The sequence below is a fragment of the Pseudomonas sp. NPDC087185 genome (assembly GCF_044744955.1).
Taxonomy (GTDB): domain Bacteria; phylum Pseudomonadota; class Gammaproteobacteria; order Pseudomonadales; family Pseudomonadaceae; genus Aquipseudomonas.
The window spans coordinates 229187-284909 of record NZ_JBIUZK010000006.1; the positions used below are offsets into that span (position 1 = coordinate 229187).

The following is a 55723-nucleotide window of genomic DNA, read 5'->3' on the forward strand; positions in this document are numbered from 1 at the left end:
CGCCTCCAGCAACGTTGCCCACGTTCATCAAAAAATCACCCGCCCTGCAGGCCGCACCCTGCAGCGCACCGGCTCGCCAATAAAAACAAGAGATCCACGACAGATGAGCACTTCGCACCCCGCACGCCAGCTGCTGCCCGGCCTGTTGGCCATGTCCTGCGCACTCCCTGCGTTCGCCGCCGAGGGCGGTTTCATGGAGGACGCCAAGGCCACCCTCAACCTGCGCAATTTCTACATCAACCGCAATTTCGTCGACCCGGCCCACTCCCAGGCCAAAGGCGAAGAATGGACGCAGAGCTTCATCCTCGATGCCCGCTCCGGCTTCACCCAGGGCACCGTAGGTTTCGGCGTGGACGTACTGGGCTTGTACTCGGTCAAGCTCGATGGTGGCAAAGGCACCACCAACACCCACCTGCTGCCGGTGCATGACGATGGCCGCCCCGCCGACGACTTCGGCCGCCTGGGCGTGGCGCTGAAAGCCAAGCTGTCGCAAACAGAATTGAAAGTCGGCGAGTGGATGCCGGTGCTGCCGATCCTGCGTTCGGACGACGGTCGCTCGCTGCCGCAGACCTTCCGTGGCGGCCAGCTCACCTCGAAAGAGATCGACGGCCTGACCCTGTACGCCGGCCAGTTCCGCGGCAACAGCCCGCGCAACGACGCCAGCATGGAAGACATGTCGCTCAACGGCCGCGCGGCGTTCACCTCCGACCGCTTCAACTTCGGCGGCGGTGAATACACCTTCAACGACAAACGCACGATGATCGGCCTGTGGGATGCGCAGCTCAAGGATATCTATCGCCAGCAGTACCTCAACCTGGTGCACAGCCAGCCACTTGGCGAATGGACCCTGGGCGCCAACCTTGGCTACTTCATCGGCAAGGAAGACGGCGCCGAGCGCGCCGGCCAGCTCGACAACCGCACCGCCTCGGCGATGCTCTCGGCGCGCTACAAGGGCAACACCTTCTACGTCGGCCTGCAGAAGGTCAGCGGCGACGATGCCTGGTTGCGGGTCAACGGCACCAGTGGCGGCACCCTGGCCAACGACAGCTACAACTCGAGCTTCGACAATGCCAAGGAGCGCTCCTGGCAGGTGCGCCATGACTTCAACTTCGTCAGCGTCGGCATCCCCGGGCTGACCCTGATGAACCGCTACATCAAGGGCGACAATGTCACTGCAGGCGGCGTCGACGACGGCAAGGAATGGGCGCGCGAGACTGAGCTGGCTTATGTGGTGCAGTCGGGTTCGTTCAAGGATTTGTCGGTGAAATGGCGCAACTCGACCATGCGCCGGGACTTCAGCACCAACGCGTTCGACGAGAACCGGTTGATTGTGAGTTATCCGCTGAACCTTCTTTGATACTACCGGGGTCTCTTCGCGGGCTTGCCCGCGAAGAGACCGGCGAACTTGAAATAACCTTATCGAATAACAACCTTCATAAACCTTCGTTGACGACATATACAGTAACAGCTTAAATCGACGTCCGTTCCCCGCCGCAGAGCCTCGACATGGACCTTCGCCAACTGCGCTACTTCATCGCCCTCACCGAGTACCGCAGTTTCGTCCGCGCCGCCGAGGCCATGGGCATCACCCAACCCGCATTCAGCCGCGCCATCCAGGGCCTGGAGCAGACGTTCGGCTGCCCATTGGTCGACCGCGCCAGCAAGGCCCTGCCGCCGACCCCCGAAGGCCTGGTCGTGCTGCAACACGCCCGCCGGCTGGTGCAAGGCGCCGCACAGTTGAGCAACGAAGTGCTGCAGATGACCAAGCTCGACGCCGGCGAACTGCATTTCGGCAGCGGCCCTGCCTTGGCCGTGCGCCTGGTACCACAAGCGTTGCAGCACTTCATCGGCACCCACCCCGGTATCCGCACCGCCCTGCTGGTGGACAACGCCGAACGCCTCGGCCAGGCGTTGCGCCGCGAACAGATCGAGTTCTTCGTCGATGACATCCGCCCGTTCGAAGCCGACCCGAACTTCCACACCGAACCGCTCAGCCCGCGCCCAGGCCTGTTCTTCTGCCGCCCTGGCCACCCGCTGCTGGCCAAGGACAGCTTGTCGACCAACGACTTGTTCACCTACCCCCTGGCCAGCGCCCTGCTCGCCCCAGGCGTGCGCAAGCGCCTGGCCAACCTCAGCGGGCGCAGCGATTTCACCCCGCACCTGCAGACCGAGCACCTGGCGGTGCTGCGCAGCGTGGTGCAATCCACCGATGCCATCGGCACCGCCAGCGAGGAAGCCGTGACCGACGACCTTGCCGCCGGCCGCCTGGTACGCCTGCATTGGCGCAACTTGCCGCCGGCCCTGGAGGTTCTGAGCGTGCGCTGTGGGGTGGTCAGCCGCAGCGGTTATCGCCTGTCGCCAGCGGCGCGGGCGATGATCGAAACGCTGGTGGGGCTGGATACGCCCGTGCGCAGTGCTGACATTCGCTGAACTGATGTAGATGGTGAGCTAAGGGCTATCCTGATCATCATGGCCTGAACAAACGCCACAACGCAGAACTGGCCACCCAGGGAGGAAAAACAATGAAAAACCTCGTCGAACACCTGAGCCAATACGCCAACTACCACCGTGACCCACGCAACATCGCTACCCATTTCGTTGGCATTCCATTGATCGTGGTGGCCGTGACCATCCTGCTGTCACGCCCAGGCTGGGACGTGGCGGGCATGTGGCTGTCCCCTGCCCTGCTGGCGGCGGCGGGCTCGGTGTGGTTCTACCTGCGCCTGGACCTGCGCTTCGGGCTGGTGATGGGCCTGCTGCTGGGGCTGTGCCTGTGGGTTGGCCAGGTGCTGGCGGTGCAAAGTACCGCGCTGTGGCTCAGCACTGGGCTCGGGGCATTCGTGGTGGGCTGGATCATCCAGTTCGTCGGGCATCATTACGAAGGCCGCAAGCCGGCGTTCGTCGACGATATCAGCGGGCTGATCATCGGGCCACTGTTCGTGGTGGCGGAGGCTGCCTTCATGCTGGGTTTGTGCCCGGGACTGAAACGCGCCGTGGAGGCCAATGCCGGGCCGGTGGCGCTGCGGCAGAAAAAGGCAGCCGCATGAGCAGCAGTTGACTCGATTGGCCTCTTCGCGGAACAAACCCGCGAAGAGGCCAGTACAGACTATCGATTACTGTCGCGACTCCACACCCAACTCATCCCACACCGATTCGGCCAGGTGGAACGTGGCATTGGCCGCCGGAATGCCGCAGTAGATCGCGCTCTGCATCAGCACTTCCTTGATCTCTTCACGGGTCACGCCATTGTTGGCCGCGGCGCGCAGGTGCAGCTTGAGCTCGTCGTTGCGGTTCATGCCGATCAACATGGCAATGGTGATCAGGCTGCGGGTGTGGCGCGGCAGGCCTGGGCGGGTCCAGATATCCCCCCAGGCATGGCGGGTGATCATGTTCTGGAACTCGCCGTTGAAGTCGTTGAGCTTCTCCAGGCTGCGGTCCACGTGGGCATCGCCGAGCACCGCGCGGCGTACTTCCATACCAGCGTCGTAACGTTGTTTCTCATCCATGGTGCAGTCCTCAGCGAGCCAGCAGGAAGTCAAGCACGCGGCGGCTGAACGCCTCGCCGATCTCGACGTTGGACAAGTGCGCAGCCGGGAATTCGGCATAGGTCGCACCAATGATCGCGGCCTGCATGAAGCGGCCATGTTCCGGCGTGGTCACCACGTCTTCGGTACCGGCAACGACCAGCGTTGGCACCTGGACTCGGCCCAGTTGCTCACGGAAATCGGCATCACGCACGGCCGCGCAATTGCCGGCGTAGCCTTCGGGCGAGGTCTGCGCCAGCATCTGGCAGATGCGCTGCGCCTGTGCAGGCTGGGCCTCGGCAAACGCGGGGGTGAACCAGCGGGCGATGGACGCGTCGCGCAGGTCGGCCATGGCCTGCTGGCCACCCTTGAGCACCGTGTCGATGCGGGTGTTCCACACCTCGTCGTTGGCAATCTTGGCAGCCGTGTTGCACAGGGTCAGGCTGTGCAGGCGATGGCCCGCATGGATGCCCAGCCACTGGCCGATCAGGCCGCCCATCGACAGGCCGACGAAGTGCGCATGGGGGATATCCAGCGCATCGAGCAGCGCCAGCACATCACGGCCCAGCTGTTCGATGCTGTAAGGGCCCTGGGTGACCAGCGAAGCGCCGTGGCCACGGGTGTCATAACGCAGCACTCGGAAATGCTCGCTCCACAGCGGAATCTGGCTGTCCCACATGCCCAGGTCAGTGCCCAGCGAGTTGGACAGTACCAGCACCGGGGCATCTTCCGGGCCATCGAGTCGATAGTTCAGTACGCCATCGGCCAGTTGCAAATGCGCCACAGCGGTCTCCTTCAGGCAGTGAAACGTTGATGTTCAGCCACGGCGCGCGCCACCCAGACGCGAGCCTGGCCGAGGTAATGGGCAGGGTCGAGCAGGCGGTCGAGCTCTTGCTCGGTCAACTCGGCCGTCACCTGCGGCTCGTCGCCCAGTACGGCGCGCAAGTGGCGCTGTTCGGCGACGGCGCGCTGGCAGCATTGCTCCAGCAGGTGATGGGCGCGGTCGCGGCCCAGGCGTTGGGCCAGGACGATGCTCACCGCCTCGGCCAGCACCAGGCCTTGAGTCAGGTCGAGGTTGCGGCGCATGCGCTCGGCGTCCACCTCCATGCCCTCGGCGATCACCTGGGCCTGGCGCAAGGCGCCAGAGACCAGGCAGCAGATATCCGGCAGTGTTTCCCACTCGGCATGCCACAGGCCGAGGCTACGCTCGTGCTCCTGGGGCATGGCACTGTAAAGCGTTGACAGCAGCCCCGGCACACGTGTGGCGGCACCGATCAGCACCGCAGCGCCCACCGGGTTGCGCTTGTGCGGCATGGTCGACGAACCGCCCTTGCCTGGCGCGGAAGGCTCGAATACCTCACCCGCTTCGGTCTGCATCAGCAAGCTGATGTCGCGGCCGAACTTGCCCAGGCTACCGGCAACCAGGCCTAGCACCGAGGCGAATTCCACCAGGCGGTCGCGCTGGGTATGCCATGGCTGCTCAGGCAAGGTCAGTTTCAGCTGTTCGGCCAGGCCTTCGGCGACCGGCAACGCTTTGCTGCCCAAGGCCGCCAGGCTGCCGGAGGCGCCCCCGAACTGCAGCACCAGCAAACGTGGGCGCAACTCCTGCAGGCGCTGGCGATGGCGCGTCAAGGCGCCGAGCACACCCGCCAGCTTCATGCCCAGGGTTACCGGCGTGGCATGCTGCAGCCAGGTACGCCCCACCAACGGTGTATCGGCATGCTGCAAGGCTTGGCGCGACAGGGTTTCAGCCAACTTGGCGAGGTCCCCCTCGATCAGCTCCAGGGCATCACGCAACTGCAGCACCAGCCCGGTATCCATCGCATCCTGGCTGGTCGCACCAAGGTGCACGTAGCGCTCGGCCTCAGGCACGCCGGTGGCGATCACCTTGCCCAGCGCCTTGACCAGCGGGATCGCCGAGTTGCCGGCCGTGGCGATGGCCTCGGCCAGCGCGCGAACGTCATAACGCTCGGCCCGGCAGCCGGCCTCGATGGCTGCGACCGCACTGTGCGGCACCAGCCCCGCAGCGGCCTCGGCACGGGCCAGGGCGGCTTCGAAATCGAGCATGCCCTGCAGGCGGCCGCGGTCGGAGAAAATCTCGCGCATGGCCGGGGCGGTGAAGTAGGCGTCGAACAGCTGGTTGGTCATGCCACGTCCTTAATCATCATGGTGCAGGTATGCCGCCTGTTTCGGCAGGCGCAAGCTGAACAGGAAGGCAATGGCCATCATTGCCGTCACGTACCAGTAGAAGGTGTTCTCCATGCCCAGGGTTTTCAAGCCCAGCGCCACGTATTCAGCAGAACCGCCGAACATCGCGTTGGCCACCGCATAAGCCAGGCCCACACCCAGCGCCCGCACCTGTGGGGGGAACATTTCGGCCTTCACCAGGCCGCTGATCGAGGTGTAGAAGCTGACGATGCAAAGCGCCAGGCTGACCAACACGAAGGCCATGAACGGGCTGGTGACGGTCTTCAACGCCATCAGCAAGGGGACAGTGAACAACGTACCCAGGGCGCCGAACAGCAGCATGGAGTTACGGCGGCCGATGCGGTCGGAGAGCATGCCGAAGAACGGCTGCAGCACCATGAACAGGAACAATGCACCGGTCATCACGTAACTGGCATTCTTCGCGGTCATGCCGGCGGTGTTGACCAGGTATTTCTGCATATAGGTGGTGAAGGTATAGAAAATCAGCGAGCCGCCGGCGGTGTAACCAAGCACGGTGATGAAGGCGGCTGCGTGGTTGCGGAACAGGCCTTTGACCGACCCTGCGTCCTTGTCATTGCGGGTTTCGGCGCTGCTGGTCTCGTGCAGCGAACGGCGCAGCATCAGGGAGATCAGCGCGGCAATGGCCCCGACCACGAACGGAATGCGCCAGCCCCAGGCACGCAATTCGTCTTCGGTCAGCAGTTGTTGCAGGATCACCACCACCAGCACCGCCAGCAACTGGCCGCCGATCAGCGTGACGTACTGGAACGAGGCGAAGAACCCGCGCTGGCCGCGCAGTGCCACTTCACTCATGTAGGTGGCGGTAGTGCCGTATTCGCCGCCCACCGACAGGCCCTGGATCAGGCGGGCCAGCAACAGCAGCGCCGGGGCCCAGGTGCCGATGCTGGCGTAGGTGGGCAGGCAGGCGATCATCAAGGAGCCGAAACACATCATCAGCACCGAGATCATCAGGGAATTCTTGCGGCCATGGCGGTCGGCCAGGCGGCCGAAGATCCAGCCACCGATGGGGCGCATCAAAAAGCCCGCAGCGAACACGCCGGCAGTGTTGAGCAACTGCACGGTCGGGTCGTCGGAGGGGAAGAACGCCGGGGCGAAGTAGATCGCGCAGAAGGCGTAGACGTAGAAGTCGAACCATTCCACCAGGTTGCCTGAAGAGGCACCGACGATGGCGAAGATGCGCTTACTGCGTTCTTCGCCGGTGTAATAGGCTGAGGTCATGACGGTTTTACTCCTGGAGGGTGCTAGGTAAGTCTAGACATACCTAGTAACACACTCGTTCCGCTAGCGGGCGGGCCATTAGCCTTGTGTCGAACATACCGGCCCTATCGCCGGCAAGCCGGCTCCTACAGGGAATGCGTGGTTCCTTGTGGGAGCCGGCTTGCCGGCGATAGGGCCGGTACAGATCAAACGCGCTCGATGGCAAGCGCCAGACCTTGGCCGACCCCTACACACATGGTCGCCAGGCCTTTGCGCCCGCCGCTTTTCTCCAACTGATGCAGCGCTGTCAGCACCAGCCGCGCACCACTCATGCCCAGCGGGTGGCCCAGGGCGATCGCGCCGCCGTTGGGGTTCACCTGCGGTGCATCATCGGCCACACCCAGCTCACGTAACACCGCCAAGCCTTGGCTGGCGAACGCTTCGTTGAGCTCGATCACGTCGAAATCGCTCATTGCCACACCCAGGCGCTCGGTCAGCTTGCGTACCGCCGGTACCGGGCCGATGCCCATTACCCGCGGTGCAACGCCGCCGCTGGCCATGCCGAGCACGCGGGCACGCGGGGTCAGGCCATGCTTCTTCACCGCTTCCGCCGAGGCCAGGATCAGTGCCGCCGCACCGTCATTCACGCCTGACGCGTTGCCAGCGGTGACGGTCTTGTCCGGGCCATTGACCGGTTTGAGCTTGGTCAGTGCCTCAAGGGTGGTTTCCGGGCGCAGGTGTTCATCGCGCTCGACGATGGTTTCGCCCTTCTTGTGAGCGATACGCACCGGCACGATCTCTTCGGCGAAGAAGCCGGCAGCCTGGGCCGCAGCGGCCTTCTGCTGGCTGCGCAGGGCGAAAGCATCCTGGTCGGCGCGGGAAACCTGGTAATCGTCCGCGACGTTATCAGCGGTTTCAGGCATGGAGTCCACGCCGTACTGGCTTTTCATCAGCGGGTTGATGAAGCGCCAGCCGATGGTCGTGTCTTCGAGTTTCATGTTGCGCGAGTAGCCGCTTTCGGCCTTGCCCATGACGAACGGGGCACGCGACATCGACTCGACCCCGCCGGCGATGGCCAGCTCCATCTCGCCACTGGCGATGGCACGGAATGCCGTACCGATGGCGTCCATGCCCGAAGCGCACAGGCGGTTGAGGGTCACGCCCGGGACGCTGTCGGGCAGGCCGGCCAACAGCAGCGCCATGCGTGCCACGTTGCGGTTGTCTTCACCGGCCTGGTTGGCGCAGCCGAAGAACACTTCGTCGAGCTGGTCCCACTGCACACCCGGGTTGCGCTCGATCAGCGCCTTCAGCGGCACCGCTGCCAGGTCGTCGGCACGCACGCCGGCCAAGGCGCCACCGAAGCGGCCGATCGGGGTGCGGATAGCGTCACAGATGAATACGTCGCGCATCAGGCTTCTCCTGCCACTTGGCCGTGGGCCGCAGCGGTACGGGCTTCGAGGTCACGCAGGGCACCCAGCTCGACCTCGGTGGGTTCGGCGGTGGTCTCTACATCGTCGGCAAAACGGATCGCCCAGCCAGTGGCCGCGATGATCTGCTCGCGGGTCACACCCGGGTGGATTGCGGTCACGACAAACTCATGGGTGCCGGCTTCCGGCTCCATGATGCACAGGTCGGTGATGATGCCCACCGGCCCTTCGCCTGGCAGGCCCAGGCGCTTACGCGAATCGCCACCTTCACCGTGGCCAACCGACGTGATGAAGTCCAGCTTGTCCACGAAGGCACGTGGCGACTGCTTGAGGATGATCAGCACCTGCTTGGCGGAACCGGCGATTTCCGGCGCGCCACCGGCACCCGGCAGGCGGGTTTTCGGTGCGTGGTAATCACCGACCACGGTGGTGTTGATGTTGCCGAAGCGGTCGACCTGGGCAGCACCCAGGAAGCCCACGTCGATGCGCCCGCCTTGCAGCCAATAGCGGAAGATCTCGCCGGTCGGCACCACGGTGTCGGCGGTTTCGGCCAGTTCGCCATCGCCGATCGACAGCGGCAGCACGCTCGGCTTGGCGCCGATCGGGCCGGATTCGTAGATCAGCACCACGTCTGGCGAGGAGGTCAGGCGCGCCAGGTTGGCGGCCTTGGACGGCAGGCCGATGCCCACGAAGCAGACAGCGCCGTTGCGCAAGCGACGGGCAGCGGCAACGGTCATCATTTCAGAGGTGGAGTAGCTCATTGTGCAGCCTCCGCGGTGCTGGCCAGCTTGGCCTTGAATGCGTTGAAATCGGCGGTGCCACGGATGTAGGTGTCGATCCAGGCGGTGAACGTCTCGCGGTTGCGCGCGATCGGGTCCCAGGCCTGGTAGAAGCGGTTGTCACGCTCGTAGTAACCGTGGGCGTAGGACGGGTGCGCGCCACCCGGCACCAGGCATACCGCGCTGAGGGCCCAGGTTGGCAGCACGCAGGCGTTCATCGGCGCCTGCAGGTCATCGACGATTTCTTCGACGGTGACGATGCAACGCTTGGCCGCCAGGGCCGCTTCCTTCTGCACGCCGAGGATGCCCCACAGCAGGACGTTGCCCTTGCGGTCGGCTTTCTGGGCGTGGATCACGGTCACGTCCGGGCGCACCGACGGCACGGCGGCGAGCACTTCACCGGTGAATGGGCAAGTCACGCTCTGGATCAGCGGGTTGACCTTCGGCAAGTCGGAGCCGGCGTAGGCACGCAGCACCGCGAACGGCAGGCCGGATGCACCGGCGACGTAGGCGTTGGCCAGGTCAGCGTGGCTGTGCTCTTCGATTTCGATCGCATGCGGCCACTGTTTTTCGACCGCATCGCGCAGGCGGTGCAGCGAGCCGACTCCTGGGTTGCCACCCCACGAGAAGATCAGCTTGCTGGCGCAGCCGGCACCGATCAGTTGGTCGTAGATCAGGTCCGGGGTCATACGCACCAGGGTCAGGTCGCGCTTGCCCTGACGGATGATCTCATGGCCGGCGGCGGTCGGGATCAGGTGGGTGAAGCCTTCGAGGGCGACGGTATCGCCGTCCTGGATGAACTGCTTCACGGCTTCGTGAAGCGGGAGAATTGCAGCCATTTGGAGACTCCTGGTCAGGGTGCTACGTTGAGCTCAGATTAAGGAGACGGGTGGGTTGCTGACAATCCGATAATCGACTATTTGTGCGATTATCGAACAGCTTGTTACCCTGATATCCCTCTCCAACAGGGCTGCAAGGCAGCCCTCTCAGCACGTGATCAGGTCGCGTCCGCGTGGCTTACCAGCCCTTTCACGATCACACCCACGGTCGCCAGCGCCGCCGGCACCAGCAACGCCGTCAGTACCTGCTCGAAGTTCCAGCCCAGGCCCAGCAGCGTCGCGCCACTCCAGGCACCGAGGATCGCACCGAAACGGCCGATGCCGAGCATCCACGAAACGCCCGTGGCGCGCGCCTGGGTCGGGTAGAAGCGCGCCGCCAGCGACGGCATGGCCGATTGCGCACCGTTCACGCACATCCCGGCCACCAGCACCAGGGTGGCAAGCACGGTGATATTGCCCAGGCTCTGGCCGACTGCGTAGGCAAACACGCCCGCCAGCAGGTAGAAGATGCCGATGACCTTGTGCGGGTTGTAGCGGTCCATGGCCCAACCGACCGCCACGGCACTGAGCACACCACCGAACTGGAACAACGCTCCGATGAACGCGGCTTGCTCCATGCTCGCACCGCTGTCACGCATCAGTGTCGGCAGCCAGCTGGTCAGCAGATAGACGATCACCAGGCCCATGAAGTAGGTCAGCCACAGCAGCATCGTGCCCAGGCCATAGGTGCCGGAGAAGATCACCGCAAACACGTTGCGTGCAGCGACCACCTTCTGCTCCGGCACACTGAAGCTGGCCGCCTGCGCCACTACGGCCGGGGCGATCGGCGCCAGGGTCTTGCGTACCTTGTCGGTGCCGCGGTTGCGCACCACCAGAAAGCGCGCCGACTCCGGCAGCCAGACCAGCAGCACCACGACCAGCAGCAACGGCAGCACACCGCCGACCACCAGCAGGCTGTGCCAGCCGTAGGCCGGGATCATCTTCGCGGAAAGGAACCCGCCACCGGCCATCCCCAGGTTGAAGCCGCAGAACATGCTGGTGACCAGCAGCGACTTGAGGCGCTCGGGGGTGTACTCGGAGAGCAGCGTGGTGGCGTTTGGCATGCCGGCGCCCAGGCCCAGCCCGGTCAGGAAACGCAGCACCAGCAACTGATCGACGTTGGTGGCATACGCCGAGGCCAGGCTGAAACCGCCGAACACCAGCACCGCGCCAACCAGCACGCCCTTGCGGCCAAAACGGTCGGCCAACGGGCCCGAGCCCAAGGCGCCGAACACCATGCCGATCAACGCGGCGCTCATCACCGGCCCGAGGCTGGCGCGGTCGATGCCCCACTCCTGCGACAACGCCGGGGCGATGAAGCCCATGGCGGCGGTGTCCAGGCCATCGAGGAAGACAATCAGGAAGCAAAGGATCACCACGCGCCATTGATAGCGCGACAGCGGTTGGTCATTGATGAACGACTGGACGTCGAGGCAGTTCCCGACAGAGTGTGGTTTGTTCATTGTTGTTATCCAGAGATTGAGCACGGTCGGGCCGCTGCACAGGGGCAACCAGTACAGGGTTCAAAGTCGATGGAGTGCGGCCTGGGTCAGCCTGGATACAACGAGACTGCGTGCGGGTGCGGCCGCGGCAGCAAGGTGACAGTGGTCATGGTGTGCGCCTCTTGTGTTGTTCTTGTTCGGTCGGCTGAGCCGACCGTTGCGAGAGACATTAATCAGCGAATGAAGGGGGCGCAATTCACCCGGAGCGACACTGTGCGTTTATCGAACAGGAAACGGTTGGTGTGTTCGATAACGGTGCACAGCGCCCCCCTGTGTTGTTTCAGCCAAACAGCTGATGGCACAGGTCTCGGCTGGTGGCCAGCAGGATGGGCAAGAACCGCTGCTCCAGCTCACTGCGGCTCACGCGCCCGACGTGGGTACTGACATTCAACGCAGCCAGCACCTGCCCCGACGCGTCATAGATCGGTACCGCAATCGACCGCAGCCCCTGTTCCAGTTCCTGGTCGACCACACACCAGCCCTGTGCGCGGACCTGTTGAATGCAGGCAAACAGCGATTCGGGGTCATGCAGGGTACGGCTGGTCCGGGCCTTCAAGTCGGCACGGTCGAGGTACTCGCGCAAGCTGGTGTCGTCCATCGCGGCCAACAGGATGCGCCCCATCGACGTGCAATACGCGGGTAGCCGCCCACCGACCGACAGGTCGACCGAGATCAGCCGTTCGACGGTGGCCGAACGGGCTATATATAGAATGTCATCGCCTTCGAGGGTGGCCATGTTGGCGGCCTCGTGCAGCTGATCGCTGATGCGGTCCAGATACGGCTGGGCCGAAACCGCCAGCGGCGTCGACGACAAATAGGCATGCCCCAGCGTCAGTACCTTGGGCAGCAGCGAGTAGGTGCGCCCGTCGGTGGTGGCGTAGCCCAGCTTGATCAGCGTATGCAGGCAACGGCGCACGGCCGCCCGAGGGATCTCGGTACGGTGGCTGATCTGGGCGATGGTCAGGTGGCGCTTGCGCTCCTGGAATGCCTGGATCACAGCCAGGCCGCGCGCCAGCGAGGTCATGAAGTCCGGATCGCCGGTGAAGGCCTGGATGCGCTTGGCCGGGGACGCCACGATCGGCGGCGCCATGGCCGGTGTCGTCGGGCGTGCCGAGTCTGGGCTGGCAGATTGGTTGACCGGGGTTTCGTCGCTCATCGCTCACCTCAAAAAAATCGCTGCTTCGTGCGATTATCGAACAAACGGCCGATAATCGCAATTGACCGCCGACACGTTTGCTTATACCTTTCTCCTGCCACTTGTGGCTTCTTTGGAGAGACTGGTCAGGTACCCACCGTAGAAGTCCCCAGGCAACGGCCTCGCCCTGTGCGAGGCCGTTTTTATTTGCTTGTCCGGCAATAGACACAGGGCGAACTTTGTAACAGCTGGCTGTTCCGACTAAGAGCAGGCTCAACCGGCAAACTTTGACAATGGATGTCAGGGTTGGGTAAATAAGACTGTTTGACGATTTTGCCATTGCTATAATCGATTGTGCTGGTCCGGATCGATACTCCGGCGAGGCAATACCGGCTTGACCCCTATTGGCGACCAGCACGTCCTGTGCATGGGCAATTAGCGCGTGCACGCAACACCGGCCATTTTTACATTCAGGTATTACTGTGACGAAAGATGAACTGCGCGCGGAACTCGAGCGCCAGGCTGAACGTTACAAGGAAGTTTACGGCGGTGAAGTCACTACTTACGCCGCTCAGTCGGAGCCGGAGCGCAAGCCTTGGCGTAAACGTGCCACGGTCCAGGACCAGGCGTTCAACCAGGAACTGGAAAAGATGGAGAAAGAACTGCGCAGCGAAGAACCCTGAGCAGTCTGCCCCGTCCTTTGCATCTGCCATCGCGTCGAGGGTCCAACGGCCCCCGACGCGGCTTATCCTTACCGAACGGCCGAGGATGAAACGGAATTACACAAATTTCATACGGCCGTTTGAACCCTCACCAGACTGTCCAGTTTTCAGAAATTTGGCGCACTTTGGCTATTTTTGTGGCTTTTAACTGAACTTTTTCGGGTTTATGCCGTCTCTCACACCGCCTGGATGCGGTTCACAACGCTGCCATCGGTCAGCTGCGGGTGCATCGATTGCCAAGGTTTTCTGGCATAATCCCGCCCCCCAAATGACCGCCAGACAACCTTCATGATCGATTTATTCAGCGGACTGGATGCCTGGGTATTGGTGAGCCTGCTGCTCGCCCTGACCTTCGTGCTCGCATTCGAGTTCATCAATGGCTTTCATGACACCGCCAACGCGGTAGCCACCGTCATCTATACCAAAGCCATGCCGCCACACCTGGCCGTGTTCTTCTCCGGGGTGTTCAACTTCCTTGGCGTTCTGCTCGGTGGTGTCGGGGTGGCCTATGCCATCGTTCACCTGCTGCCGGTCGAACTGCTGATCAATGTGAACACCGGGCATGGCCTGGCCATGGTCTTCTCGTTGCTGGCCGCGGCCATCACCTGGAACCTGGGCACCTGGTACTTCGGTATCCCGGCCTCCAGCTCGCACACCCTGATCGGCTCGATCCTCGGCGTGGGCCTGGCCAATGCCCTGATCAACGACATCCCGCTGGGTGACGGCGTCAACTGGCAGAAGGCGATCGACATTGCCATGTCGCTGGTGGTCTCGCCCATGGCCGGCTTCGCTGTGGCCGCCCTGGTCCTGATCGGCCTGAAATGGTGGCGCCCGCTGTCGAAGATGCACAAGACCCCGGAACAGCGTCGCAAGCTCGACGACAAGAAGCACCCGCCCTTCTGGAACCGCCTGGTCTTGGTGATTTCGGCGATGGGCGTGAGCTTCGTGCATGGCTCCAACGATGGCCAGAAAGGCATCGGCCTGATCATGCTGGTGCTGATTGGCATCGTCCCGGCCAAGTTTGTCCTCGACCTGAACAGCACCACCTACCAGATCGAGCGTACCCGCGACGCCACCATGCACCTGAGCCAGTTCTACCAGCGCAACGCCCCGACCCTGGGCGAGTTCCTGGCACTGGGCAAGGCACAGGCCAGCGACCTGCCAGAGCAGTTCAGCTGCAACCCGCAGCAGACCGAGCCGACCATCGCCGCGTTGCAGTCCTCGCTGCAAGGCGTGACCGATTACCGCGCGCTGGATGCCGACAAGCGCGTGGAAGTTCGCCGCTACCTGCTGTGCCTGGATGACACCGCGAAGAAGGTTGGCAAGCTGCCAGGCCTGGACGCGCGTGAAAAGGCCGACCTCGACAAGCTGCGCAAGGACCTCACCGCCACCACCGAATACGCCCCGTTCTGGGTGATCGTGGCCGTTGCCCTGGCCCTGGGCCTGGGTACCATGGTTGGCTGGAAGCGTGTGGTACTGACCGTTGGCGAGAAGATCGGCAAGCAGGGCATGACCTATGCCCAGGGCATGTCGGCGCAGATCACCGCCGCCTGCGCCATCGGCCTGGCCAACGTCTTCGCACTGCCGGTTTCGACCACCCACGTGTTGTCGTCCGGCGTGGCCGGCACCATGGTCGCCAACAAGAGCGGCCTGCAAGGCGGCACGGTGAAAACCATCCTGCTGGCCTGGGTGCTGACCCTGCCTGCCTCGATGGGCCTGGCAGCGGGTCTGTTCTGGCTGGCCTCCAAGGCGATTGGCTAAGTCAATCTGCCGTCATGAAAAAGGCGCCTTCAGGGCGCCTTTTTCATGGGTCAATGCTGGCCTCTTCATGGCGGCTCGGCGCGAAGAGGCCGATGCAGACAAACTACCGCTTCTTGCCCCCCAACAATGACCCCATCAGCCCGCGCACCAGTTGCCGCCCCAGCTGATTGGCCGCCTGGCGCACCGCAGACTTGATCGCCTGCCCTGCCGCACTCTGCAAAAAATCCCCGGCCTTGTCGGCCAAACTCTCTTCATCTGCCTTTGGTACCGGCGCCGGCTCTACCGGCTCGCCCTTGCGCTGAGTCAGCATTTCGTAAGCCGATTCGCGGTCGATCGGCTTGTCATAGCGCCCCACCAGCGGCGACCCGGCAATCAAGGCACTGCGCTCGACAGCACTCAACGGGCCAATACGCGATTGCGGCGGCGCGATCAGCACCCGCTGGACCATCGCCGGCGTGCCCTTCTCTTCCAGCGTGCCGACCAGCGCCTCGCCGATACCCAGTTCGGTCAGCACCGCCAGCGTGTCGAACGCCGGATTGGGGCGAAAGCCATCGGCCACGGCCCGCAGCGACTTCTGCTCCTTGGCGGTGAATGCGCGCAACCCGTGCTGGATGCGCAGGCCCAACTGAGCCAGCACGGTATCCGGCAGGTCGCCTGGCGATTGGGTGACGAAAAACACCCCAACGCCCTTGGAACGAATCAGCCGTACCACCTGCTCCAGGCGGTCCTGCAGGGCCTTGGGCGTACCGTTGAACAGCAGATGCGCCTCATCGAAAAACAGCGCCAGCACCGGTTTGTCGGCATCGCCGCGCTCCGGCAGTTGCTCGAACAGCTCGGCCAGCAGCCACAACAGGAAGGTGGCGTACACCTTTGGCGCCTCATGCACCAACCGGCTGGCATCGAGCATGTGGATTCGCCCGCGGCCATCGGCGTCCAGTCGCAACAGGTCTTCCAGCTGCAGCGCTGGCTCACCGAACAGCGCCTCGGCGCCCTGCTGCTCCAGGGTTGCCAGGCGACGTAACAAGGCCTGGGTCGAGGCCGTGGTCATCAGCGCGCTGTCTTCACCCAGCAACTGCGGGTTGTCTTTCAGGTGTGCCAACAGCGCCTTGAGGTCCTTGAGGTCGAGTAGCAGCAGGCCCTCCCGGTCGGCCACCTTGAACGCGGCATACAGCGCCGCCTGTTGGCTGTCGGTCAGCTCCAGCAGGTTGCCGAGCAACAGCGGCCCCATTTCGCTGAGGGTGGTGCGCAATGGATGCCCGGACTGCCCGGCGATATCCCACAGGCTCAGGGGATAAGCCTGCGCCTTATAGCCCAGCCAGGGCATGCCGGCGATGCGCTCGGCCACCTTGCCTTGCGGCGCACCGGCAGCACCGACACCGCACAGGTCACCTTTGACGTCAGCCGCGAACACCGCCACGCCCGCGTCACTGAATACCTCCGCCAGGTGCTGCAGGGTCACGGTCTTGCCGGTCCCCGTGGCACCGGCGACCAGCCCATGGCGGTTGGCCAGGCGCATGGCTTGATTCACAGGCTGGCCATCCGGGCCAGCGCCTACAACTATGGTCGAAGATTGCGGCATCTTTTTAATCCTCTGCTCAAGCTTGTCCACCCGTCAGCCGATACGTCGGGATGATATTCGCCTTTAAAGACAGAACACCCCAGAAAGGAATTTCGGGATGTTGCACTTTTTATAGCGGTACGCGTGCGAACGCCCGATAAAAACCTTAGCGGAACCGATTACGCCATGAACAAAAGCCTTCGTTTCAGCCACAAGATTCTTTTCGCCGCATCACTGATCGTGATACTCGCCTTCAGCCTGTTCACTCTCTACAACGATTATCTCCAGCGTAATGCCATCCGCGAGAACCTGGAGAATTATCTGGCTGAAATGGGCGCGTCCACTTCGACCAACATTCGCAACCTGTTCGAAGGCCGTATCAAACTGGTTGAGAACCTGGCACAGAACATTGCCCAGCAACCGGCCAATGCCGAAACGCTGATGGGCCAGAATGCCCTGACGTCCAGCTTCCTGACGGTCTACCTGGGTAAGGTCGACGGCGGCTTCAGCGTGCGCCCCGACTCGCCGATGCCCGAGGGCTACGACCCGCGCAGCCGCCCCTGGTACAAGGACGGCATGAACGCCCAGGGCGCCATCCTCACCGAACCCTATATCGACATGACCACCAACAAGATGGTCATCGGCATCCTCGACAAAGTGTCCAGCAGCGTCGGCGTGGTCGGGGGCGACCTGGCCCTGGACGGCCTGGTGCAGATCATCAACTCGCTGAACTTCGGCGGCATGGGCTACGCCTTCCTGGTCAATGACCAGGGCAAGATCCTGGTCCACCCGGACAAAGCACTGGTGATGAAGTCGCTGTCGGACCTGTTCCCCCAGCACACGCCGAAACTGTCCGGTGAGCTGACCGAAATCCAGGCCGATGGCCAGGCTCGCCTGCTGACCTTCACCCCGATCAAGGGCCTGCCCTCGGCCAACTGGTACATCGGCCTGTCGGTAGACAAGGACAAGGCCTTCGCCATGCTCAGCACCTTCCGCACCTCGGCGGTGATCGCCACGGTGGTGGCGGTGGTGATCATCATCGGCCTGCTCGGCCTGCTGATCCGCGTGCTGATGCAACCGCTGCTGACCATGACCCGTGCCATGGAAGACATCGCCGAAGGCGAAGGCGACCTGACCAAACGCCTGAAGATTCACAACCACGACGAATTCGGCATCCTCGGCACGGCCTTCAACCGCTTCGTCGAACGTATTCACGGCTCGATTCGCGAAGTGTCTTCGGCCACCGAACAGGTCAATGAAGTGGCCTTGCGGGTCATCAGCGCCTCCAACTCGTCGATGACCAACTCCGACGAGCAGTCCAACCGCACCAACAGCGTGGCCGCCGCCATCAACGAACTGGGCGCCGCCGCCCAGGAAATCGCCGGCAATGCCGCACAGGCTTCGCAGCACGCCAGCTCTGCGCGCCTGCTGGCCGAAGAAGGGCAACAGGTGGTGGAGCGCAACATCGCGGCGATGAACCACCTCTCCGACCTGATCGTCACCTCCAGCGCGCACATCGAGACACTCAACAGCAAGACCGTGAACATCGGCCAGATTCTCGAGGTGATCACCAGCATCTCCCAACAGACCAACCTGCTCGCGCTCAATGCCGCGATCGAGGCGGCGCGGGCCGGTGAAGCCGGGCGTGGTTTTGCCGTCGTGGCCGACGAGGTGCGCAACCTGGCGCACCGCACCCAGGAGTCGGCGCAGCAGGTGCAGAGCATGATCGAAGAACTGCAGGTCGGCGCTCGCGAGTCGGTCGACACCATGGGCCAGAGCCAGCGCCACAGCCAGGACAGCATGGCCATCGCCAACCAGGCCGGCGAACGCCTGGACAGCGTCACCGTGCGCATTGGCGAGATCGACGGCATGAACCAGTCGGTAGCTACCGCGACCGAAGAGCAGACTGCCGTGGTCGACTCGATCAACATGGACATCAACGAGATCAACATGCTCAACCAGGAAGGGGTCGAGAACCTGCAGGCCACCCTGCGTGCGTGCTCGGACCTGGAGCACCAGGCTACCCGCCTGAAACACCTGGTCGGCAGCTTCCGGATCTGACGTCCAGCGGCAGGCAGCATGCTGCCTGCCGCGAATCCGACCGAACAAACTATCCTTCTGGTAGGTCAACCTTTAGGCGTGTCATCGCCGGCCCATTACAGCCGGATGACAGACCCGAAGACGATCCCGGAGGGATGCTGATCGTGCACATCGCTGACATCACCATGTTCTACGCCCCGGCCAGTGGCGGCGTGCGGACTTACCTTGATGCCAAACACCACCGTCTCGGCGCCATCCCAGGCGTGCGCCACAGCCTGCTGATCCCCGGCGCCAGTGCGCGCCACGCGGATGGCATCTACCACGTGCCCGCCCCCCCCCTGCCCTTCGGCAACGGCTACCGCTTTCCGGTGCGGCTGGCGCCGTGGTGCAATGTGCTGCGTGGCCTCAAACCCGACCTGATCGAAGTGGGCGACCCGTACCTGACAGCCTGGGCTGCACTGGAAGCGCGGCGGCAACTCGATGTGCCGGTGATTGGTTTCTACCACTCGGACCTGCCGCTGCTGGTCAGTAACCGCATGGGCAACTGGTTCACGCCGAATGTCGAAGCCTATGTCAGCAAGCTGTACGGCAATTTCGACCGGGTGCTGGCGCCCAGCCAGGTGATGGCCGACAAGCTGCGCCGCCTTGGCGTGCGTGACGTGCACGTGCAGCGCCTGGGTGTCGACCTGGTCACCTTCAACCCACAGCACCGCGACACGCAGCTGCGCGAAGAGCTGGGTATCCCCGACACCAGCCGGCTGCTGATCTTCGCGGGCCGCGGCTCACGGGAAAAGAACCTGCCGGTGTTGCTCGACTGCATGCAGCGCCTGGGGCGCCCCTACCATCTGTTGCTGGTGGGTTCGAACATGCCGGCCAACGTCCCAGGCAACGTCAGCGTCATCAACCGCTTCTGCGCACCGCAGGAAGTCGCCCGGCTGGTGGCCAGCGCCGACCTGCTGGTGCATGCCGGCGACCAGGAAACCTTTGGCCTGGTCATTCTCGAAGCGATGGCCAGTGCCACACCCGTGGTGGCCGTGCAGGCCGGGGCGTTTGGCGAGATCGTCAACGACCAGTGTGGGCGCCTGTGCCGGGCCAACGATGGCCTGGCCATGGCCACTGCAGTGCGCGAGGTGTTCGAGGCGGGCGTGCGCAAACTCGGCGCGCAGGCACGCAGCCATGTCGAGCAGCATTACTCGTGGGACAACGTGGTCAACGGCCTGCTGCAGCACTACCAGGCGGTGCTCGGCCACCAGCCACGGGTGCGCGCCCATGGCTGAGGCCAGCGCCGCACCGGGCAGCCTGATGCTGGTGCTGCACGACATCGCGCCGGAAACCTGGCCGGACTATCAACCGTTCGTGCAAGCGGTCGATGCGCTGGGCAACGTGCCCATGACCTGGCTGGTAGTGCCGGATTTTCATCACCGTAATGCGCTGGCCCGCTCACCGACCTTCTGCCGCATGCTCGAGCGGCGCCTGGCGCGTGGTGACGAGCTGGCGCTGCACGGGTTCTACCATGCCGACGAAGGGCCATCGCCGCGCAGCCTGGGCGAGTACTTCATGCGCCGTATCTACACCCATGAAGGCGAGTTCTATGGCCTGGACCAGGCGCAGGCCCTGCAACGCCTGGAGGCAGGCCTGGAGCTGTTCGCCAGGCAGGGCTGGCCTGTCGCCGGCTTCGTCGCCCCTGCCTGGCTGATGAGCCAGGGCACACGCCAAGCCCTGCGCCAACTGCCGCTGCGCTACACCAGCTCCCCCCAGCACGTGTATCGCTTGCCGGATTTCACCGCATTCGATGCCCCAGGCCTGGTCTGGAGCGCCCGCAGCGCGTGGCGCCGCGGCCTGTCGAGGGTGGTCTGCGACTGGCAATGCAAGCGCTGGCGGGCTGCCGAAACCCTGCGCCTTGGGCTGCACCCGGTGGACATGCGCCACCGTTCCTCGCGCGATTACTGGCTGCGTACCCTCGACAACTTGCTGCTGCAGGGCCGTGAACCGTTGACCAAATCGGCCTGGCTGGAGCGCCAGGTAATCGCATGAACCGCCTGGGCTGGCTGGCACTGGCAATGCTGTGCGCAGTGTTGGTGCCGACGCTGCTGGGCGGCAGCGAGCTGCTCCCCAGGCTCAAGGCCTTCGACCCGGGCTTGATGCTGACACTGCTGGGCATGATTCTGCTGTGCTGGATGATCAACGCCGTACGCCTGCGCCTGCTGCTTGGCCAACAAGGGGCAAGGCTTGGGCACGTGCGCAGCCTCGGCGTGGTGATGGCCACCGAGTTCGCCATCTGCACCACCCCAGGCGGCAGTGGCGGGCCACTGACCCTCATGGCGCTGCTGGCGCGCGACCGTATTGGCCCGGCGCGCAGTGGCGCCGTGTTCGCCATGGATCAGTTGAACGACCTGCTGTTCTTCTTCTGCGCGATGCTGGCGATTGCCGGCTATGCCGTGTTTCACAGCCTGGGCCGCAGCCAGCAAAGCATGCTGCTTGGCAGTGCCTTGTTGTTGTGCTCGGCACTGGCGGCGATCGTGGCGCTGCTGCGTTATCGACGCTCCGTGATGCGCTTCAACGGGCGGTTTTTGCAGCGCCTGGGCATGTCGCCGCAGCGCCAACGCCGCTGGGCACGCAAGCTGTTGCACTTCATCGAAGCCCTGGCCCACACCTGGCAGTTACCCAAACGCACGCTGGCGCTGGTGTTTGCTCTCACTTGCGCGCACTGGAGCCTGCGCTACAGCGTGCTGTACCTGGTGTTGCAAGGCCTGGGCGTGGAGCTGTCGTGGATCCCGAGTTTTCTGGTGCAGATGCTCTCGCTCAGCGCCGGACAATTCAGCCTGTTGCCGGGGGGCGCAGGGGCTGCCGAGCTGACCTCGGCAAGCCTGCTGACGCCGCTGGTGGGCAGTTCGACAGCCGCCGCAGCGATCCTGATCTGGCGCGCGGTCACGTACTATTTTTATCTGCTGGCGGGCGGGCCGGTGTTTGTCTGCCTGTTGGCGCGCCCGCTGCTGGAGCGCTGCCGGCGTCAGGCAGGTTGAGCTGGCGCCAGAGTTCGGCGGCATCGGGGAAGTCGGTGCCGTCTTCCTCGCTCAAGCTGTCGGGGTCGTAACGGGCAAGGCAGCCTTCGCCAAGCGTCGGGGGCGGCGAGGCAGTGGGCTTGTTGCGGGAAGTTGCCATTATCTTCTGCCCAAATGTACAGGGGCCGCAATGCAGCCCCCTGGATGATCAGTCGAACACCACCGTCTTGTTGCCGTGCACCAGCACGCGGTCTTCCAGGTGATAACGCAGGCCACGGGCCAACACCATCTTCTCGACATCACGGCCAAACCGGACCATGTCCTCGATGCTGTCGGCGTGGCTCACACGCACCACGTCCTGCTCGATGATCGGGCCAGCGTCCAGCTCTTCGGTCACATAGTGGCAGGTCGCGCCAATCAGCTTCACCCCACGCAGGGCGGCCTGATGGTACGGCTTGGCACCGACGAACGACGGCAGGAAGCTGTGGTGGATGTTGATCACTTTTTCAGCGTAATCCTGGCACAGCTGCGGCGGCAGGATTTGCATGTAACGCGCCAGCACCACCACGTCCGCCGCGTGCTCCTGCACCAGACGCGACACTTCGGCAAACGCCGGCGCCTTGTCTTTCGGGTCGACCGGGACGTGGAAGAACGGAATGCCGTGCCACTCGACCATGCTGCGCAGGTCGTTGTGGTTGGAAATCACGCACGGGATATCGCAATCCAGCTCATCGGTGTGCCAACGGTGCAGCAGATCGGCCAGGCAGTGGGATTCGCGGCTGGCCATCAGCACGACGCGCTTCTTCTGCGCCGAATCGGTCACACGCCAGGTCATGGAGAACTCTTCGGCGATCGGCGTGAACGCTTCGCGGAAAGCCTCGATCCCGAATGGCAGGGATTCGGCACGGATTTCATGGCGCATGAAGAACCAGCCACTCTGCTCATCGGAGTGGTGGCTGGCTTCGTTGATCCAGCCATTGTACAAAGCCAGGAAATTACTGACTTTCGCCACGATACCCACACGGTCGGGGCAGGCGATCACCAGACGATAGGTGCGCATGAATTAAGACTCCAGAACTTCGCAAAGGCGCTCATTCTAGCGGCCCGCCCGCAAAAACGCAGTAAGCATTGCGCCCGCCGGTAGCGCCACCTCCAACCGGAGGCTGCGACAGCACGCCGCTACAGCCAGATGACAAACATGACGAATTGCAGGGGCTTATGTAAATTTTTCTTAACCTTGAGATATTTTGTCACAGCCAAATTAACAATTAATTGGCTTAGTAATCGGTTTACTTGAGAGTTTCGCCTGTCTATTATTGGCCCACACATTTCTGAACATGCATTAAGGAACACGCCATGTCCCTGATCAACGAGTACCGCGCCACCGAAGAAGCCATCAAAGAACTTCAGGCCCGCTTGGCCAACCTGTCTCAGGATGACAAGCTGAAAAAAGAACTGGAGTTCGAAGGCAAACTGCGCACCCTGATGGGCGAGTACTCCAAGTCGCTGCGCGACGTCATTGCCCTGCTCGACCCAGAGTCGAAACTGAGCAAAGCGCCACGTGGCGCCGTCAAGACCACCGCCACCAAGCGTGCGCGCAAGGTCAAGCAATACAAAAACCCGCACAACGGTGAAGTGATCGAAACCAAAGGCGGCAACCACAAGACCCTGAAAGAATGGAAAGCCAAGTGGGGTGGTGATGTGGTTGAAAGCTGGGCGACCCTGCTGGACTGATGTGTCCGCATAAAGCCGCTATTGCTTCAAATTAAAACGCCGGCTCAATGCCGGCGTTTTTATTTGCCTGGGTAACGCCACTCAGGCGCCAATGGCAAATTGCTCGGTCAATTGCCGGGCATGCGCCTGCCAGGCATCCAGCACCCGGCGCCCAGCCTCGTCTGCGTTTGCCCAGGCGCTCTGCCGGGCCTGCTCAAAGTCGCCCAGTGTGTTCGGTGCGCCCCAGTGCGCGTCGCTCAAACGCTGCTGACAGAAGCCGTACCATCGCTGGCGCTCTTCACTGTTCAAGGTCTCGGGGAAGTTGCGCGCCCGGTAACGGAACAACAACTCGGGCATGCGCGGGTCATCGAACATCCAATGGCCCTGCCCCAACTGCGCCGGGTCCAGCGTACGCACTTGCTCGCACAGGCGTCGATCACGGTCGCCCAGAAAACCGTCATACAACTGCTGTTCCGGATCTTCACTGGGAACAAAGTCATCCTGGCCGTAGATATGTTCCAGCTTGTGTTGCCACTCCTGCTGCTGACTGGCCAATGCCTCACCGCGTGATTGAAGCATTGCTAAATCAATACCGAGCCGTTGCTGATCCGCGGCACGCAATACTGAAAGCGGCGCCACGACCGGGCAGCGATTGATCTGCACCAACTTCAGCGGCACCGGTAATTGCCCTTCAGGCAATGCTTCATGGCGCGTGTACAAGCGTTCACGCAAAACCTCGGCACTTTCCCTTATTAAGGGTAGGGTTTCCTGATGCAGGTCGCACACAATCAGTGCATTGCGATTACGCGGGTGCCAGGCCAACGGCAAGACCACCCCCAGATAATTACGCGCGGCCGAGAAGCGCCCTGATATATGTACCAGCGGCTGCAACAAACGGATTTGCTCCATGACTTTGTGCTTGCTGCGCAACTGGAACAACCATTCAAACAACTTGGGCTGGTGCTGCCGGATCAGGCGCGCCAACGCGATAGTTGCCCGCACGTCGGAAAGTGCCTCGTGCGCATGGCCGTGATCGATGCCATTGGCCTGGCTGAGCAGTTCCAGTCGCAGGCTGGTGCGCCCGTCCTGTTGCGGCCAGACGATACCTTCTGGCCGCAGGGCATATGCCGTGCGCACCACATCGATCAGGTCCCAACGGCTGTTGCCGCCCTGCCACTCACGGGCATAGGGGTCGAAGAAGTTGCGGTACAGGCTGTAACGGGTGACTTCATCATCGAAACGCAGGGTGTTGTAGCCGGCGCCACAGGTACCTGGACGCGCCAGTTGCTCATGCACCCGGGTCATGAACTCGGCTTCGCACAGGCCTTGGTTGGCCAACTGTTGCGGGGTGATACCGGTCACCAGGCAAGCCGCCGGGTGCGGCAGGATATCGTCGGACGGGCGGCAATAGAGGCTGATTGGCTCCTCGACCTCGTTGAGATCGAAGTCAGTGCGCACACCGGCGACCTGCAGCGGCCGGTCGCAGCGCGGGTTGATGCCGGTGGTTTCGTAGTCGTGCCAGAAGATGGAGGTCACGGGGTCGTCCTGATTCAAGGTCGCCCCGATTCTAGCGGACCTGGCCTCAGACGGAAGCGTTGGCCGGGTTGAAGCTGAAATAGTCGCGCAGCGAGCGCACGAACTCGTCGTACTCGCGCGGTGCTTGCAGCAGCATGAAGCCCGAGTCGTAATGGCCTGGCGTCTGGTCCTCGCGGCACCACAGGCAGCTGGCGGTCAGATTGATGAACTGAAAGCCGCCACCGGCCAGGGGCAGACGCAACTGCAGCTCGAAGTCCGGCCCGACCAGCACAGGGAGCTGGCTGATCAGCATCAGGCCATCTTCAGAGGCGTTGCCCAGCTGCCCGATCGGTTGATCGGTAAAGCGGTTGAAGACCTTGAGCACACAAGGCAATTGATGGCGTTCGATATGACGTTGGTTGAACATGGTCACAAGTGCAGTCCGTACCCGGAGCCAGGAATACGAGGTACTGGCGGTTGTTGTAACAACTGAGTTACAGGTTAGCGCAGGGCGTGCGGCAAATCCCGTGAAATAAACGATACCTTGGTGTTAACGCCAAGGAGAGGTATTCACCGGGCTGGCCACCGCCGCCTCGCCACCGCGATAGTGCCCAAGCTTCTGCAGCGTCTGCAAGCGCGCCTTGGCCCGGTAGGCATATTCGTTGCGCGGGTACTGCTGGATCAGGTACTCGTAGGTTTGTGCGGCGTCCACGAACAGTTGCTGGCGCTCCAGGCACTGGCCCCGTAGCAGGGAGACTTCCGGGTGGATGAACGGCCGCGCACGGCTGGTGCGGTCGACCTGGGACAGCTCGAGCATCACCCGTTGGCAGTCGCCACGGTCATAGGCGCGGTAGGCGTTGTTCAAGTGGTGGTCCATGGACCAGCGGGTGCAGCCGACGGCGCTGGCCGCCAGGACGATAACGATCAGGGCTCGCATGGGGGATCTCCTTTGATGCCAGTGTATCGGCCAGCACCGGCAAATCTTCACAGGGTTTTGCAAGCATACCCCGACCGTTCAAATGCCACCCTGCCTTGCTTGCAGGTAGTGCAACGGAACAATGACTACAGCGCGATTCAGGAGTAGCCTTTCGCTGCGCTTCACTATAGGAGTCTGTGCATGACCATCCGCCGTACCAAAATCGTCGCCACCCTTGGCCCCGCCAGCAACTCGCCGGAAGTGATCGAACAGCTGATCCTCGCCGGCCTGGACGTGGCACGCCTGAACTTCTCCCACGGCACCCCGGACGAGCACAAGGCGCGCGCCCGCCTGATCCGCGAAATCGCCGCCAAGAATGGCCGCCACGTTGCACTGCTGGGCGACCTGCAGGGTCCGAAGATCCGCATCGCCAAGTTCAGCAACAAGCGCATCGAACTGAAAGTCGGTGACAAGTTCACCTTCTCCACCGTCCACCCGCTGACCGAAGGCAACCAGGACATCGTCGGGATCGATTATCCCGACCTGGTCAAGGACTGCGGCGTAAACGACGAACTGCTGCTCGACGATGGCCGCGTGGTCATGCGCGTCGAGACCGCCACTGCCGATGCCCTGCACTGCGTGGTGATCGTGGGTGGCCCGCTGTCGGACCACAAGGGCATCAACCGCAAGGGTGGCGGCCTGACCGCCCCGGCCCTGACCGAAAAAGACAAGGCCGACATCAAGCTGGCTGCGGAAATGGACCTGGACTACCTGGCCGTGTCGTTCCCGCGTGACGCCAAGGACATGGAATACGCCCGCAAGCTGCGTGACGAGGCCGGCGGCAGCGCCTGGCTGGTCGCCAAGATAGAGCGCGCCGAAGCCGTTGCCGACGACGAAACCCTCGACGGCCTGATCGCCGCCTCCGACGCGGTCATGGTTGCCCGTGGCGACCTGGGTGTGGAAATCGGCGACGCCGAGCTGATCGGCATCCAGAAGAAGATCATCCAGCACGCTCGCCGCAACAACAAGGCAGTGATCGTCGCGACCCAGATGATGGAGTCGATGATCCAGAACCCGATGCCGACCCGTGCCGAAGTGTCCGACGTGGCCAACGCCGTGCTCGACAACACCGATGCGGTGATGCTGTCGGCCGAAAGTGCCGCCGGTGCCTACCCGATCGAGGCCGTCCAGGCCATGGCACGCATCTGCCAGGGTGCCGAGAAGCACCCGACCAACCAGAAGTCCAGCCACCGCCTGCACACCACCTTCGAGCGTTGCGACGAAAGCATCGCCCTGGCGGCCATGTACACGGCCAACCACTTCCCCGGCGTCAAGGCGATCATCGCCCTCACCGAAAGTGGCTACACCCCGCTGATCATGTCGCGCCTGCGTTCGCACGTGCCGATCTACGCGCTGACCCCACACCGCGCCACCCAGGCCCGTACCTCGATGTTCCGCGGCGTCTACCCGATTGCCTTCGACCCGGCATCACTGCCGGCCGACAAGGTGAGCCAGGCGGCGGTCGACGAGCTGCTCAAGCGTGGGCTGGTGGAGCAAGGTGACTGGGTGATCCTGACCAAGGGTGACAGCTACCACACCATCGGTGGCACCAACGGCATGAAGATCCTGCATGTCGGTGATCCGCTGGTCGGCTGATAGCCTAGAAAGGGGCCGCTTTGCGGTCCCTTTTCATGCATGCTCGACAAATACATCGGCAAACACCTGATTCCTCGGCACCCCCGCAATAAACAGCCGCCGCGCAAACCGCTCGACACTCACTGCCGAGCCACACAGCAGCGCCACGGTTTGCCGTGATGACGGCCGCAATGCCGCCAGCGCTTCATCCATCTGCTCAGCCAGCACCCGCTCGACCGCCACCCCTTCAATCGCCTCCAACGTCTCGGCCAGGTAATGCCCTGCGTGGTCACGCGCCACATGCATCAACCTGATTTCACCCCGATGCCCCTGCCGCAACGCCTCGCGCAAGATGCCCCACAATGGCGCAAGCCCTGTACCCGCCGCCAGCAACCAGAGCGGTCGCGCCTGCCAGTCGGGGTCGTAATGCAGCGCCCCGCCTCTGAGCTCGCCCAGGCGCAGCACGTCGCCGACCTGCAGCCCTCGGGCTCCGTCGCAAAAAGCCCCTGGCTGCTGGCAGTCGATATGAAATTCGAGAAAATCATCTTCACCCGGCAGGCTTGCCAGGGAATAGGGCCGCGCGACCGATCCGTTCCACAACACCACATGCTGGCCAGCCTGGTAACGCAGCGCCCGCTCGGGCCGCAGGCGCAAGCGCACGACATCACCGATCCAGTCCAATCCACAGACCTGCGCGGGAATGCCCTCCTGCAGCGGGTCGAACACGGCCACGCGCACGTCGCCCACTACCCGGCACTGGCAGGCCAGGCGCCAACCCTGTGCGTGTTTTTCCAGTGCCAGCGCTTCGGGCAAGGCATCCGCCAGCTGACCGTCCAGGCAATGCACCAGGCAAGCGTGACAACTGCCGGCGCGGCAGCTGTAGGGCACATTCAACCCCGCCTCGTTCAAGGCATCGAGCAGGTTGCTGCCATTGGGCACCGTCCAGCGGCGCTCGCCGACACTGAGTTCAGGCATGGTCATACGTCTCCGGGTCTACAGCGCCACTCTAAGGCAAGCCGGCATCGGCAGCAAAAAGGATGCCCGCCCGCTGCCGACCATGGTCCAGACCACACGCAGGTGTTTCGCCGCCACAGGCGCGCTATACTGCCGCGCCTTTTTACGTCGGCCTGACCTGCCGACGCCTTGCCAGGCGTTTCGACACACCGGTGTGCAGTGTCGGAAGGCCTTTACGAATGTTCCCGTCTTTAAGAGGAGCGCGCTGCATGACCGTGATCAAGCAAGACGACCTGATTCAGAGCGTCGCCGACGCCCTGCAATTCATCTCGTACTACCACCCCGTCGACTTCATCCAGGCGATGCACGAGGCCTACCTGCGTGAAGAGTCGCCTGCCGCGCGCGACTCCATCGCCCAGATCCTGATCAACTCGCGCATGTGCGCCACCGGCCACCGCCCGATCTGCCAGGACACCGGTATTGTCACCGTGTTCGTGCGCGTCGGTATGGACGTGCGCTGGGACGGCGCCACCCTGAGCGTCGACGACATGATCAACGAAGGTGTGCGTCGCGCCTACAACCTGCCTGAAAACGTCCTGCGTGCGTCGATCCTGGCCGACCCGGCCGGTGCCCGCAAGAACACCAAGGACAACACCCCGGCTGTCATTCACTACTCGATCGTCCCTGGCGACAAGGTCGAAGTGGACGTCGCGGCCAAGGGCGGCGGTTCCGAGAACAAGTCGAAGATGGCCATGCTCAACCCGTCCGACTCGATCGTCGACTGGGTACTGAAGACCGTGCCGACCATGGGCGCTGGCTGGTGCCCGCCTGGCATGCTCGGCATCGGCATCGGCGGTACCGCCGAGAAGGCCGCAGTGATGGCCAAGGAAGTGTTGATGGAGTCCATCGACATCCACGAGCTGAAAGCCCGTGGCCCGCAGAACCGCCTCGAAGAGATCCGCCTGGAGCTGTTCGAGAAGGTCAACCAGCTGGGCATCGGTGCCCAGGGCCTGGGCGGCCTGACCACCGTGCTCGACGTCAAGATCATGGACTACCCGACCCACGCCGCCTCGCTGCCGGTGTGCATGATCCCGAACTGCGCCGCCACCCGCCACGCGCACTTTGTGCTGGACGGCTCGGGCCCTGCCGAGCTGGAAGCGCCGTCGCTGGACGCCTACCCGGAAATCGTCTGGGAAGCCGGCCCAAGCGCCCGCCGCGTCAACCTCGACGACATCACCCCGGAAGAAGTCGCCAGCTGGAAGCCGGGCGAGACCATCCTGCTCAACGGCAAGATGCTCACCGGCCGCGATGCCGCGCACAAGCGCATGGTCGAGATGCTCAACCGTGGCGAAGAGCTGCCGGTGGACCTCAAAGGCCGCTTCATCTACTACGTCGGCCCGGTCGACCCGGTCGGTGACGAAGTGGTAGGCCCAGCCGGCCCGACCACCGCGACCCGCATGGACAAGTTCACCCGCCAGATCCTTGAGCAAACCGGCCTGCTGGGCATGATCGGCAAGTCCGAGCGCGGCCCGACCGCGATCGAAGCGATCAAGGACAACAAGGCCGTCTACCTGATGGCCGTCGGCGGCGCCGCCTACCTGGTGGCCCAGGCCATCCGCAAGTCGAAGGTCCTGGCCTTCGCCGAGCTGGGCATGGAAGCGATCTACGAGTTCGACGTAAAGGACATGCCGGTCACCGTCGCGGTGGACAGCAACGGTGAGTCGGTGCACATCACCGGCCCTGCGCTGTGGCAGAGCAAGATTGCCGAAAGCCTCGCGGTAGAAGTGAAGTAAGACAGGTGTAACAGCGGCGGCCCTTTCCCGGTTAAACCCGCGAAGGGGCCGCCGCTTTTTCAAAGGATCCGTTCGAACTGCTCTGGCCAATCGCGCCGAGTGAACACCTGCCCCTCTTCCCGCACCCGTCGCACCTCAGCCAAGTCGACATCGCACACCAGCCACTGGCTGCTCATCGGGCTCAGTTGCCCGCTCTCGGCAATGACCCCATTGCTCGGCATGCCGTGATCCGGCGGCACGAACAGCCCCGCACGCCCGATGTTTTCATCCAGTGCTGGCGACCACGGCGCCAAGCCCACGGTCGGGCTCTGCAACACTGCAATCTGGTTTTCCAATGCCCTCGCCTGCGCGCCGATGCGCACACGGTGGTAGCCGGCTTCGGTATCGGTACAACTAGGGGCCAGGATCAGGTCAACGCCCGCTTCGGCCAACTGCCGCGCCAGCATCGGGAACTCATTGTCATAGCAGATCAGAATGCCCAGGCGCCCCAGTTCGGTATCGAACACCTTCAGCCCCTGGCCCGCCGCGATGTTCCACTGCTCACGCTCGAAACGGGTCATCATCAACTTGTCCTGATGCCCCAGAATCCCGTCAGGGCCGAACAGCCAGGCGCGGTTGCGGTAGCGCCCATCGTGGTCCAGCACTGGCACGCTGCCCGGTTGCAGGTAAACACCCCAGCGCCGCGCCATGGCTTCGCACAACGCCAGCCAAGGCGCGATAAGTGGCTGGATACCGGCGATGGAGGCCTTGAGGTCACCACGCTGCTCGGCCGGCAACTGGCCACTGAGTACCAGCCCAGCGTATTCCGGCAGCAGCAACAGCTGAGCGCCCGCCGCTGCAGCTTCGGCGCAAAGACCTTGCAGATGGTCGGCGTAGGCGTCCCAGGTTGCATGCAACTCGATGGCGTACTGGCAGGCCGCCACACGGATCATACCGGCAGTTCCTTGAGCCAGAACGACATGAGCTTGTCACTGCTTTGCTGCTCGTCCAAGTCGCGCCAGGCATAGGTGGTGCGCAATGAGGGGTCGTGCAGGAAGCCGCGGTTGCGCCAGAACCCTTGCAAGGGTTTGTAATCAGCCGGCCGCCTCGGGTGCACACCCGGCCGCTCGACGGCGCAGAACGCACAGTAGTCGAACTCGGCCAACTTGTGTGCATAGGACTCTCGCTCGATGAAGAAGCGTACGCCCAGGCCGCGGCCACGGTACTCGGGCAGCACCAGCGACTCACCGAAATAATAGACACTGGCCGGGTCGCGGCCCTGGGCCAGGAACGGCTGCTGGAACTCGGGCGCACCGTCCACCAGCGGCAAGCCAGTGGAGGCTCCGACCACCTTGCCATCATCCAGGGCCAGTACCACCAGGCTGCGCCCGGAGCGGGCATAGCTGGCCAGATACTCAGCTTCGTACACGGGCGTGCCGTCGTAGAGGTAGGGAAACTCGCGAAACACGGTCAGGCGCAAGCGAGCGAGGTCATCGATGTAAGGCGCGATAGCGGCGCCGTGCAACAGGCGTATTTCCATGCTTGGCGGTCGTTTTGTCGATGTGGATGACGCGCTCGGCTAAGCCGGGCTTGAGGGGAAACCCTATCATCCGAACCAACACACCGCCTTTTCCCTACACGACAGGTATTGTTCCATGACCGCTACCGAACTGGTAAATGCTTACTACGCCGCCTTCAACGCCGGTGACATGCCGGGGTTTCTGGCCCTGCTCAGCGAAGACGTGATCCACGATATCAACCAGGGCGAACGGCAGATGGGCAAGGCCAGGTTCGCCGCGTTCATGAACAAGATGAACCGCTGCTACCGCGAGCGCCTGGCCGATATCGTGGTGATGCAGAACGCCGATGGCAGCCGCGCGGCGGCGGAGTTCACCGTGCATGGGGAATATGTGGCCGATGATGAAGGCTTGCCGGCAGCCAACGGGCAGACCTATGTGCTGCCGGCAGGGGCGTTCTTCTACATCCACTGCGGGAAGATTGCCCGGGTGAGCAATTACTACAACCTCAATGACTGGGTCGAACAGGTCGCGTGAACCTGCACTGGCTCGCGAAGAGGCCAGGTCAGGCGATACGCGTACCAAGCACCTTGAGGAACGCTGCCAGCCATGCTGGATGCGCAGGCCACGCTGGCGCGGTGACCAGGTTGCCATCCACATGTGCCTGGTCCACCGCAATATCGATGAACGTGCCGCCGGCCAGGCGCACTTCCGGCGCACACGCCGGGTAGGCGCTGCACTCGCGCCCTTCGAGCACCCCGGCAGCCGCCAGCAACTGCGCGCCATGGCACACCGCGGCAATCGGTTTGCCGGCCTGATCGAAGGCCCTGACCAGGTCCAGCACCTTCTCATTCAGGCGCAGATACTCCGGGGCCCGGCCACCCGGAATCAGCAAGGCATCGTAGCTTTCCGGGCGTACCTGGACGAAGTCATAGTTCAATGCAAAGTTGTGCCCAGGCTTCTCGCTGTAGGTCTGCTCACCCTCGAAATCATGGATCGCCGTGCGCACGGTCTGCCCGGCAATTTTCTCCGGGCAGACTGCATGCACGGTGTGGCCGACCATGCTCAAGGCCTGGAACGGCACCATCGCCTCGTAATCCTCGACGTAGTCGCCTACCAGCATGAGAATCTTCTTCGCCGTCATCGCATCCACTCCTTCGGTTGTAGGGGAACAATCACTGCACGATAGCCTGCTTGGGTGTTTCAGTCGCGGCGATCGAGCAGGTTGACCACCAGCCGGTCCAGCCAGCCCCACACCCGCTGCTTCACACGACGCCATAATGGCCGGGCGTGCCAGTGATCCAGGTCGACTTCCTCGCTCAAGGCGAAGTCGCGCTCGAAACTGGCCACCACGGCTGACGTCAACGGCGGGTCCAGCGCCTCGACGTTGGCCTCGAGGTTGAAGCGCAGGTTCCAGTGATCGAAATTGCACGAGCCGATACTGACCCAGTCGTCCACCACGGCCATCTTCAGGTGCAGGAAGCACGGCTGGTACTCGAAAATGCGTACACCCGCACGCAGCAGGCGGGGGTAGTAGCGGTGGCCCGCGTAACGTACCGAGGGGTGATCGGTACGCGGGCCGGTCAGCAGCAGGCGTACATCTACGCCTTTGCCCGCCGCCCGGCGCAATGAGCGACGTACGCTCCAGGTCGGCAGAAAATACGGCGTGGCCAACCACACACGTTGCTTGCCACTGTTAAGCGCACGCACCAGCGAATGCAGGATGTCGCGGTGTTGGCGGGCGTCGGCATAGGCCACCCGGCCCATGCCCTGCCCCTGCGCCGGCACCTTGGGCAGGCGTGGCAGGCCGAAGCCTTCAGGAGGGCGCCAGGCCGTGCGGCGGTTGTTGGCCTGCCATTGGCGATCGAACAGCAGTTGCCAGTCACCAACCAACGGGCCCTGCATCTGCACCATCACCTCGTGCCACTCGCTGGTGGCTTCACCCGGCGTCCAGAACTCGTCGGTGACACCGGTGCCACCGACCACCGCCCAGTGCTCGTCCACCAGCAGCAGCTTGCGGTGGTCGCGATACAGGTTGCGCAGCCCGCGGCGCCAGCGCAGGCGGTTGTACCAGCGCAGGTATACGCCAGCGTCCAGCAGGCGTTGGCGCAAGGCGGTATTGAAGGCCAGCGAACCGTAATCGTCGAACAGGCAGCGCACGCGCACTCCGCGCCGGGCTGCCTGCGCCAATGCCTCGACCACCGCCTCGGCACAGGCACCGGCTTCGACCAGGTACAGCTCCAGGTCGACCTGGCGCTCGGCATGCTCGATGATCTGCAGCATGCGCGGAAAAAATTCAGGCCCGTCGATCAGCAGCTCGAACTGGTTGCCATCCCGCCAAGGGAAGACCGGCCCTGGCATGTCAGCGCGCGTTGAAGATCAGCACCGCATTGACCGGTACCGTCGGGTTGATGGACTTGAGCTTGGCGAATTTGCGCAGGGTTTCCAGCCCGGGCAGCAGGCTAAAGTCCTGCGCACGCACTATCAACGGTTCGAGGGTCACCACCTGGAAACGCCGCGCATCCAGGCGGGTGGCCAGCAGCAGGGCGTTGTAGCTGTGCGACTGGCCGTGCAGGGTGACGGTCAGCGGCAGGCGCAGTTCGATCTGCGCGCCGTCGGCCAGGTCGTTGATCGGCCGAAGGTCGAGCTGGGCCTTGACCGTCGCCTCGGCGAAGCGGCCGACCTCGAACAGGTCGTCACGCATGCGCTCGTCGCGCAGCGGGATGCCGCTGCTGACCGAGTCCATCTCGATACGCAGCCCGGCCACACCCTTGCGGTCGACGCTGCCATGCAGCACGAGAAAACGGTGGACCTCGGCCGTATCGCCGTTTTTACCGGTGACGAATGACAGGCGTGAAGACTCGCCATCGAGGTGCCAATTGGCGTGGGCAGGCAGGCATAAAGCCAGCAGTAGGGCGGGCAGAAGACGGGGCAGCTTGAACATGACAGATCTCGTGAAACCAGACCGCCAACCTTACCCGCCCGCCTTCATGGCAGCAAGCGGCAGCCCGCCCGCGTGGACTGCCACACCGCCTGATGGCGCTGGCCGAGGCCGGTGGCGCTGACCAGGCGTTGCTGGCTGTCTTCTTCCAGCGCGCTCAGTGGCAGCCACTGCTTCACGTAACCTTGGCAATACGCCTCGTCGAACCCCATGACGAAACGGCACGAACAGTACGCCTTGGCCGAATAGGCCGAGAGGATGCCTGGGAAGTCAGCCAAGGCCTGGCGCTCAAACCAGGCCCAGCCCAGCAGGGCGACGATCATCAGTAACAGCAGACGCTTCATGCGCCCCCCTTGGGCAGCGCTGCCAGCACGCGTTTGAGCAGCTCGTTGTGGCTGTAGCTGCCATCGCGGTCATCGGCATAGCGGACGATAACCAGCTTCTGTGTCGGCAGAATGTAGAGGGCCTGGCCCCAGTGGCCGAGGGCGGCATACGTGTCCGTCGGCGCATCGGGCCAGGGCGTTGCACTGCCTTGCAGCGGCTGGTTGAGCCACCAATGGCCGCCAGGGTTGGCTTCACCGGGCATGGCCTGGGCCTGGCTGAACAGGGTTCGGTTGAACGCTACCCAACTGGCCGGCAACAACTGACGATCACGCCAGCGCCCTTCGCGCTGCATCAACAGGCCGATACGCGCCAGGTCACGGGCGCTGAGGTAGAGGTACGAAGAGCCGACGAAGGTGCCGGTGCCATCGCGTTCCCACACAGCACTGTCGATACCCAGCGGCGTGAACAGCGCCTGCCAGGGGTAATCGGCATAGGCGCCGGGGTCGAGCATGCCGCGCAACGCGGCGGCCAGCACATTGGTGTCACCACTGGAATACAGAAACCGCTGGCCGGGCTTTTCGGCAGCCGGGCGTGCCGCGCTATAAGCCGCCATGTCATTGCGGCCACGGGTGTAGAGCATGGCCACGACCGAGGATTTCAGCGGCGCGTATTCGTAGCCTTCCTGCCACGCCAGGCCACTGGCCCAGTGCAGCAGGTCGGCCAGGCGCACATCACGGTGCGCCTGCATCGGTGGGTAGAAGCGCGCGGCAGGGTCCTGCAGCTGGAAGTACCCCTCGCCCTGGGCCACGCCGAGCACCGTGGCCAGCACGCTTTTGCTCACCGACCAGGTGAGGTGGGCGGTATTGGCCGTGGTGGGTGCGGCGTAGCGTTCGTGAAGGATGCGACCGTCGCGGATGACCAGCAAGGCGTCGCTGCGGATACCACTGCGCTCGCGGGCATCGCGCTCGGGAAAGGCATAGCTGTCGACGGCCTGCCAATCGCTGGCGACAGTGTCGACCGGCCAATCCGGTAGGGGCCAGGTCTCGGCCCTGGCCGAGCCAGCAGCCATGACCAGGATGAGCCAGCATGCCTTCATCGTGAGCGACCCCAGGATTGAACGGTGCTAACAATCCTGGCAGGCGTTCATGACAATCCCGCAGCGCTCCAGGCCTTGGCCAAGCGCTTGTCCCGGGCAGCGCTAGCCAGCGCCATCACCCCTTGGTCCCGCTGCCACAGCTGCGCCCACTGCGCCGGCCCCGCCAGCAACGCCGTGTCGATGTCCCCTTTCAATGCCTGAAACTGCGCGAACAAACCGCCCAGCAACAAATGGCAGCCGACACTGTCGGCACACTGGCGGCTGGCCTCGGCACAGCCCGCCAGCAAACTGATGAGGCGCAGCCGCAGCGCTTGCGGCCAGCCGCACTCCTGTCCCACGCCGTACAACCAGGCCACCATCGCCGCGAGTACATACAAGTCTTCCAGCGAGCGGAACGGTTTGACGTAGGCATCCCAGCCATCGCCGGCCAGCAGCTCGCAGGCCGCCTGCTGCAATTGCAGCCGCCCGTGGCCGATCTCGGGCATCAACGGCAGGGTTGGCAATGCCTCCAGGGTTACCCCCGGCTCTCCCGGATAGACCACCGCCAGGTTGAGCCGTGGCGCCTCACCCGGCCCTTCGCAGCGCGCCGCCACCAGCAGCCATTCGGCGTCCAGCCCGGCGGTGACGAAATCCTTGCTGCCGGTCAGGCGCAAACCCTCCAGGCGTGTGTGCATATCGGCCGGGCGCACGCTGCGCCGCTCGGTGGCGCACAGCGCGCCGAGGCTTGCCGGCGCGCTGGGCCAGAGCATGCGCAGGGCGGCCTGGTAGCCGATGAGAAACGCCAGCCCAGGCGTCGCCATGGCGCGCCCGCCCAGTACCGCCAGTTCAAACGGGGCGACTGCGCCGAGGTGCTCGCGTTGCGCGGCATAGGCTTCGCCCAGGGTGCCGGCCAGGGGCTGGCGAAGGGGATCGTTGAGTCGTTGCAACCAGGCCATCGGACGCTCCTTTGATCGGCGCTTGTCGGGGGTGTCACGCAAGCATCACCAAAGATTCACAGGGGTGACACCGCGCCTACCTAGGCTGACTTTGCACAACAAAGCCGACCGGCCGCAACCCTTCATGGCTGGCTTATGGAGACTCGCAATGACTCGGATCGCTCGCCCTGGCGACAACAGCACTGAACGCCGTCTGCAAGCCGAACGCCTGGTCGGCGCCGCGGCCCTGCAGGAAGCACAGGCCCTGCGCTACAAAGTGTTCAGCGCGCAATTCAAGGCCAAACTCAAGGGCGCCGAACAGGGCCTGGACATGGATGACTACGACGTACACTGCCAGCACATCGGCGTGCGCGACCTGAGCACCGGCGAACTGGTCGCCACCACCCGCCTGCTGGACCACCAGGCCGCCAGCAGCCTGGGGCGCTTCTACAGTGAAGAAGAATTCAGCCTGCACGGCCTGCTGCAACTGCAGGGCCCGATCCTCGAACTGGGCCGCACCTGCGTCGCCGCCGACTACCGCAACGGCGGCACCATCGCCGTGCTCTGGGGCGAGTTGGCCGAGGTCCTCAACGAAGGCCGCTACAGTTACCTGATGGGCTGCGCCAGCATCCCCATGCAAGATGGCGGTGTGCAGGCCCACGCCGTCATGCAGCGCCTGCGCGAGCGCTACCTGTGCACCGAGCACCTGCGCGCCGAACCGAAGAACCCCCTGCCGACACTGGCCCTGCCGAGCAACGTCATTGCCGAAATGCCGCCGCTGCTCAAGGCTTACATGCGCCTGGGGGCGAAGATTTGTGGCGAGCCCTGTTGGGACGAGGACTTCCAGGTCGCCGACGTGTTCATCCTGCTCAAGCGCGACGACCTGTGCCCGCGCTACGCCCGTCACTTCAAGGCGGCGGTCTGATGCTCAAGCCGCGGGTGTACGCCCGCCTCGCCAGGCTGCTGCTGATTTTACTGTTCGGCATGCTAATGGCCAGCGTCATCGCGGTTGGCGAACGCCTGGGCCTGAAGGCTTCCATCGAGCGCCGCCAGCGCTGGACCTGCCTGTTCATGAAACGCCTGGTGGCAGCCCTGCCGTTCGAGGTGCGGGTGATCGGCACGCTGCCCAAACGGCCGATGCTGTGGGTCAGCAACCATGTGTCATGGACCGATATCCCGCTGCTCGGCATGCTGCAACCGCTGTCGTTCCTGTCCAAGGCCGAAGTGCGCCACTGGCCGCTGGCCGGCTGGCTGGCGGAAAAGGCCGGCACATTGTTCATCCGCCGCGGTGGCGGCGACAGCCAGCGCTTGCGCGAGCAGATCAGCGAGCAACTGGGTGACGCCCGGCCGCTGCTGATTTTCCCCGAAGGCACCACCACCGATGGGCGGCAGTTGCGGACCTTTCACGGCCGTTTGCTGGCGGGCGCCATCGATCAGGGCGTGGCAGTGCAGCCGGTCGCCATCCAGTATTTGCGTAACGGCGAGCCTGACCCGATTGCGCCGTTCATTGGCGATGATGATCTGGTGTCGCACCTGATGCGGCTGTTTGCCGAACCGCGGGGGGCGGTGTGCATTCACCTGCTGCCGCCGGTCAGCAGTGTGGACAAGGAGCGCGCGGCGTTGGCGTTTCAGGCGCAGCAGGCGATTCACATGGCGCTGTTCGGGCTTGAAGAGGTTGAACAGGTGCCGCTGCGACAGCCTCGGGCTGCTTGATCATGAGCTGACTGCTCCGGCCTTTCGCGGGTACCCTACTGTTCTCAAACTCAGTGGAGTACCCGCGAAAGGGCCAACACTGTCACACACCGTTATCAGCCAGCCCTCTGCTCTGCGGCAAACGCCTGCAACTGCGGATAGAACTCACGAAAATCCGCCAGCAACGGCTCATACAGCCGCTCCAGCTCACCCAGCACTCCAACCATGCCTTCCGGACGTGACAATCGCCGCCCGATACCGTTGAACACCTGCTCCAGCATGGCGAAATCGCCATACGCCCCCAGCCAGTCATCCGCGGCCATCAACGGCGCAATCCGCGCCAGCCTTCCCGGCAGCTCGGGCTCCGCCAGCAACACGCGATAGAACGAACCCGTGAACTGCTCCAGCGGCTGTTCGGCATAGTCGCCCCAATGCCGCGCCAGGCAGTGGTCGAAGAATACATCCAGCACGATCCCGGCAAAGCGCCGGCGCTCGCGCGGAAACCTTGCCAGCGCCGCCAATACCAGCGGGTGGCGATCGGTATAGCTGTCGATGTGCCGGTGCAAGCGGATGGCCGCCTCCAGCGCGGGGGCAAAGCGCCCCTCCAGCGAGCCTTTGACAAAATCGCCATACAGGCTGCCGAGCAGTTGTTGCGGCGCGGGGCCGCCCAGGTGCAGGTGTGCGAGGTAGTTCATGTGAGCAGTCTAGCACCGCGCAGCTGTATATCGTTATAACGCGATATAGCGATTCGTACTCAGCTCAGAACCCCTTCGTATTTCTATATCGCGAAATACCGATTTATATTTCGTCTCATCGCGATATACCGCTACGCCACGAGCCCATATCCATGCCTCTCGATCTCGACGAAATAATAAAAGCCCTGGCCCACCCGGTCCGACGAGAAATCCTCCACTGGCTGAAGGACCCGGCAGCGCACTTCCCCGCCCAGCACCACAGCACCGAAAACGGTGTGTGTGCCGGGCAGATCGACCAACGCTGCGGCCTGTCGCAATCGACCGTCTCTGCGCACCTGGCGACTCTGCAGCGCGCCGGGTTGATCAGCAGCCAGAAGGTCGGCCAGTGGCACTTCTTCAAACGCAACGAAGCCGCCATCCAGGCATTCCTCGAACAACTGCGCCAAGCACTCTGACAAAGCAGGTAACCCTTATGACCACGCTTTTCGATCCGATCACCCTGGGCGACGTGCAACTGCCCAACCGCATCATCATGGCCCCGTTGACCCGCTGCCGCGCCGATGAAGGGCGCATTCCCAACGCGCTGATGGCCGAGTATTACGTGCAGCGCGCCAGCGCCGGTTTGATCCTCAGCGAAGCGACCTCGGTAACCGCGATGGGCGTCGGCTACCCCGACACCCCGGGCATCTGGAACGATCAGCAGGTGCGCGGCTGGCACAACGTCACCCAGGCCGTGCACGGCGCTGGCGGGCGGATCTTCCTGCAGCTGTGGCACGTGGGCCGCATCTCGCACCCCAGCTACCTGAACGGCGAGTTGCCGGTAGCGCCCAGCGCCATCCAGCCCAAGGGCCACGTCAGCCTAGTGCGCCCGATCACCGAGTACCCGACCCCGCGCGCACTGGAAAGCGAAGAAATCGCTGATATCGTCGAGGCCTACCGCAGCGGTGCCGAAAACGCCAAGGCTGCCGGTTTCGATGGTGTGGAAATCCATGGCGCCAACGGTTACCTGCTCGACCAGTTCTTGCAAAGCAGCACCAACCAGCGCACCGACCGTTACGGGGGCTCGCTGGAAAACCGTGCACGCCTGCTGCTGGAAGTGACCGACGCAGCCATCGAAGTGTGGGGGGCAGGCCGTGTCGGCGTGCACCTGGCGCCGCGTGCCGATTCCCATGACATGGGCGACGCCAACCGCGCCGAAACCTTCACCTATGTGGCGCGGGAGCTGGGCAAGCGCGGCATCGCCTTCATCTGCTCGCGGGAGAAGCAAGCCGACGACAGCATCGGCGCGCTGATCAAAGAGGCCTTCGGTGGTCCGTACATCGTCAACGAGCGCTTCGACAAGGCCAGCGCGAATGCCGCTTTGGCCAGTGGCAAGGCAGATGCGGTGGCGTTTGGCGTGCCGTTCATTGCCAACCCGGACCTGCCGGCACGGCTGGCGGCCGATGCGCCGTTGAACCAGGCGCACCCGGAAACCTTCTATGCCAAGGGGCCGGTGGGCTACATCGATTACCCGCGGCTTTAACTGAAAGCATTGGGGCCGCTTTGCGGCCCATTCGCGGGTAACCCCGCGAAAAGGGCTCAGGTAATGTCAGGGCCGTGCGTTGATTTGCTGTTGCAGGTTCTGGATCTGGCTTTGCAGGGTGTTGAGGTTGCGCGTGGTCTGCCCGCGAAACGCGTCGAATTCCTGTACCGAAGCACCGCTTGCCGTCGCCGCCGCCGGGCGATTCTCGACCTGGCTTTTCAACACCAGCATGTCTTGCTCCAGGCTGTCGATGGCCGCTTTCGGGTTGCCTTGTTTCTTCAGCGCCGCCACCTCGTCGCTCAGGCTCTTGAGCTGCCCGTCGAGCTTGCCGCCATCGACCTGGCCAGACTTCAGCGCCGCCAGCTCGCCATTCACGGCCTTCAACTGCGCCTGCAACTGACCCTGCAGTTCGGTCACGGCTTTCTGCTGCTCACGGGTATCGGCCAGCACCTGCTCCAGGCGCTTGCCCAGGTCACCGGCCTGCCCCGCTACACCCTGCTGCTGCTTGCCCTGCTCGGCCAGGCTGGCCTGCAGCTGGCGGATCTGCAGCTTGAGCGCCTCACTGCCGGTGCTGGTCGTCGACTCGCTGGCATCGACCTTGCCGCTGATGGCCTGCAGGCGCCCTGCCGCTTCTTCGCTGATGCGCGCAAAGCTTTCCTGGGTGGCCACCAGTTGCTGCTCCATCAGCGAGATCTGCTGAAAGCTCCACCAGCCAAGCCCGGCCAAGGCAATGAACGAGGCCCCCAGCAGCGCCCACAGCGGGCCTGTGCTGGCGGGCCTGGCGGCCTTCTGTCGGCTGCGCGACACGTGCGCTGGCAACAGCTCGTCATCATCAGGGGTACCGGCACGCAGGGCTGGCACATCATCGAAATCGTCGTGGGCATCGTTGCGCATGGATTAATTCAACCGCGGTAGTAGCAAAGAGACATGAGTATAAACCGCTCGTGCGGCGCACTGATGACCATCATCCCTGCGCCAGGTTCACTGGCCTAGTGGCTGATGCTTCCACCAACCACAGAATTCATCCAGCGCCGTCCACAGGCTGACCTTGGGCTGGTAGTCCAGGTATTGCCGCGCACGGCTGATGTCCAGGGTGAAATCGCGGCTCATCACCTGCATGCCCAGGCGCGACAGGGTCGGCTGGGGTCGCCCGGGCCAGAGCATGCAGGCCGCCTCGTTCAGCGCCGCCATGCTGTAGGCCAGGCCGTAGGAACGATAGCGGGTCACCTGGGGCAGTTGCATCTGGCGCATCACGTAGTTGACCACGTCCCACAACGGCAACGGCTGGCCGTTGCTGATGTTGTAGGCCTGGCCCAGCGCCCGGTCGTCGGCGAACAGCGCGCTGAGCAGCGCTTCGTTGAGGTTGTGCACACTGGTGAAGTCGACCTTGTTCAAGCCGTTGCCGATGATCGCCACACGGCCCTTGCGCTGCATCTGCATCAGCCGCGGGAAGATACTGGCATCGCCGGCACCGGTGACGAAGCGCGGGCGTAGCGCTAGCACTTCAAGGCCAAATTCCTGGGCGCCGAAGACCTTCTGCTCGGCGAGGTACTTGGTCTGCCCGTAATGGTCGTGGAAACGGCGCGGCACCTGGTCTTCGCGGATATCCAGGCGCGAACGACCGTTGAAGTAGATCGACGGCGACGACAGGTGCACCAGGCGCCGCACATGCTCTTTCAGGCAACCCTCGACCACGTTCTCAGTGACCACCACATTACCCTGGTGAAAATCCTGGTAGCGCCCCCAGGTGCCCACCGCACCTGCGCAGTGCACCACCGCCTCGACACCCTGACAAAGGCGCCGGGCCAGCTCGGCATCCGCCAGGTCGCCGGGAATGAACTGCGCGCCGCGCTTGACCAGGTGCTCGACGCCCTCGGCGCGCCGGCCGCTGACCCGCACGTCCAGGCCCTGCTCCAGGGCAAAGCGCGCAAAGCGCCCGCCGATGAAGCCGCTCGCGCCAGTGACCAGAATTCGCATGTAACACTCCGCCTCAGATTTCAGATGCAACAGACGCCGGCCGCTTCTACAACGGCACCAGCCAATGCCGTGCCGTGTGCCGCAGGTGCTCGGTCAGTTGCGCGAGCAGGTGCCCGCCATTGCGCCAATGATGCCAGTACAGCGGCACGTCGATAGGGGTATCGGCAGATATTTCCACCAGTGTGCCCTCCGCCAATTGCTCACGGGCCTGCAGCTCGGGTACCAGCCCCCACCCCAGGCCGGCCTCGGTCATGCGCAGGAAGCCTTCGGACGACGGGCACAGGTGGTGCAGGAAGCCGTCCTCGATCCCCAGCGAAGCCAGGTAACGGTGCTGCAGGAAATCATCCGGGCCATACACGATGGCCGGTGTACGCGCCAGGCGCTTGGCCTCGAACCCCTGCGGGAAATACCGCGCCATGAACCCCGGGCTGGCCAGCGCGCGGTAGCGCATGGCGCCCAGCGGCAGGCTGCGCGCCCCGGCCACCGGCCGCTCGCTGCCGCACAGGCAAGCCGCCACCTCGCCAGCACGCATGCGCTTGAGGCCGACCTCCTGGTCTTCCACCACCAGGTCGGTGAGCACCTGCTGCTCGGCGCAAAAGGTGCCCACCGCGCCCGCCCACCAGGTGGCCAGGCTGTCGGCATTGAGCGCGATGCGCAGACGCTCCGGCATGCCCTCCTCGTCCAATGCCGGCACCTGGCGTTGCAGGTCGCGCTCAAGCAAACGCACCTGCTGCACATGGTTGAGCAACTGCCGACCGACCTCGGTCGGGCTCGGTGGCGTGACGCGCACCAGCACGGGCTGGCCGACCCGCGCCTCAAGCAGTTTGATGCGCTGGGAGATCGCCGATTGCGACAGCCCCAGCACTTGCGCGGCACGCTCGAAGCCACCTTGCTCGATCACCGCCGCAAGGGCGGCCAGCAGCTTGTAGTCGAACATCGATTTCCCTAATGCCTGATCAGCTTTATTTGTTTTTCTTATACAGGGCCGATCCCCACAATGGCCAGCATCAACTTCGGATCTTTCTGGGAGCACCTGCCATGTGGCAAAGCTATCTGAACGGCATGCTGGTCGCGTTCGGCCTGATCATGGCCATCGGCGCACAGAACGCCTTCGTCCTGGCGCAGAGCCTGCGCCGCGAGCATCACCTGCCGGTGGCGGCGCTGTGCATCGTCTGCGACGCATTGCTGGTGGCGGCCGGGGTGTTCGGCCTGGCCACGGTGCTGGCGCATAACCCGACATTGCTGGCAATTGCCCGCTGGGGTGGCGCGGTGTTCCTGATCTGGTACGGCGCCAAGGCGCTGCGCAGCGCCTGCGCCAAGCAGAGCCTGCAACACCAGGAAGGCCAAGGCATGCGCTCACGGCGCGCGGTGCTGCTCAGTGCCCTGGCGGTCACCCTGCTCAACCCGCATGTATACCTGGACACCGTGCTGCTGATCGGCTCGCTCGGCGCCCAGCAGACCGTGCCCGGTGCCTACGTGGCCGGAGCCGCCAGTGCCTCGCTGGTGTGGTTTTCGACCCTGGCGATCGGCGCCGCCTGGCTGGCGCCCTGGCTGGCACGTCCAGCCACCTGGCGCATGCTCGACCTGATGGTGGCGGTGATGATGTTCGCCGTGGCGGCGCAGCTGATCTTCAGTTGACGCCCACCCGTCGGCGCCAGCCAACCGCTCTGGAACCTCTATTCCCTATCTTTGTTGCGTGGTTATGCGCCGGGGCTGGTGCTATGATCCAGCCCTTGCGTCGCAAAGAGTACAAACTCGCCGACGCACATAGGGCCGCCCGTGATCGGCCTTGCGCAAACCGCGAACTAGACCTGAATCAGGAGATCCACCATGGCTTTTGAATTGCCGCCGCTGCCGTACGCCCACGATGCCCTGCAGCCGCACATCTCCAAGGAAACCCTGGAGTTTCACCACGACAAGCACCACAACACCTATGTCGTGAACCTGAACAACCTGGTCCCAGGCACCGAATTCGAAGGCAAAAGCCTGGAAGAGATCGTCAAGAGCTCTTCGGGCGGCATCTTCAACAACGCCGCTCAAGTCTGGAACCACACCTTCTACTGGAACTGCCTGGCCCCTAACGCCGGTGGCCAACCGACCGGTGCCCTGGCCGACGCCATCAACGCCGCGTTCGGTTCCTTCGACAAGTTCAAGGAAGAGTTCACCAAGACTTCGGTTGGCACCTTCGGTTCCGGCTGGGGCTGGCTGGTGAAGAAAGCCGACGGTTCCCTGGCCCTGGCCAGCACCATCGGCGCCGGCTGCCCGCTGACCAGCGGCGACACCCCGCTGCTGACCTGCGACGTCTGGGAACACGCCTACTACATCGACTACCGCAACCTGCGTCCGAAGTACGTCGAAGCGTTCTGGAACCTGGTCAACTGGGCCTTCGTTGCCGAGCAGTTCGAAGGCAAGACCTTCAAGGCCTGAATATTCACGCCCTGAACAAAAACCCGGCCATGTGCCGGGTTTTTTTATGCCACGCGGGTTCAAGCGACAGTTTTCCTTGTGGCTCTTGCTCACCCCGTATAGCACGCTAACATCAAACGTCTGGAAGTTCGCTACAGCGCACTCAAGTTGCGGGGTCAGGCAACCGATACACTGCTCAGGACAGCCCCACCGGCCGATAGTGTATTGCCAAAGTTGATGGCAAAATGATGCCATGCGCATGGATTAAGGAAACCCCATTGAAGCTGGAATTGCGGAACAGCTTATCGGTCAAGTTGCTCAGGGTCGTGCTCCTTTCGGCGCTGGCGGTCGGTGTCGTCCTTAGTTGCGCGCAAATCGTCTACGACACCTACAAGACCCGCCAGGCCGTCAACAATGACGCCCAGCGTATTCTCGACATGTTCCGCGACCCCTCCACCCAGGCGGTCTACAGCCTCGACCGGGAAATGGGCATGCAGGTGATGGAAGGCCTGTTCCAGGACGAATCGGTACGCCAGGCCTCGATCGGCCACCCCAACGAAACCATGCTCGCCGAAAAGTCCCGCCCGCTGCAGGACTCGCCCATGCGCTGGTTGACCGACCTGATCCTCGGCCAGGAACGCACCTACACCACCCAACTGGTCGGCCGTGGCCCCTACAGCGAGTACTACGGCGACCTCAGCATCACCCTCGACACCGCCGCCTACGGTGAAGGTTTCCTGATCAACGCCATCATCATCTTCATTTCCGGCGTGTTGCGCGCCCTGGCCATGGGCCTGGTGCTGTACCTGGTCTACCACTGGCTGCTGACCAAGCCGCTGTCGAAGATCATCGAGCACCTCACCCAGATCAACCCCGACCGCCCCAGCCAACACCAGATCCCGCTGCTCAAGGGCCACGAGAAAAACGAACTGGGTATCTGGGTCAATACCGCCAACCAGCTGCTGGCCTCGATCGAGCGCAATACCCACTTGCGCCACGAGGCCGAGAACAGCCTGCAGCGCATGGCCCAGTACGACTTCCTCACCGGCCTGCCGAACCGCCAGCAGCTGCAGGCGCAACTGGACAAGATCCTGGTCGACGGCGGCCGCCTGCAACACCGCGTGGCCGTGCTGTGCGTGGGGCTGGACGATTTCAAAGGCATCAACGAGCAATTCAGCTACCAGGTCGGCGACCAGCTGCTGCTAGCGCTGGCCGACCGCCTGCGCGCCCACAGTGGCCGGCTGGGCGCACTGGCGCGTCTGGGGGGCGACCAGTTCGCCCTGGTCCAGGCCAACATCGAACAACCCTACGAAGCCGCAGAACTGGCCCAGAGCATCCTCGACGACCTGGAAGTGCCGTTCGGTTTAGACCATCAGCAGATCCGCCTGCGCGCCACCATCGGCATCACGCTGTTCCCCGAAGACGGCGACAGCACCGAGAAGTTGCTGCAGAAAGCCGAGCAGACCATGACCCTGGCCAAGGCCCGCTCGCGCAACCGCTACCAGTTCTACATCGCCAGCGTCGACAGCGAGATGCGCCGCCGCCGCGAGCTGGAAAAAGACCTGCGCGAAGCCTTGTCGCGCAACCAGCTGTACCTGGTGTACCAGCCGCAGATCAGCTACCGCGACCACCGCGTGGTCGGCGTTGAAGCCCTGCTGCGCTGGCAGCACCCGGATCTGGGCATGGTCCCGCCCGACCAGTTCATCCCGCTGGCCGAGCAGAACGGCTCCATCATCACCATCGGCGAATGGGTGCTCGACCAGGCCTGCCGGCAGCTGCGCGAATGGCACGACCTGGGTTTCAGCGAGCTGCGCATGGCGGTCAATCTGTCCACCGTACAACTGCACCACAACGAACTGCCGCGGGTGGTCAACAACCTGCTGCAGGCCTACCGCCTGCCGCCGCGCAGCCTGGAACTGGAAGTCACCGAAACCGGCCTGATGGAAGATATCAGCACCGCCGCCCAGCACCTGCTGAGCCTGCGCCGCTCCGGGGCGATGATCGCCATCGACGACTTCGGCACCGGCTACTCGTCGCTGAGTTACCTGAAATCGCTGCCGCTGGACAAGATCAAGATCGATAAGAGCTTCGTCCAGGACCTGCTCGACGACGACGACGATGCCACCATCGTTCGGGCGATCATCCAGCTGGGCAAGAGCTTAGGGATGCAGGTGATCGCCGAGGGCGTGGAGACCGCCGAGCAGGAGACCTACATCATCGCCCAGGGTTGCCATGAAGGTCAGGGTTACCACTACAGCAAGCCGCTGTCGGCGCGCGAGTTGACCAGTTTCCTGCGCCAAGCGCAGCGCAATCAGGTTTCTGCCTTCTGACCCCTGCCGTTGCGGGTTACAACCCGTGACCTGCATTTGCATGAATTGCGTGCTGGCCCCTTTACAGCAAATGCAAATCTTTCGCATGATGTGGCGGTTTCACGTGCCACGGCGCACTGTCCAACCACACGACGCAGGGAAACCAATAATGATTCGAATGCCTCTGGCCTCCGCCAGTCTGCTGGCCATCGCCATCGCTCTCGCCGGCTGCGGTGAGGGCAAGGACGACAAAGCCGCCGCCCCGCAAGCTCAGGCACCGGCTGCCGCCAGCACCACCGCTGCGGCGCCTGGGGCTATCGACGAAGCGGCCGGCAAGGCCGTGGTCAAGCATTACGCCGATATGGTCTACGCCGTGTACAGCGACTCGCTGAGCACCGCCAAGACCCTGCAGACCGCCATCGATGCGTTCCTCGCAACGCCCAACGACGACACCCTGAAAGCCGCCAAGGCCGCCTGGGCCGCCGCACGCGTTCCGTACCTGCAGAGCGAAGCCTTCCGCTTCGGCAACACCATCATCGACGACTGGGAAGGCCAGGTGAACGCCTGGCCCCTGGACGAAGGCCTGATCGACTACGTCGACAAGAGCTACGAGCACGCCCTGGGCAACCCGGCGGCCGGCGCCAACATCATCGCCAACACCGAGATCCAGGTCGGCGAAGAGAAGGTCGATGTCAAGGACATCACCCCTGAGAAACTGGCCAGCCTGAACGAGCTGGGCGGTTCCGAAGCCAACGTCGCCACCGGCTACCACGCCATCGAGTTCCTGCTCTGGGGCCAGGACCTCAACGGCACCGGCCCAGGCGCGGGCAACCGCCCGGCCTCCGACTACCTCGAAGGCAAAGGCGCCACCGGTGGCCACAACGACCGTCGTCGTGCCTACCTGAAGGCGGTCACCGAGCTGCTGGTCAAGGACCTCGAAGAGATGGTCGGCAACTGGGCGCCGAACGTCGCCGACAACTACCGCGCCACGCTGGAAGCCGAGCCGGTGACCGACGGCCTGCGCAAGATGCTGTTCGGCATGGGTAGCCTGTCGCTGGGCGAACTGGCCGGTGAGCGCATGAAAGTCTCGCTGGAAGCCAACTCGCCGGAAGACGAGCAGGACTGCTTCAGCGACAACACCCACTACTCGCACTTCTACGACGCCAAGGGCATCCGTAACGTCTACCTGGGCGAATACACCCGCGCCGACGGCACCCAGCTGACCGGCCCGAGCCTGTCGTCGCTGGTGGCCAAGGCCGACCCGGCCGCCGACGCGACCCTCAAGGCCGACCTGGAAGCCACCGAGGCGAAGATCCAGGTGATCGTCGACCACGCACTCAAAGGCGAGCACTACGACCAGCTGATCGCTGCCGACAACGCTGCCGGCAACCAGATCGTGCGCGATGCCATCGCCTCCCTGGTCAAGCAGACCGGTGCCATCGAGCAGGCCGCAGGCAAGCTGGGCATTGCCAACCTGAACCCGGACACTGCCGATCACGAATTCTGATTCGGCAGTAAGGGTGTTCTGAAAGAGGCGGCCTTCGGGTCGCCTTTTTTCTTGCTGTGTCCCATCGACGACCATGAGAACCGGGGAGTACCTGTGGGAGCCGGCTTGCCGGCGATGGGGCCGGTGCTGACACCAATTTCATCCAGTAATTGCAAATTGCTCTTATTCAAACTCCCCCACTTTGCTAAGCTTACACGCCGGTTTTTCGCCCTCGCCCAGGATTTTGCATGTCCTTGTCGCTGCCCCGACTGTCCCCTCTGCTGCTGGCCCTCGCCCTTGCCGCCTGTGACGACGCCCCGCGTTTCACCCAGGCCGAGCCCGGCGAAGCGCTGTCGGGTGGCCAGGCGACCGTCCAACGCAGTGACCGCAACGCCTTTTCCCTGCCGTCGGCCAACCTCTCGCCCGAGCGGCGCCTGGACTTTGCCGTCGGCAACAGCTTCTTTCGCAACCCTTGGGTGATCGCCCCGTCCACCACCACCGCCCGCGATGGCCTGGGCCCGCTGTTCAACACCAACGCCTGCCAGAACTGCCACGTGCGCGACGGCCGTGGCCATCCGCCAGCGCCTGGTGACAGCAACGCGGTGTCAATGCTGGTGCGCCTGTCGATCCCCGACCAACCTTACCTGGCCAAGGAAATCGAGCGCCTGGGCGTGGTCCCTGAACCGGTCTACGGCACCCAGCTACAGGACATGGCCGTCCCCGGCGTGGCGCCCGAAGGCAAGGTGCGCGTGACCTACGCAAACCAGACCGTTGCCTTCAAGGACGGCCACCAGGTCGAACTGCGACGCCCGACCCTGCAGATCACCCAGCTCGGCTACGGCCCGATGCACCCCGACACCCGTTTCTCCGCACGCGTGGCACCGCCGATGATCGGGCTGGGCCTGCTCGAAGCCATCCCCGAAGCCGACCTCCTGGCCAACGAAGACCCGGATGATCGCAACCGCGATGGCATTCGCGGGCGGGCCAACCGCGTGTGGGATGACACCCAGGGCACGACCGTGGTCGGCCGCTTCGGTTGGAAGGCTGGGCAGCCCAATGTCAACCAGCAGAACGTGCATGCCTTCGTCGGCGACATGGGCCTGACCAGCACCCTGCAGCCCAAGGACGATTGCACCCCGGCGCAACGCGACTGCCTGGCCGCGCCCAATGGCGACGGTACCCACGGCGAAAAGGAAGTCAGCGACAACATCCTGCGCCTGGTGACCTTCTACACCCGCAACCTCGGCGTGCCGGCCCGCCGCAATGTCGGCGCGCCACAGGTACTGGCCGGTAAGAACCTGTTCTTCCAGGCCGGCTGCCAGGGCTGCCACACGCCACAGTTCACCACCGCCGCCGACGCCAGCGAGCCCGAGCTGGCCGGCCAGGTGATCCGCCCTTACAGCGACCTGTTGCTGCATGACATGGGCGCGGGCCTGGCCGACGAGCGCACCGAATTCGCCGCCAACGGCCAGGACTGGCGAACCCCACCTCTGTGGGGCATTGGCCTGACCGAAGCGGTCAGTGGCCACACCCAGTACCTGCACGACGGCCGCGCCCGCAACCTGCTCGAAGCCGTGCTCTGGCACGGCGGCGAAGCGCAGGCGGCGCGCGACCATGTATTGACCTTCGATGCCGAGCAGCGCGCTGCGCTGCTGGCGTTCCTGAACTCACTTTAAACGCGCAAGGAGCCGGGCATGTTCCGACCCAAACTGTTGTTCACCAGCCTCGCCGCACTCGCCCTCGGTGCCTGCTCGCCGCAGGACCCACAGGCCGTGACCTCCGCCGCCATCGCCAAGCAGGTGATCCTGCCGACCTACAGCCGCTGGGTCGAAGCCGACCGCCAACTGGCCGCCAGCGCCCTGGCCTTCTGCGAAGGCAAAGAGAGCCTGGACACCGCCCGCGCCGACTTCCTCAACGCGCAAAAAGCCTGGGCGGAGCTGCAGCCCCTGCTGGTCGGCCCGCTGGCCGAAGGCAACCGTGCCTGGCAAGTGCAGTTCTGGCCCGACAAGAAAAACCTGGTCGGCCGCCAGGTCGAGCAACTGGTCAATGGCGACAAGCCGGTGGATGCTGACACCCTGGGCAAATCCAGTGTCGTGGTGCGCGGCCTGTCGGCTTACGAGTACATCCTCTTCGACAGCAAGCCGGATGTCGCCACGGCCGAACAGAAAGCCCGCTATTGCCCGCTGCTGGTCGCCATCGGCGAACACCAGAAGGCCTTGGCCGAAGAGATCCTCAAGGGCTGGAACAGCACCGACGGCATGCTTTCGCAGATGACCAAGTTCCCTAACCAGCGCTACGCCGATTCCCACGAGGCCATCGCCGACCTGCTGCGCTCACAGGTGACCGCGCTCGATACCCTGAAGAAGAAGCTCGGCGCGCCGATGGGCCGCCAGAGCAAAGGCATCCCGCAGCCGCTGCAGGCAGAGGCCTGGCGCAGCCACTCGTCGATCAAGAGCGTGGAAGCCACTCTCAAGGCCGCCCAGGCGGTCTGGGTCGGGGTCGACAATCAGGGCCTGCGCGGCCTGCTGCCCAGCGATCAGAAAGCCCTGGCAGAAAAAATCGACGCCGCCTATGCCAGCTCGCTCAAACTGCTGGCCGACAACCAGAAGACCCTGGGCGAGCTGCTGGCCGACGATGCAGGCCAGCAGAGCCTCAATCAGATCTACGACAGCCTCAACGTGGTTCACCGCTTGCACGAAGGCGAACTGGCCAAGGCGTTGAACATCCAGCTGGGCTTCAATGCCAACGACGGTGACTGATCATGCTGCGACGCCAGGCCCTCAAACTCGGTAGCGTATTGCTCAGCGCCCTGACCCTGGGCGGCTGGAGCCTGTTGCGCAACAAAGGCAGTGAACCCTTGCTGCTGTCGGCGCGTGACGATGGCGACGGCAAGCACTATGCGGTCGGGTTCCGCCTGGACGGCACCCAGGTGTTCAGCACCCAGGTGGCCCAGCGTTGCCATGCCATCATCCACCACCCGGAACTGCCGATCGCCCTGTTCGTCGCACGCCGCCCCGGTACCGAAAGCTACCTGGTCGACCTGCGCGACGGGCGCCTGCTGCAGACCGTCACGTCGCAGCCGAACCGCCACTTCTATGGCCACGCGGTGGTCCACAAAGGCGGTGAATGGCTGTATGCCACCGAGAACGACACCACCGACCCTGGGCGTGGCGTGCTGGGTGTGTACCGCTTCGAAGGCGAGCGGCTGGTGCACACTGGCGAAATTTCGACCCACGGCATCGGCCCCCATGAAGTGGCTTGGCTGCCAGACGGCGAGACCCTGGTCGTGGCCAACGGCGGCATTCGCACCGAGGCCGAGAGCCGGGTCGAAATGAACCTCAATGCGATGGAGCCGAGCCTGGTGCTGATGCAGCGTGACGGCACCCTGCTGAGCAAGGAGACCCTGGCCCAGCAGATGAACAGCGTGCGTCACCTGGCCGTCGGCAGCGATGGCACCATCGCCGCCTGCCAGCAGTTCATGGGCGATGCCGATGAAACCGCCGAGCTGCTGGCGATCAAGCGCCCGGGCGAGCCGTTCAAGGCCTTCCCGGTACCGGAGCGGCAACTGCAGACGATGGCCCAGTACACGGCCAGCGTCGCCATCCACAGCGACCTGCGCCTGGTGGCATTGACCGCGCCGCGGGCCAACCGCCTGTTTGTCTGGGACCTGGACAGTGGCGCGGTGAAGCTCGACGCACCGATGCCCGATTGTGCGGGGGTCGGGGCGGTGAAGGACGGCTTTGTCGTGACCTCCGGGCAAGGGCGTTGCCGGTTCTATGATTGCCGCAAGCAGGAACTGATCGGCCAGCCGATGGACCTGCCGTCCGGGTTCTGGGACAACCACCTGCACCTGGCCTGACTTTCTGGCTGTCAGTACCGGCCTCTTCGCGGGCTGCCCCGCGAAGAGGCCGGTACTGACAAACTGATTCCCCATCCCGCCAAAAACAGTCAATACTTCCCCCATCCGCACGTGGGCAGGATCGCCCGTTGTCGTGTCAAAACGAATAACAATCACGCTTCCAAGGAACCGGACTTATGCTGCGCCGCCGCATGCTCATCATGTTGGCCGTGGTTCTGCTGATCGTGTTGGCCCTGGGGGGCTACAAGGCCTTCTCGATCTACCAGCAGATCCAGATGTTCACCGCCCCCAAGCCCCCCATCACCGTGGCCGCCGCCTTGGCCGAAGAGCGCCAGTGGCAGCAGCGCCTGCCTGCGGTGGGCAGCCTCAAAGCGCTGCAAGGCGTCGAGCTGAGCCTGGAGGTCGAGGGTACGGTCAAGTCCCTGCACTTTGAGTCCGGCCAGAAGGTCAAGGCCGCGCAACTGCTGCTGCAGCTCAACGACGACCAGGAAACTGCCCTGCTCGGCACCGCCCAGGCCGACCTGGGGCTGGCCAAGGTCGACTTCGGCCGGGGCAGCCAACTGGTCGGTGACTCGGCCATCTCGCGCGGCGAGTACGACCGCCTCACCGCCCAGTACCGGCGCAACCAGGCGGTGGTCGACCAGCTGAAGGCGTCGAAGACCAAGAAGAGCATCAGTGCCCCGTTCAGCGGCACCATCGGCATTCGCCAGGTGGATGTCGGCGACTACCTGGCCGCCGGTACGGTGATCGCGACCTTGCAGGACCTCTCCAGCCTCTACGTCGACTTCAATGTGCCCGAGCAGGCACTGCCGCAACTGAGCCTGGGCCAGCAGGTGCAGGTGCAAGTGGCCGCATACCCTGGCCAGACCTTCCCGGCCAGCCTCAGCGCGATCAACCCCAAGGTCGAAGAGAGCACACGCAACCTGCTGGTGCGCGCCACCCTGGCTAACCCGGACGGTAAGCTGCTGCCAGGCATGTTCGCCAACCTGCTGGTGCTGCTGCCCGACCCGCACCCGCAGGTGGTGGTGCCGGAAAGCGCCATTACCTACACGCTGTATGGCAACTCGGTGTATATCGCCACGCCGAAAAAGGACAAGGACGGCAACCCCGAGCAGGACGACAAGGGCCAGCCGCAGCTCAGCGCCGAGCAGCGCAGCGTTCAGACAGGCGAGCGCCGCGATGGCGTGGTGGTGGTCAACAAGGGGCTCAAGGCCGGCGAGCAGGTGGTCACCGCCGGGCAGCTCAAGCTGACCCCCGGCGCGGCCATCCGCATCGGCCAGGACACGGCCCTCAAACCCGAAGCTGGCGCACCGCGCGCGGACTGACCCGGAGGCAGGCATGGCGTTCACCGACCCGTTCATCCGCCGCCCGGTACTGGCCAGCGTGGTCAGCCTGTTGATTCTGCTGCTGGGCTTCCAGGCGTGGAGCAAGCTGCAGATCCGCCAGTACCCGCAGATGGAAAACGCCCTGATCACGGTGACCACCGCCTACCCCGGGGCCAACGCCGAGACCATCCAGGGCTACATCACCCAGCCGCTGCAACAGAGCCTGGCCAGCGCCGAAGGCATCGATTACATGACCTCGGTGAGCCGGCAGAACTTCTCGATCATTTCCATCTATGCACGCATCGGCGCCGACAGCGACCGCCTGTTCACCGAGTTGCTGGCCAAGGCCAACGAAGTGCGCAACCAACTGCCGCAGGACTCGGAAGACCCCGTGCTTAGCAAGGAAGCCGCCGATGCCTCGGCGCTGATGTACATCAGCTTCTACAGCAAGGAAATGAGCAACCCGCAGATCACCGACTACCTGTCACGGGTCATCCAGCCGAAACTGGCGACCCTGCCAGGCATGGCCGAGGCCGAGATACTCGGCAACCAGGTGTTCGCCATGCGTATCTGGATCGACCCGGTCAAGCTGGCCGGCTTTGGCCTGGCCGCCACCGACGTGACCAGCGCCGTGCGCCGCTACAACTTCCTCGCCGCCGCCGGCGAGGTCAAGGGCGAGTACGTGGTCACCAGCATCAATGCCAACACCGAACTCAAATCGGCCGAGGCGTTTGCCGCACTGCCGGTCAAGACCGCAGGCAACAGCCGTGTGCTGCTGGGCGATGTGGCGCGGGTCGAGATGGGCGCGGAGAACTACGACACGGTCAGCTCGTTCGACGGCATCCCGTCGGTGTACATCGGCATCAAGGCCACGCCGGCGGCCAACCCGCTGGACGTGATCAAGGAAGTCCGGCAGATCATGCCCGAGCTGGAAAGCCAGCTGCCGTCCGCCCTCAAGGTCTCGATCGCCTACGACGCCACGCTGTTCATCCAGGCGTCCATCGACGAGGTGATCAAGACCCTTGGCGAAGCGGTGCTGATCGTCATCGTGGTGGTGTTCCTGTTCCTGGGTGCGCTGCGCTCGGTACTGATCCCGGTGGTGACCATCCCGCTGTCGATGATCGGCGTGCTGTTCTTCATGCAGATGATGGGTTACTCGCTGAACCTGCTGACCCTGCTGGCGATGGTGCTGGCCATCGGCCTGGTGGTGGACGATGCCATCGTTGTGGTGGAGAACATTCACCGGCACATGGAAGAAGGCAAATCACCGTTCGATGCAGCGCTGGAAGGCGCGCGGGAAATCGCCATGCCGGTGGTGTCGATGACCATCACCCTGGCTGCAGTGTATGCACCGATCGGCTTCCTCACCGGGCTTACCGGTGCCCTGTTCAAGGAGTTCGC

Annotated in this window: 52 protein-coding genes and 2 pseudogenes (1 of these 54 only partly in view); 27 read left to right on the plus strand and 27 right to left on the minus strand. The window is 63.8% G+C overall.

Features of this window, described 5'->3' with window-relative positions:
* Nucleotides 1-103 precede the first annotated feature (103 nt).
* The 3 genes from ACIPIJ_RS21210 to ACIPIJ_RS21220 all read left to right on the plus strand — a co-directional run bounded on the left by ACIPIJ_RS21210 (nucleotide 104) and on the right by ACIPIJ_RS21220 (nucleotide 3047).
* Nucleotides 104-1357, plus strand: coding sequence for an OprD family porin (locus ACIPIJ_RS21210; protein ID WP_401080211.1), 1254 nt, complete (start codon nucleotides 104-106; stop codon nucleotides 1355-1357).
* A 149-nt stretch (nucleotides 1358-1506) separates the two neighbouring features.
* Nucleotides 1507-2430: a LysR family transcriptional regulator gene (locus tag ACIPIJ_RS21215; RefSeq protein ID WP_401080213.1), complete on the plus strand. Its 924-nt coding sequence runs from the start codon at nucleotides 1507-1509 to the stop codon at nucleotides 2428-2430.
* A 92-nt stretch (nucleotides 2431-2522) separates the two neighbouring features.
* Complete coding sequence (locus ACIPIJ_RS21220; RefSeq protein WP_401080215.1) at nucleotides 2523-3047, plus strand: DUF962 domain-containing protein; 525 nt, start codon at nucleotides 2523-2525, stop codon at nucleotides 3045-3047.
* A gap of 66 nt (nucleotides 3048-3113) precedes the next feature.
* Here the strand turns inward: ACIPIJ_RS21220 and pcaC are convergent, their stop codons facing one another.
* The 9 genes from pcaC to pcaR all read right to left on the minus strand — a co-directional run bounded on the left by pcaC (nucleotide 3114) and on the right by pcaR (nucleotide 12692).
* The gene (pcaC, locus tag ACIPIJ_RS21225) at nucleotides 3114-3506 is read right to left on the minus strand and encodes a 4-carboxymuconolactone decarboxylase (RefSeq protein ID WP_401080217.1); all 393 of its coding nucleotides are present in this window, start codon (nucleotides 3504-3506) and stop codon (nucleotides 3114-3116) included.
* 10 nt (nucleotides 3507-3516) lie between these two features.
* Entirely contained in the window at nucleotides 3517-4308 is a 792-nt protein-coding gene (gene pcaD / locus ACIPIJ_RS21230; protein WP_401080219.1) for a 3-oxoadipate enol-lactonase, read from the minus strand.
* A gap of 11 nt (nucleotides 4309-4319) precedes the next feature.
* Nucleotides 4320-5672, minus strand: coding sequence for a 3-carboxy-cis,cis-muconate cycloisomerase (locus ACIPIJ_RS21235; protein WP_401080220.1), 1353 nt, complete (start codon nucleotides 5670-5672; stop codon nucleotides 4320-4322).
* A 9-nt stretch (nucleotides 5673-5681) separates the two neighbouring features.
* Nucleotides 5682-6971, minus strand: a complete 1290-nt coding sequence (locus ACIPIJ_RS21240) for an MFS family transporter (protein WP_401080222.1) — start codon at nucleotides 6969-6971, stop codon at nucleotides 5682-5684.
* Between the two features lie 185 nt (nucleotides 6972-7156).
* Nucleotides 7157-8362 (minus strand): 3-oxoadipyl-CoA thiolase, encoded by a 1206-nt coding sequence (gene pcaF / locus ACIPIJ_RS21245; protein ID WP_401080667.1) that lies wholly within the window; start codon nucleotides 8360-8362, stop codon nucleotides 7157-7159.
* On the minus strand, nucleotides 8359-9138 hold the full coding sequence (locus tag ACIPIJ_RS21250) for a CoA-transferase subunit beta (protein ID WP_401080224.1): 780 nt from the start codon (nucleotides 9136-9138) through the stop codon (nucleotides 8359-8361). Before ACIPIJ_RS21250 ends, pcaF begins: the two co-directional genes overlap by 4 nt.
* Nucleotides 9135-9995 carry a CoA transferase subunit A gene (locus ACIPIJ_RS21255; RefSeq protein ID WP_401080226.1) on the minus strand — a complete coding sequence of 287 codons (861 nt, stop codon included), beginning with the start codon at nucleotides 9993-9995 and terminating at the stop codon, nucleotides 9135-9137. The genes ACIPIJ_RS21250 and ACIPIJ_RS21255 overlap by 4 nt, the downstream gene beginning before the upstream one ends.
* A 158-nt stretch (nucleotides 9996-10153) precedes the next feature.
* The gene (locus ACIPIJ_RS21260) at nucleotides 10154-11497 is read right to left on the minus strand and encodes an MFS transporter (RefSeq protein ID WP_401080228.1); all 1344 of its coding nucleotides are present in this window, start codon (nucleotides 11495-11497) and stop codon (nucleotides 10154-10156) included.
* A 319-nt stretch (nucleotides 11498-11816) separates the two neighbouring features.
* Nucleotides 11817-12692 carry a pca regulon transcriptional regulator PcaR gene (pcaR, locus tag ACIPIJ_RS21265; RefSeq protein ID WP_401080230.1) on the minus strand — a complete coding sequence of 292 codons (876 nt, stop codon included), beginning with the start codon at nucleotides 12690-12692 and terminating at the stop codon, nucleotides 11817-11819.
* A gap of 461 nt (nucleotides 12693-13153) precedes the next feature.
* On the opposite strand from pcaR, the gene ACIPIJ_RS21270 reads away from it, so the two are divergent.
* Entirely contained in the window at nucleotides 13154-13354 is a 201-nt protein-coding gene (locus tag ACIPIJ_RS21270; protein ID WP_401080232.1) for a hypothetical protein, read from the plus strand.
* A 327-nt stretch (nucleotides 13355-13681) separates the two neighbouring features.
* Nucleotides 13682-15154, plus strand: a complete 1473-nt coding sequence (locus ACIPIJ_RS21275; protein ID WP_401080234.1) for an inorganic phosphate transporter — start codon at nucleotides 13682-13684, stop codon at nucleotides 15152-15154.
* 103 nt (nucleotides 15155-15257) lie between these two features.
* On the opposite strand, the gene ACIPIJ_RS21280 is transcribed toward ACIPIJ_RS21275, so the two are convergent.
* Complete coding sequence (locus ACIPIJ_RS21280; protein WP_401080236.1) at nucleotides 15258-16733, minus strand: helicase HerA-like domain-containing protein; 1476 nt, start codon at nucleotides 16731-16733, stop codon at nucleotides 15258-15260.
* Nucleotides 16734-16898: 165 nt separating this feature from the next.
* Between ACIPIJ_RS21280 and ACIPIJ_RS21285 the strand changes: the two are divergent.
* The 5 genes and pseudogenes from ACIPIJ_RS21285 to ACIPIJ_RS21305 form a co-directional block, all read left to right on the plus strand.
* Nucleotides 16899-17915: pseudogene (locus ACIPIJ_RS21285) on the plus strand (cache domain-containing protein); the annotation flags it as partial.
* 261 nt (nucleotides 17916-18176) lie between these two features.
* Nucleotides 18177-18773, plus strand: a pseudogene (locus ACIPIJ_RS21290) (methyl-accepting chemotaxis protein); the annotation flags it as partial.
* A 134-nt stretch (nucleotides 18774-18907) separates the two neighbouring features.
* On the plus strand, nucleotides 18908-20029 hold the full coding sequence (locus ACIPIJ_RS21295) for a glycosyltransferase family 4 protein (protein ID WP_401080238.1): 1122 nt from the start codon (nucleotides 18908-18910) through the stop codon (nucleotides 20027-20029).
* Nucleotides 20022-20786: a DUF2334 domain-containing protein gene (locus ACIPIJ_RS21300; protein ID WP_401080240.1), complete on the plus strand. Its 765-nt coding sequence runs from the start codon at nucleotides 20022-20024 to the stop codon at nucleotides 20784-20786. Before ACIPIJ_RS21295 ends, ACIPIJ_RS21300 begins: the two co-directional genes overlap by 8 nt.
* Nucleotides 20783-21775 (plus strand): lysylphosphatidylglycerol synthase transmembrane domain-containing protein, encoded by a 993-nt coding sequence (locus ACIPIJ_RS21305; RefSeq protein ID WP_401080242.1) that lies wholly within the window; start codon nucleotides 20783-20785, stop codon nucleotides 21773-21775. The genes ACIPIJ_RS21300 and ACIPIJ_RS21305 overlap by 4 nt, the downstream gene beginning before the upstream one ends.
* Before the next feature lie 187 nt (nucleotides 21776-21962).
* Here the strand turns inward: ACIPIJ_RS21305 and purU are convergent, their stop codons facing one another.
* On the minus strand, nucleotides 21963-22814 hold the full coding sequence (gene purU / locus ACIPIJ_RS21310) for a formyltetrahydrofolate deformylase (protein WP_401080244.1): 852 nt from the start codon (nucleotides 22812-22814) through the stop codon (nucleotides 21963-21965).
* Nucleotides 22815-23110: 296 nt separating this feature from the next.
* Here purU and mvaT point away from each other — a divergent pair, with 296 nt between their 5' ends.
* The gene (mvaT, locus tag ACIPIJ_RS21315; protein WP_186659333.1) at nucleotides 23111-23488 is read left to right on the plus strand and encodes a histone-like nucleoid-structuring protein MvaT; all 378 of its coding nucleotides are present in this window, start codon (nucleotides 23111-23113) and stop codon (nucleotides 23486-23488) included.
* 81 nt (nucleotides 23489-23569) lie between these two features.
* Here mvaT and sbcB read toward each other — a convergent pair whose 3' ends face one another.
* From sbcB to ACIPIJ_RS21330, 3 genes are all read right to left on the minus strand, one after another.
* Nucleotides 23570-25003 (minus strand): exodeoxyribonuclease I, encoded by a 1434-nt coding sequence (gene sbcB / locus ACIPIJ_RS21320; RefSeq protein ID WP_401080246.1) that lies wholly within the window; start codon nucleotides 25001-25003, stop codon nucleotides 23570-23572.
* A 46-nt stretch (nucleotides 25004-25049) separates the two neighbouring features.
* The gene (locus tag ACIPIJ_RS21325; RefSeq protein ID WP_401080670.1) at nucleotides 25050-25409 is read right to left on the minus strand and encodes a PilZ domain-containing protein; all 360 of its coding nucleotides are present in this window, start codon (nucleotides 25407-25409) and stop codon (nucleotides 25050-25052) included.
* A gap of 123 nt (nucleotides 25410-25532) precedes the next feature.
* On the minus strand, nucleotides 25533-25919 hold the full coding sequence (locus ACIPIJ_RS21330; RefSeq protein WP_401080248.1) for a tol-pal system YbgF family protein: 387 nt from the start codon (nucleotides 25917-25919) through the stop codon (nucleotides 25533-25535).
* A 180-nt stretch (nucleotides 25920-26099) separates the two neighbouring features.
* Here ACIPIJ_RS21330 and pyk point away from each other — a divergent pair, with 180 nt between their 5' ends.
* Complete coding sequence (gene pyk / locus ACIPIJ_RS21335; RefSeq protein WP_401080249.1) at nucleotides 26100-27554, plus strand: pyruvate kinase; 1455 nt, start codon at nucleotides 26100-26102, stop codon at nucleotides 27552-27554.
* 33 nt (nucleotides 27555-27587) lie between these two features.
* Here the strand turns inward: pyk and ACIPIJ_RS21340 are convergent, their stop codons facing one another.
* A complete protein-coding gene (locus tag ACIPIJ_RS21340) occupies nucleotides 27588-28508 on the minus strand; it encodes an iron-sulfur-binding ferredoxin reductase (RefSeq protein WP_401080251.1) in 921 nt (306 codons plus the stop codon).
* 248 nt (nucleotides 28509-28756) lie between these two features.
* Here ACIPIJ_RS21340 and ACIPIJ_RS21345 point away from each other — a divergent pair, with 248 nt between their 5' ends.
* The gene (locus tag ACIPIJ_RS21345) at nucleotides 28757-30280 is read left to right on the plus strand and encodes a fumarate hydratase (protein WP_016498103.1); all 1524 of its coding nucleotides are present in this window, start codon (nucleotides 28757-28759) and stop codon (nucleotides 30278-30280) included.
* Nucleotides 30281-30339: 59 nt separating this feature from the next.
* On the opposite strand, the gene ACIPIJ_RS21350 is transcribed toward ACIPIJ_RS21345, so the two are convergent.
* On the minus strand, nucleotides 30340-31212 hold the full coding sequence (locus ACIPIJ_RS21350; RefSeq protein WP_401080253.1) for a carbon-nitrogen hydrolase family protein: 873 nt from the start codon (nucleotides 31210-31212) through the stop codon (nucleotides 30340-30342).
* On the minus strand, nucleotides 31209-31799 hold the full coding sequence (locus tag ACIPIJ_RS21355; RefSeq protein WP_401080255.1) for a GNAT family N-acetyltransferase: 591 nt from the start codon (nucleotides 31797-31799) through the stop codon (nucleotides 31209-31211). Before ACIPIJ_RS21355 ends, ACIPIJ_RS21350 begins: the two co-directional genes overlap by 4 nt.
* 115 nt (nucleotides 31800-31914) lie before the next feature.
* Between ACIPIJ_RS21355 and ACIPIJ_RS21360 the strand changes: the two genes are divergently transcribed.
* A complete protein-coding gene (locus ACIPIJ_RS21360; RefSeq protein WP_401080256.1) occupies nucleotides 31915-32313 on the plus strand; it encodes a nuclear transport factor 2 family protein in 399 nt (132 codons plus the stop codon).
* A gap of 28 nt (nucleotides 32314-32341) precedes the next feature.
* On the opposite strand, the gene ACIPIJ_RS21365 is transcribed toward ACIPIJ_RS21360, so the two are convergent.
* Genes ACIPIJ_RS21365 through ACIPIJ_RS21390 form a run of 6 tightly spaced genes read right to left on the minus strand, consistent with a single transcriptional unit; the run spans nucleotide 32342 to nucleotide 37072 of the window.
* Nucleotides 32342-32920: a DJ-1/PfpI family protein gene (locus ACIPIJ_RS21365; protein WP_401080258.1), complete on the minus strand. Its 579-nt coding sequence runs from the start codon at nucleotides 32918-32920 to the stop codon at nucleotides 32342-32344.
* 59 nt (nucleotides 32921-32979) lie between these two features.
* On the minus strand, nucleotides 32980-34137 hold the full coding sequence (locus tag ACIPIJ_RS21370) for a phosphatidylserine/phosphatidylglycerophosphate/cardiolipin synthase family protein (RefSeq protein ID WP_401080260.1): 1158 nt from the start codon (nucleotides 34135-34137) through the stop codon (nucleotides 32980-32982).
* Nucleotide 34138: 1 nt separating this feature from the next.
* Nucleotides 34139-34720, minus strand: coding sequence for a YceI family protein (locus tag ACIPIJ_RS21375; RefSeq protein WP_401080262.1), 582 nt, complete (start codon nucleotides 34718-34720; stop codon nucleotides 34139-34141).
* Between the two features lie 44 nt (nucleotides 34721-34764).
* Nucleotides 34765-35061 (minus strand): amidase, encoded by a 297-nt coding sequence (locus tag ACIPIJ_RS21380; protein ID WP_401080264.1) that lies wholly within the window; start codon nucleotides 35059-35061, stop codon nucleotides 34765-34767.
* Nucleotides 35058-36137 carry a serine hydrolase domain-containing protein gene (locus ACIPIJ_RS21385; RefSeq protein WP_401080266.1) on the minus strand — a complete coding sequence of 360 codons (1080 nt, stop codon included), beginning with the start codon at nucleotides 36135-36137 and terminating at the stop codon, nucleotides 35058-35060. Before ACIPIJ_RS21385 ends, ACIPIJ_RS21380 begins: the two co-directional genes overlap by 4 nt.
* A gap of 47 nt (nucleotides 36138-36184) precedes the next feature.
* Nucleotides 36185-37072, minus strand: a complete 888-nt coding sequence (locus ACIPIJ_RS21390; protein WP_401080268.1) for an acyl-CoA dehydrogenase — start codon at nucleotides 37070-37072, stop codon at nucleotides 36185-36187.
* 148 nt (nucleotides 37073-37220) lie between these two features.
* Here ACIPIJ_RS21390 and olsB point away from each other — a divergent pair, with 148 nt between their 5' ends.
* Complete coding sequence (gene olsB, locus ACIPIJ_RS21395) at nucleotides 37221-37976, plus strand: L-ornithine N(alpha)-acyltransferase (RefSeq protein ID WP_401080270.1); 756 nt, start codon at nucleotides 37221-37223, stop codon at nucleotides 37974-37976.
* A complete protein-coding gene (locus tag ACIPIJ_RS21400) occupies nucleotides 37976-38764 on the plus strand; it encodes a lysophospholipid acyltransferase family protein (protein ID WP_401080272.1) in 789 nt (262 codons plus the stop codon). The genes olsB and ACIPIJ_RS21400 overlap by 1 nt, the downstream gene beginning before the upstream one ends.
* Nucleotides 38765-38859: 95 nt before the next feature.
* Here ACIPIJ_RS21400 and ACIPIJ_RS21405 read toward each other — a convergent pair whose 3' ends face one another.
* A complete protein-coding gene (locus tag ACIPIJ_RS21405; protein ID WP_401080274.1) occupies nucleotides 38860-39438 on the minus strand; it encodes an ACP phosphodiesterase in 579 nt (192 codons plus the stop codon).
* Between the two features lie 152 nt (nucleotides 39439-39590).
* On the opposite strand from ACIPIJ_RS21405, the gene ACIPIJ_RS21410 reads away from it, so the two are divergent.
* On the plus strand, nucleotides 39591-39893 hold the full coding sequence (locus ACIPIJ_RS21410) for an ArsR/SmtB family transcription factor (RefSeq protein ID WP_401080276.1): 303 nt from the start codon (nucleotides 39591-39593) through the stop codon (nucleotides 39891-39893).
* A 17-nt stretch (nucleotides 39894-39910) separates the two neighbouring features.
* The gene (locus ACIPIJ_RS21415) at nucleotides 39911-40960 is read left to right on the plus strand and encodes an alkene reductase (RefSeq protein WP_401080278.1); all 1050 of its coding nucleotides are present in this window, start codon (nucleotides 39911-39913) and stop codon (nucleotides 40958-40960) included.
* A 66-nt stretch (nucleotides 40961-41026) separates the two neighbouring features.
* Here ACIPIJ_RS21415 and ACIPIJ_RS21420 read toward each other — a convergent pair whose 3' ends face one another.
* The 3 genes from ACIPIJ_RS21420 to ACIPIJ_RS21430 all read right to left on the minus strand — a co-directional run bounded on the left by ACIPIJ_RS21420 (nucleotide 41027) and on the right by ACIPIJ_RS21430 (nucleotide 43874).
* Nucleotides 41027-41854: an ATPase gene (locus tag ACIPIJ_RS21420; protein ID WP_401080279.1), complete on the minus strand. Its 828-nt coding sequence runs from the start codon at nucleotides 41852-41854 to the stop codon at nucleotides 41027-41029.
* A gap of 87 nt (nucleotides 41855-41941) precedes the next feature.
* Nucleotides 41942-42937, minus strand: a complete 996-nt coding sequence (locus ACIPIJ_RS21425; protein WP_401080281.1) for an NAD-dependent epimerase/dehydratase family protein — start codon at nucleotides 42935-42937, stop codon at nucleotides 41942-41944.
* A gap of 46 nt (nucleotides 42938-42983) precedes the next feature.
* Nucleotides 42984-43874, minus strand: a complete 891-nt coding sequence (locus ACIPIJ_RS21430) for a LysR family transcriptional regulator ArgP (protein WP_401080283.1) — start codon at nucleotides 43872-43874, stop codon at nucleotides 42984-42986.
* A 101-nt stretch (nucleotides 43875-43975) separates the two neighbouring features.
* Between ACIPIJ_RS21430 and ACIPIJ_RS21435 the strand changes: the two genes are divergently transcribed.
* The 9 genes from ACIPIJ_RS21435 to ACIPIJ_RS21475 all read left to right on the plus strand — a co-directional run.
* A complete protein-coding gene (locus ACIPIJ_RS21435; RefSeq protein WP_401080285.1) occupies nucleotides 43976-44575 on the plus strand; it encodes a LysE/ArgO family amino acid transporter in 600 nt (199 codons plus the stop codon).
* A gap of 192 nt (nucleotides 44576-44767) precedes the next feature.
* Nucleotides 44768-45364, plus strand: coding sequence for a superoxide dismutase (locus ACIPIJ_RS21440; protein ID WP_401080287.1), 597 nt, complete (start codon nucleotides 44768-44770; stop codon nucleotides 45362-45364).
* Nucleotides 45365-45621: 257 nt separating this feature from the next.
* Entirely contained in the window at nucleotides 45622-47673 is a 2052-nt protein-coding gene (locus tag ACIPIJ_RS21445; RefSeq protein WP_401080289.1) for a putative bifunctional diguanylate cyclase/phosphodiesterase, read from the plus strand.
* A 148-nt stretch (nucleotides 47674-47821) separates the two neighbouring features.
* Nucleotides 47822-49159 (plus strand): imelysin family protein, encoded by a 1338-nt coding sequence (locus ACIPIJ_RS21450; protein ID WP_401080291.1) that lies wholly within the window; start codon nucleotides 47822-47824, stop codon nucleotides 49157-49159.
* Nucleotides 49160-49386: 227 nt separating this feature from the next.
* Nucleotides 49387-50814 (plus strand): di-heme oxidoredictase family protein, encoded by a 1428-nt coding sequence (locus tag ACIPIJ_RS21455; RefSeq protein WP_401080293.1) that lies wholly within the window; start codon nucleotides 49387-49389, stop codon nucleotides 50812-50814.
* 18 nt (nucleotides 50815-50832) lie between these two features.
* Nucleotides 50833-51897, plus strand: a complete 1065-nt coding sequence (locus ACIPIJ_RS21460; RefSeq protein ID WP_401080294.1) for an imelysin family protein — start codon at nucleotides 50833-50835, stop codon at nucleotides 51895-51897.
* A gap of 2 nt (nucleotides 51898-51899) precedes the next feature.
* Nucleotides 51900-52997, plus strand: coding sequence for a DUF1513 domain-containing protein (locus ACIPIJ_RS21465; RefSeq protein WP_401080296.1), 1098 nt, complete (start codon nucleotides 51900-51902; stop codon nucleotides 52995-52997).
* A 176-nt stretch (nucleotides 52998-53173) separates the two neighbouring features.
* Nucleotides 53174-54322, plus strand: a complete 1149-nt coding sequence (locus tag ACIPIJ_RS21470) for an efflux RND transporter periplasmic adaptor subunit (protein ID WP_401080298.1) — start codon at nucleotides 53174-53176, stop codon at nucleotides 54320-54322.
* Nucleotides 54323-54335: 13 nt separating this feature from the next.
* On the plus strand, nucleotides 54336-55723 hold the 5' portion of the coding sequence (locus ACIPIJ_RS21475) for a multidrug efflux RND transporter permease subunit (protein WP_401080300.1). 1657 nt of this gene lie beyond the right edge of the window; only the first 1388 of its 3045 coding nucleotides appear in the window; the start codon lies at nucleotides 54336-54338; its stop codon lies beyond the right edge, outside the window.

What these genes read in the sequence shown, in the direction of transcription:
- ACIPIJ_RS21355 (WP_401080255.1), bottom strand. Translation starts at nt 31,799, where the DNA reads ATGGAAATACGCCTGTTGCACGGCGCCGCTATCGCGCCTTACATCGAT.
- ACIPIJ_RS21425 (WP_401080281.1), bottom strand. Translation starts at nt 42,937, where the DNA reads ATGCGAATTCTGGTCACTGGCGCGAGCGGCTTCATCGGCGGGCGCTTT.
- ACIPIJ_RS21420 (WP_401080279.1), bottom strand. Translation starts at nt 41,854, where the DNA reads ATGCGCAACGATGCCCACGACGATTTCGATGATGTGCCAGCCCTGCGT.
- ACIPIJ_RS21450 (WP_401080291.1), top strand. Translation starts at nt 47,822, where the DNA reads ATGATTCGAATGCCTCTGGCCTCCGCCAGTCTGCTGGCCATCGCCATC.
- ACIPIJ_RS21340 (WP_401080251.1), bottom strand. Translation starts at nt 28,508, where the DNA reads ATGCCTGAACTCAGTGTCGGCGAGCGCCGCTGGACGGTGCCCAATGGC.
- pcaR (WP_401080230.1), bottom strand. Translation starts at nt 12,692, where the DNA reads ATGAGCGACGAAACCCCGGTCAACCAATCTGCCAGCCCAGACTCGGCA.
- ACIPIJ_RS21370 (WP_401080260.1), bottom strand. Translation starts at nt 34,137, where the DNA reads ATGCCAGGGCCGGTCTTCCCTTGGCGGGATGGCAACCAGTTCGAGCTG.
- ACIPIJ_RS21410 (WP_401080276.1), top strand. Translation starts at nt 39,591, where the DNA reads ATGCCTCTCGATCTCGACGAAATAATAAAAGCCCTGGCCCACCCGGTC.
- ACIPIJ_RS21440 (WP_401080287.1), top strand. Translation starts at nt 44,768, where the DNA reads ATGGCTTTTGAATTGCCGCCGCTGCCGTACGCCCACGATGCCCTGCAG.
- ACIPIJ_RS21405 (WP_401080274.1), bottom strand. Translation starts at nt 39,438, where the DNA reads ATGAACTACCTCGCACACCTGCACCTGGGCGGCCCCGCGCCGCAACAA.
- ACIPIJ_RS21345 (WP_016498103.1), top strand. Translation starts at nt 28,757, where the DNA reads ATGACCGTGATCAAGCAAGACGACCTGATTCAGAGCGTCGCCGACGCC.
- ACIPIJ_RS21360 (WP_401080256.1), top strand. Translation starts at nt 31,915, where the DNA reads ATGACCGCTACCGAACTGGTAAATGCTTACTACGCCGCCTTCAACGCC.
- ACIPIJ_RS21380 (WP_401080264.1), bottom strand. Translation starts at nt 35,061, where the DNA reads ATGAAGCGTCTGCTGTTACTGATGATCGTCGCCCTGCTGGGCTGGGCC.
- ACIPIJ_RS21300 (WP_401080240.1), top strand. Translation starts at nt 20,022, where the DNA reads ATGGCTGAGGCCAGCGCCGCACCGGGCAGCCTGATGCTGGTGCTGCAC.
- ACIPIJ_RS21330 (WP_401080248.1), bottom strand. Translation starts at nt 25,919, where the DNA reads ATGCGAGCCCTGATCGTTATCGTCCTGGCGGCCAGCGCCGTCGGCTGC.
- ACIPIJ_RS21435 (WP_401080285.1), top strand. Translation starts at nt 43,976, where the DNA reads ATGTGGCAAAGCTATCTGAACGGCATGCTGGTCGCGTTCGGCCTGATC.
- ACIPIJ_RS21305 (WP_401080242.1), top strand. Translation starts at nt 20,783, where the DNA reads ATGAACCGCCTGGGCTGGCTGGCACTGGCAATGCTGTGCGCAGTGTTG.
- ACIPIJ_RS21415 (WP_401080278.1), top strand. Translation starts at nt 39,911, where the DNA reads ATGACCACGCTTTTCGATCCGATCACCCTGGGCGACGTGCAACTGCCC.
- ACIPIJ_RS21470 (WP_401080298.1), top strand. Translation starts at nt 53,174, where the DNA reads ATGCTGCGCCGCCGCATGCTCATCATGTTGGCCGTGGTTCTGCTGATC.
- ACIPIJ_RS21260 (WP_401080228.1), bottom strand. Translation starts at nt 11,497, where the DNA reads ATGAACAAACCACACTCTGTCGGGAACTGCCTCGACGTCCAGTCGTTC.
- ACIPIJ_RS21465 (WP_401080296.1), top strand. Translation starts at nt 51,900, where the DNA reads ATGCTGCGACGCCAGGCCCTCAAACTCGGTAGCGTATTGCTCAGCGCC.
- mvaT (WP_186659333.1), top strand. Translation starts at nt 23,111, where the DNA reads ATGTCCCTGATCAACGAGTACCGCGCCACCGAAGAAGCCATCAAAGAA.
- purU (WP_401080244.1), bottom strand. Translation starts at nt 22,814, where the DNA reads ATGCGCACCTATCGTCTGGTGATCGCCTGCCCCGACCGTGTGGGTATC.
- ACIPIJ_RS21385 (WP_401080266.1), bottom strand. Translation starts at nt 36,137, where the DNA reads ATGAAGGCATGCTGGCTCATCCTGGTCATGGCTGCTGGCTCGGCCAGG.
- ACIPIJ_RS21350 (WP_401080253.1), bottom strand. Translation starts at nt 31,212, where the DNA reads ATGATCCGTGTGGCGGCCTGCCAGTACGCCATCGAGTTGCATGCAACC.
- ACIPIJ_RS21210 (WP_401080211.1), top strand. Translation starts at nt 104, where the DNA reads ATGAGCACTTCGCACCCCGCACGCCAGCTGCTGCCCGGCCTGTTGGCC.
- ACIPIJ_RS21365 (WP_401080258.1), bottom strand. Translation starts at nt 32,920, where the DNA reads ATGACGGCGAAGAAGATTCTCATGCTGGTAGGCGACTACGTCGAGGAT.
- ACIPIJ_RS21220 (WP_401080215.1), top strand. Translation starts at nt 2,523, where the DNA reads ATGAAAAACCTCGTCGAACACCTGAGCCAATACGCCAACTACCACCGT.
- ACIPIJ_RS21255 (WP_401080226.1), bottom strand. Translation starts at nt 9,995, where the DNA reads ATGGCTGCAATTCTCCCGCTTCACGAAGCCGTGAAGCAGTTCATCCAG.
- pyk (WP_401080249.1), top strand. Translation starts at nt 26,100, where the DNA reads ATGACCATCCGCCGTACCAAAATCGTCGCCACCCTTGGCCCCGCCAGC.
- ACIPIJ_RS21295 (WP_401080238.1), top strand. Translation starts at nt 18,908, where the DNA reads ATGCTGATCGTGCACATCGCTGACATCACCATGTTCTACGCCCCGGCC.
- ACIPIJ_RS21400 (WP_401080272.1), top strand. Translation starts at nt 37,976, where the DNA reads ATGCTCAAGCCGCGGGTGTACGCCCGCCTCGCCAGGCTGCTGCTGATT.
- ACIPIJ_RS21250 (WP_401080224.1), bottom strand. Translation starts at nt 9,138, where the DNA reads ATGAGCTACTCCACCTCTGAAATGATGACCGTTGCCGCTGCCCGTCGC.
- ACIPIJ_RS21455 (WP_401080293.1), top strand. Translation starts at nt 49,387, where the DNA reads ATGTCCTTGTCGCTGCCCCGACTGTCCCCTCTGCTGCTGGCCCTCGCC.
- ACIPIJ_RS21215 (WP_401080213.1), top strand. Translation starts at nt 1,507, where the DNA reads ATGGACCTTCGCCAACTGCGCTACTTCATCGCCCTCACCGAGTACCGC.
- ACIPIJ_RS21280 (WP_401080236.1), bottom strand. Translation starts at nt 16,733, where the DNA reads ATGCCGCAATCTTCGACCATAGTTGTAGGCGCTGGCCCGGATGGCCAG.
- pcaC (WP_401080217.1), bottom strand. Translation starts at nt 3,506, where the DNA reads ATGGATGAGAAACAACGTTACGACGCTGGTATGGAAGTACGCCGCGCG.
- ACIPIJ_RS21235 (WP_401080220.1), bottom strand. Translation starts at nt 5,672, where the DNA reads ATGACCAACCAGCTGTTCGACGCCTACTTCACCGCCCCGGCCATGCGC.
- ACIPIJ_RS21460 (WP_401080294.1), top strand. Translation starts at nt 50,833, where the DNA reads ATGTTCCGACCCAAACTGTTGTTCACCAGCCTCGCCGCACTCGCCCTC.
- ACIPIJ_RS21375 (WP_401080262.1), bottom strand. Translation starts at nt 34,720, where the DNA reads ATGTTCAAGCTGCCCCGTCTTCTGCCCGCCCTACTGCTGGCTTTATGC.
- ACIPIJ_RS21325 (WP_401080670.1), bottom strand. Translation starts at nt 25,409, where the DNA reads ATGTTCAACCAACGTCATATCGAACGCCATCAATTGCCTTGTGTGCTC.
- ACIPIJ_RS21240 (WP_401080222.1), bottom strand. Translation starts at nt 6,971, where the DNA reads ATGACCTCAGCCTATTACACCGGCGAAGAACGCAGTAAGCGCATCTTC.
- ACIPIJ_RS21390 (WP_401080268.1), bottom strand. Translation starts at nt 37,072, where the DNA reads ATGGCCTGGTTGCAACGACTCAACGATCCCCTTCGCCAGCCCCTGGCC.
- olsB (WP_401080270.1), top strand. Translation starts at nt 37,221, where the DNA reads ATGACTCGGATCGCTCGCCCTGGCGACAACAGCACTGAACGCCGTCTG.
- ACIPIJ_RS21430 (WP_401080283.1), bottom strand. Translation starts at nt 43,874, where the DNA reads ATGTTCGACTACAAGCTGCTGGCCGCCCTTGCGGCGGTGATCGAGCAA.
- ACIPIJ_RS21275 (WP_401080234.1), top strand. Translation starts at nt 13,682, where the DNA reads ATGATCGATTTATTCAGCGGACTGGATGCCTGGGTATTGGTGAGCCTG.